A 57,671-nucleotide genomic window follows, 5' to 3' on the forward strand; every position below is an offset into this window, starting at 1 on the left:
TCGTAAAATTGGTCTTGTTAAAGATGCTTTATTTTAATTCAACCAACGGGTTTGATATATATTTGCGTCATGGAAAGAATGGCCGAAATCGTCTGCACAGACACCCCGGAAATGAGTTCCCACGATTGGCGAAAAGCTCTTTCAGGACACACATACGACTGACGAGGGATGTTCCTGCAACGGGAATGTCTCTCGCCGTTTTCTCAAAACGGCCGAATCCGGAAACCGAAACGCCGCGAAAAAGGAAACAAACGATCCATCTACAACGAAACCCAAAAAAATCCCTTATTCACAAAAACCAACGTTTATGAAGAAACTTTTCCTTCTCATGCTCTCGGTCTTCGCATTTTGCGCAGCCGATGCGCAGGTGACGACTTCGGGAATGAACGGCACGGTGACCGACGCCGACGGACAGCCGCTCGCCGGCGCCACGGTCATCGCCGTGCACACCCCTTCAGGCACGCAGTACGGCGCCGTGAGCGACAAGAACGGCGGCTACAACCTGCAAGGACTGCGCACGGGAGGTCCCTACACGGTGACCTTCTCGTTCGTGGGCTGCCAGAGCGTCGAATTCCCGGGACTGATGCTGTCGCTGGGCCAGACCCTCAAGCGCGACGCTTTCCTCAAAGACAGCCAGGAGCTCGAAGCCGTGGTCATCACGGCCGACGGCAAGAACAGTTCGATGAACGTCAACCGCGCAGGGGCGGTCACCAGCATCTCCAACGAGCAGATCGAACTGATGCCTACGGTCAACCGCAGCATAAACGACATCATGCGCCTCACGCCGCAGGCCTCGTCGACCACCTCGGGACTGGCCATCGGCGGCGGCAACTACCGCCAGTCGTACGTGACGGTCGACGGCGCGGCGTTCAACAACATGTTCGGCATCGGCGGCAATCTGCCCGCAGGCGGTTCGCCCATTTCGCTCGACGCGCTGGAGCAGGTGTCGGTGTCGATAACCCCCTTCGACGTGCGCCAGAGCGGATTCACGGGCGGAGCGATCAACGCCGTCACCAAGTCGGGAACCAACGACCTGAAGGTCTCGGCCTACCTCTACTCCAAGAGCGACCAGCTCCAGGGCGACAAGTACGACGGCGGCAAACTGTCGCTGAGCGAGATGCGGAACAACACGCTCGGATTCAGCGTCGGCGCCCCGATCGTCAGGAACAAGCTCTTCGTGTTCGCCAACTTCGAGCGCGAGTGGAACACCACGCCGGGCAACTCCCGGCTGGCCCGCACGAGCGAAAGCCAGGATTTCGGCAAAGCCCTGCAATACAACCGCCCGACGACCGCGAAACTCGACGAGATGAGCCGGTTCCTGATCGACAACTACGGCTACAACCCCGGCGCCTACCAGAACTATTCGGTGAAGACGCCCGGCTACAAGCTCATGGCACGCGTGGACTGGAACATCAACCGCAACCACGCGCTGAACGTGCGGTTCAGCCGGACGCAGAACAAGTATTCGTCGGCCCCGTCGTCGTCCATTTCGCCGCTCAACGCCGGCAAAGTGTACGACAAGGACGTTTACGGCCGCACCTCGGTCTACGCCATGTATTTCGGAAATTCGCGCTACTATCAGGAGCAGAACTTCACGTCGGTGGCCGCCGAACTCAACTCCCGCTTCATGGACAGCCGCCTGACGAACACGCTTCGCTACACCTATTCGCACCAGTACGAGCCGCGCAGCTACGACGGCGGCATCTTCCCGACGGTGGACATTCTGGAGCCTGCCGAGAACGGCGCGAGCGCCCTGTACGCCTCGTTCGGACTCGATCCCTTCACCGAAGGCAACCTGCGCGAAGTGTCGACGCACATCCTAACCGACGAGATCGGCTACACGCTGGGCAAGCACCGGCTGGTGGCCGGTTTGCAGTTCGAGCACAACCTGACCACGAACGGCTACTTGCAGGGCGGCGCGGGATACTACGTCTACGAGAGCTGGGACGACTTCAAGAACGACAAGGCCCCGCTGGCGTTCCGGATCGCACACGGCAACAACGACGACCTTTCGCAGGCGTTCCCCCAGTTCTCCCACATGCAGTACTCGGTCTACCTGCAGGACGAGATCAACGTGAGCGAACGTTTCAAGGCGACGGTCGGAGTGCGTTTCGAGGTTCCGGTCTATCCGTCGATCTCGGGCAACGAAAATAAGGACTTTACGGAGATCTTCGCCGACCACGGCGGCTACAAGACCTCGGATATGCCCAAGGCGCGTCTGTCGGTGGCTCCCCGCGTGGGCTTCAACTGGGACATGACCGGCGAGCGCAAGTATATCCTCCGCGGAGGTACGGGCGTGTTCAACGGCCGCCTGCCGTTCGTATGGCTCGTATCGGTGGCCGGAAACAGCAACACCATCCAGAACGGACTGACGCTTTACAGAAACGAAAAGGGCGACAACATGCCCAAATTCCACACCAATGTCAAAGACATGCTGGAAGACGTGTACAAGGGAACCTACAAGGGACATGACCTGGCGGCCAACACGCAGCCGACCATTCTGGACAAGAACCTCAAAATGCCTTCGACGTGGAAAAGCTCGCTGGCGCTGGACCTGAAACTTCCGGGCGACGTCAACCTCAATATCGAGGGGATCTACAACAAGGACTTCAACTCGGTGACCGTCACCAAACTCGGCATGGTCGAGAAAGAGGGCGGCATCCGGCTCCCGGGCGAACCCGAGGCGCGCACCTATTGGGAAAGCGGCAATATCAGGAATAAGGACGGCGAGACCGTCAATCCCTACCTGATCAACAACACCGACGACGTGGACGGCTACTACGCTTCGGTCTCGGCGCAGGTGTCGAAAACCTGGGGCTTCGGTCTCTCGCTGACGGCGGCCTACACCTATTCGAGCGCCAAGAACGTGATCGACGGCATCGGCGACCAGGTGACCTCGGCATTCAGCACCAACACGTTCAACAAGAACGGTTCGAACGTGCCCGAACTGGGTTACGCATCCTACGTGTCGCCCCACCGCATCCTGCTCAACGTCGGCTACCGCCTCGCGCACAAGAGCGGCGCGTCGAACTTCGGGCTTTACTACGAGGCGTTCCGCCAGGGATATATCGGTTCGTACTCCTATTCGCGCTACTCCTACACGATGTACGTGCAGAGCGGCAAGTACCAGAACCCCGTGACGAACGACCGCGGCGCGGTGAACCTGATCTACATTCCGACCCGCGAGGAACTCGACGGCATGCCGTTCACGTCGGACGAGAACAGGGAGGAGTACTGGAAATTCATCCAGAACGACGACTATCTCTCGAAGCACACCGGCGAATACTCGAAGCGCGGCGGCGCCGTGATGCCCTGGCAGCACATGCTGAACTTCCGCTTCTCGCAGGACTTCTACGTCAACGTCAAAGGCCGGCGCAACACGATTTCGCTGGGGCTCGATGTCAACAACATCGCCAACATGCTCAACCGCGACTGGGGCAACGTCAAACGGATCAGCACGACCAACATCCTGAAATACGAGAACGGCGCCTACACGTTCAACAAACCCACATGGTCGAAGTACGCCGGCACGATTTCGACCTGGTCGGCGATGTTCAGCATCCGCTACACCTTCAACTGATCTCCCGGAAGAGGCTCAAAAAGGAAGAGACCGGTGCAAACCGGTCTCTTCCTTTTGTTTATATGCAGTCCGATTGCAACAACCGCCGGCGCAGGGCGTCGCACGCCGCGTCGGGATCGCGGTGATCGAAGACGAAGCCGTGAATGCCCAGAGCGGCGGCCGCCTCGATGTTCATCTCCCGGTCGTCGATGAAAAGCGTCTCGGAGGGGGTCAGGCCATAGCGTTCGAGCAGAATCTCGTAGATGCGCGGCTCGGGTTTCACGGTGTGCTCCTCGCAGGAGACCACCTCGCCGTCGAAAAGCCCGTAGACGGGGAAGCGGCGCAGGAAGTCGATGAACTCGCGCGACATGTTCGAAAGCACGTAGAGCCGGTAGCCCGCCGCTTTCAGGTCGCCGACGAGCCGTTCGGTCGGCTTCACGGGTTCCTGCAGGTCGACGGCCAGCCGAAGGACGGCGGCGCAGGTCTCCACGGGACGGCCGGTCATCCCGCTGATGGTGGCGGTCACCTCTTCGAGCGTCGACGTGCCGCGGTCGTACTCCTCCCAGAAGAGCGGCATGCGCGGGGCGCGGAGAAAACTGAAAAATTCGAGCAGTTCGGGGGTGCACTTGCTTTTATCACGGGCGAAAAGAACTCCGCCAAGGTCAAAAACGATGTTTTTCATAGGGACAAAGATACTAAAAAGTCGAATGGGGCGCAACACAAAATCGCGCGCAACTCCGTAAAACCTTCCGACTGGTAAAAGGATCGTTACGCCCCCAAAGATACGAAAAATTTTGTTGGTGCGGGATTTGCAGGGTGTTCGGAAAACAATCAAGCCTATGAATCACGGTATAAGCATCCTTTTCCGCACCATTCCGCTCGCAATGGCCGCCTTCTGCTTCGCTTACGGAGCCTATATTTTCGCGGCCGGAACCGACGCGGCTCGTCTGACGGCAGGTCCCGTCGTCTTCTACCTCGGGTCCATCTGCATCGCGCTCTACTGCACCGCCGCAACGATCATCCGCCAGATCATCGGGACCTACACGGCGGCGGCGAAGTACCTCTTCCCGGCGATCGGCTACACGTTCGCCATGCTGACGCTCATCAGCGGCGCATTCATCATCGCCTCGCACTGGCCCGGCGCGCTGGTCACCGGACACGTCGTCTGCGGACTGGGGCTGATCACGGCCTGCGTGGCCACGGCGGCGACCTCGTCGACACGCTTCAGCCTGATTCCCAAAAACTCCGCCGACGACTCCTTCTCGGTCAACCCGGCCGGATTCACCCGCGCCGAGTCGTCGCTGCTGATCTTCATCGTCTCGGCAATCGCCGCCATCGCCTGGGTCTGGTGCATCCTGCTCTATGTGCGCGGAACGCTTCCGGCACACATCGTCGCCGGGAGCGTGATGTTCGGAATCGCCTGCGTCTGCACGTCGCTCATCGCGCTGGTCGCCAGCATAGCCCGCCAGGCCCGCGGCAGCTACACGATGGCCGAGAAAGGCAAATGGACGGGACTCGTGCTGACGATGGGTTCGCTGGCATTCGTGCTGGGGCTGATCCTGATTTTCGCCTATTGGGATCATCCGATCAACTTCGTGGGATTCGTGCTGATCGGTCTGGCGCTGATCTGCTGGAGCATTTCGAGCAAGGTGATTCTGCTGGCGAAAATCTGGCACGCCGACTTCCCGCTGGCCAACCGCATTCCGATCATCCCCGTGCTGACGGCGCTGGCATGCCTGTTCCTCGCGGCGTTTCTCTACGAGGAGGCCGCATTCCAGGCCAAATTCTTCGTCCCGGCGCGTGTGCTGTCGGGATTCGGCGCCATCTGTTTCACGCTCTACTCCATCGTCTCGATCCTCGAAAGCGGAACGTCGAAAAAATAAAAGGACAAAAGACTTTATTCGATTTTGGAGACGCAGATTTGTGCTTAAACGAAGCGGGGCACGGATGGGTAGTATCGGAATACGTCCCATTCGTGCCCTGCGAGCGCAAGTGCGAAGATGCCCTATAAAATCAGAATAAATGGAAGGCGACCGTAAGCCCCGCCATCACGATCGCGACCATCGACATCAGTTTGATGAGAATGTTGAGCGACGGACCCGACGTATCCTTGAAGGGATCGCCGACCGTATCGCCCACGACCGTGGCCCGGTGGCAGTCGGAACCCTTGCCGCCGAAGTGCCCCTCCTCGACCATCTTCTTGGCGTTGTCCCAGGCGCCCCCGGCATTGGCCATGAAGACCGCCAGCACGAAACCGGAACTCAATCCGCCGACCAGAAGGCCCATTACGCCCGCCACCCCGAATACCAGTCCGACAACGACCGGAGCGGCGATGGCCAGCAGGCTCGGAAACAGCATCTCACGCTGCGCACCGCGGGTCGAAATGGCGACGCAGCGCGCGTAGTCGGGCGTTCCCTCGCCCGTGAGGATGCCCTTGATCTCGCGGAACTGGCGGCGCACCTCCTCGACCATGCTCTGCGCGGCGCGGCCCACGGCGTTCATCGTCAGCCCGCAGAAGAGGAACGACATCATCGCGCCGATGAAGACGCCGATCAGCACCGTGGGGTTCATCAGCGACACGCGGTAATATTCCATGAAATCGAGAATCGAGGCGTCCTGCACGAAGCGCATCGTCCCGTCGGACATTTCGAGCATCGTCACCCCGTTGTGGATCAGACCGATGCGGATCTCCTCGATATAGGAGGCCAGCAGCGCGAGGGCCGTCAGGGCCGCCGATCCGATGGCGAAGCCCTTGCCCGTGGCGGCCGTGGTGTTGCCCAGCGCGTCGAGCGCGTCGGTGCGTTTGCGGACCTCGGGGCCGAGGCCGCTCATCTCGGCATTGCCGCCCGCATTGTCGGCGATAGGGCCGTAGGCGTCCGTGGCCAGCGTGATGCCCAGCGTCGAGAGCATGCCCACGGCCGCAATGCCGATGCCGTAGAGACCCATCGACATGTTCTGCGGAGCCATCATGTTCTCGATGTCGAAGCCGATGGCGCAGAGGTAGGCAAGGATGATCGCCACGCCGATCGTCACGACGGGGATGGCCGTGGAGATCATTCCCGAGCCGATGCCGGCGATGATGACCGTCGCAGGGCCTGTCTGGGCGCTCCCGGCGATCTTCTGTGTCGGTTTATAAGAATGGGAGGTGAAGTATTCCGTGGCCTGCCCGATGACAATGCCCGCCACGAGGCCCGTGATGACTGAGAACGAGAGTCCGACCCAGTTCTCGACGCCCAGCAGGCAGAGGATGCCGAACGTGGCGGCGGCGATCAGCAGCGAGCTGAAATTGACGCCCACGCCCAGCGAACGGAGCAGTTCGCGCATCGTGGCCCCCTCCTTCGTGCGCACGAGGAAGATGCCGAGGATCGAGAGCAGGATGCCCACCGCGGCGATCAGCATCGGGGCCATCACGGCCTTGATCTGCAACGCCTCGGAACCGGCCGAGGAGAAGGCCGCGGCGCCCAGCGCCGCCGTGGCGAGGATCGAACCGCAGTAGCTCTCGTAAAGGTCGGCGCCCATGCCGGCCACGTCGCCCACGTTGTCGCCCACGTTGTCGGCGATGGTCGCGGGATTGCGCGGATCGTCCTCGGGGATGCCCGCCTCGACCTTGCCCACCAGGTCGGCGCCCACGTCGGCCGCCTTGGTGTAGATGCCGCCGCCGACACGCGCGAACAGAGCCTGCGTCGAGGCGCCCATGCCGAAGGTCAGCATCGTCGTGGTGATGACCACGAGCTTCTGCGGCCCGGCGACCTCGACGAAATGGTTCAGAATGACGTACCAGAACGAAATGTCGAGCAGGCCGAGGCCCACGACCACCAGTCCCATCACCGCACCGCTGCGGAATGCGACCTTCAGGCCGCGGTCCAGCGACTGCCGCGCGGCATTGGCCGTACGGGCCGAAGCGTAGGTCGCGGTCTTCATGCCGAAGTAGCCCGCAAGCCCCGAGAAAAAGCCGCCGGTGATGAAGGCGAAGGGAACCCAGCCGTTCTGCACCCCGGCGCCGTAGGCCAGCCAGGCGAAAAACAACGCCAGCACCGCGAAGACGATGCCGACGACCTTGTACTGCTGGCGCAGGTAGGCCATGGCGCCCTTGCGCACGTGCGCGGCGATCTCGCGCATGCGCGGCGTACCCTCGTCCTCGCGCTTCATCAGGCGGTAAAACGCCCATGCGAAGGACAGGGCGACGACGGACGCGGCAGGCACGATCCAGAAAATCGAAGGAATGTTCATATCATAAATTATAGTTAGTTGGTTGTATGCCTCTGCAAACTAATCAAGTAAGGTGAAAACAAATATAAGAAAATATCCCGGCCTCAAAAAGCCGGGCTGTTTGGTTCCGGGATTTTCCCGCTTATTTCTTCTGCTCTTTCAGCAGGTCGCGGATTTCGGTGAGCAGCAGCTCCTCCTTCGTCGGTGCGGGCGGTTCGGGAACGGGAGCCGGAGCCTCTTCCTTTTTCTTCATCAGCCGGTTCATCAGCTTGACCATCAGGAACACGCAGAGCGCCAGGATCGTGAAATCCACGCACTGCTGGATGAATGCGCCGTAGTTCCAGTAGATCGGTTCTGCCGCTGCGGCAGCCTGCGCGGGATCGCCTCCTCCGGTCACCATGTCGCCCACAGAGTGCATGGCGTTCGACGTCACGTCGCGGACTTTCGAGATGTCGAGCCGCAGCTGCGAGAAGTCGGTGTTTCCGATCAGCGCGCCGATGGGCGGCATCAGGATGTCGTTCACGAGCGACGATACGATTTTGCCGAACGCGCCGCCGATGATCACGCCGACGGCCATGTCCATTACGTTGCCTTTGAGGGCAAACTCCTTGAATTCTTTGAGAAATGCCATATCGTTTAAGGGTTTGATGTATAATTAGTAGCAAAAATAACTGTTTTTTCCGGAAATCCAATACGACATACGATCTTCCGCATCCTGTTTTCGGGTTTATAAAATCCGCGCCTACCCGCCTTCGTGTCCGTCTTTTTTTATACCTTTGTAATTCGAACCCAAATACAAGTTATGACTCCTGCCGCCGTTACCGCCACCGTCCTGGGCTATATAGCCGTCCTTTTCGCCGTCGCATGGGCCTCGGGCTGCCGTGCCGACAACGCCGGCTTCTTCACCGGCAACCGCCGCACCCCGTGGTACATGGCGGCTTTCGCCATGATCGGCGCCGCGATGTCGGGCGTGACCTTCATTTCGGTCCCCGGCTCGGTCGCCGCCGACTCGTTTTCCTACATGCAGATGGTCGCGGGCTTCACGGTGGGGCAGTTGATTGTGGCTTTCGTCCTGATTCCCACGTTCTACCGCCTGCGGGTCGTCTCGCTCTACGAGTACCTCGATAACCGTTTCGGCGTAAAGTCACACCGCACCGGGGCGTGGTTTTTCTTCATTTCGAAGATGCTGGGCGCCGCGCTGCGCGTCTATGTGGTCTGTGCCGTGATGCAGCTGCTGGTCTTTTCGCACTACGGCTTCCCGTTCTGGGGCAACGCCCTCGTCACGATGTTTTTCGTCTGGCTCTACACCCGGCAGGGCGGCGTCAAGTCGCTGATCTGGACCGATACGCTCAAGACTTTCTGCCTTGTGGCGAGCCTCGTGCTGTCGATCGTCTTCATCATGCGGGGGCTGGGTCTCTCGTTCGCCGATACGGCCCGCGAGGTTTCCGCTTCGCCCATGTCGCGCATTTTCTTCTTCGACGATCCCGCTTCGGACCGCTATTTCTGGAAAATGTTCGCCGCGGGTATCGTCCTGCTGGTGGCCATGACCGGACTCGATCAGGACATGATGCAGCGCAACTTGAGCTGCGCCACGCCGCGCGACTCGCAGAAGAACATCGTGCTGACGGCCGTGAGCCAGATTTTCGTGATCTTTCTGTTCCTCGTGCTGGGCGTGCTGCTCTATTTGTACATGGAGCGCAGCGGCATGGCCGCACCCGCCAAGAGCGATCAGGTCTTTTCGCTGGTCGCTGTCGAAGGCGGATTGCCGCTTATCGTTGGCATTCTGTTTGTTGTAGGACTTATTTCAAGTACTTATTCAGCTGCCGGGTCGGCCCTCACGGCTCTCACGACCTCTTTCACGGTGGATATGCTCGAAGGCACGAAACGCTATGGCGACGCACGCCTCACGCGCATCCGCCGCGGGGTCCACGTGGCGATGGCGCTCGGGATGGCCGGCGTGATCCTGGCCTTCGAGTACTGGGCCGACGACAGCGTCATCAATCTGGTCTACAAGGTCGCCAGCTATACCTACGGTCCGATTCTGGGCATGTTCGCCTTCGGGATGTTCACGCGCCTGAAGGTCCGCGACCGCTGGATGCCGCTGGTGGCCCTCGCGGCCCCGGCATTGAGTGCGCTGGTGCAGTGGTGGGCGCTGAAGACCTGGGATTATCAGATTGGTTTCGAACTGTTGATTTACAATGCCGCCTTTACGATGATCGGCATGCTGCTGCTTGTGAAACGCCATGAAAAATAAGGTTTTATACACTCTTATCTCACTCTTTGCTTTAGGTAATGTCTCCGCCGCGGAAATCGGTTCCGCGACGCGGCAGGAGATCGGCCGGACCCTTTCGCGCATCGTTTCGCGCGAGGTGACGAGCGGTTACCAGAAACCGGAGCCGATCACCGTGCGCGTTCAGGCCGTCAAGGCCTCGCGCAGCCGGGTGCGGATCTACGCCACGGCGGCGTTGGCCAACTATCCCTTCCGCGAGGAGAACCTGCGGGCCATGCGCGACTCGGTGCGCGCCCTGCTGCCGCATGAGTTCCGCAAGGCCGCCGTCGAACTTTACACCGACGGCCGCGAGGCCTCCGAGTTGATTCCGCTGGCCTGCCGCAACGCCACGCAGCTGCGCAAAGCGGTCGATAAGAAGAAGATCGTGCTTTTCACCAACCGCTCCGGGCGTCCGCTCGTGACGCGCCTTTCGGCTCCCGAGACCCCCGGACGGGGACTTTCGGGACGCCATATCGCCCTGTGGCAGAGCCACGGACGCTATTTCGACCAGACGGAGAACCGCTGGAAATGGCAGCGTTCGGCGCTCTGGCAGACCTGCGAGGACCTCTATACGCAAAGCTATGTTTTGCCGTACCTGGTTCCGATGCTCGAAAACGCCGGGGCATGCGTGCTGCTGCCGCGCGAACGCGACGTGCAGAAATACGAAGTGCTGGCCGACAACGACAACGCCGGGCAGTATGCGGAGGAGGGGGCGTGGGAGAGCGGCGGCGCGGGCTTCGCGCACCTCCGGCAGGTCTATCATACGGGCGAAAATCCCTTCCGCGACGGCACGACGCGCCGTGTGCGGACCGTGACCGGCGGGGCCACGGGCCGTGCCGTGTGGCAGGCCGACATTCCCGAACGGGGCGAATATGCGGTTTATGTGAGCTATGAATCGACGCCCGAAAGCGCCGACGACGCGCATTATACGGTCCGCCACCTCGGCGGCGAGACCTCGTTTGCCGTCAATCAGACGATGGGCGGCGGGACGTGGATTTACCTCGGGCGTTTTCCCTTCGCCGCCGGACGGCAGGAGGTCGTGACCCTTTCGAACCGTTCGCGGGCGGGCGGGCGCATCGTCTCGGCCGACGCGGTGAAGATCGGAGGCGGCTACGGCAACGTGGCCCGCACGTCCTGCGACTCGCTGCGCCTGCCCGGCGCGGAGCATGCCGGGGAGACCAGCGGTTACCCGCGTTTCTGCGAGGGGGCGCGCTACTGGCTTCAGTGGGCGGGATTTCCGGAAGAGGTCTATACGCCGAAAAACAACACCGACGACTACAAGGACGACTACATGTCGCGCGCCCATTGGGTCAATGCCCTAATGGGCGGCTCGGAGCGTCTGCCCGACTCCGCGGGGCTGCGCATTCCGGTCGACATGGCGCTGGCGTTCCACTCCGACGCCGGGGTGCGCGACGGCGACGGCATCATCGGCACGCTGGGCATCTTCTTCACCCGCGAGAACAAGGGCAAATTCCAGGGCGGGGCCGACCGCTACCGTTCGCGCGACCTGACGGACCTCGTGCAGACGCAGATCGTCGAGGATATCCGCCGCACCTGCGAACCGGCCTGGAGCCGCCGCGGGATGTGGAACCGCGCCTACTACGAAGCGCGCGTGCCGGGCGTCCCGACGATGCTGCTCGAACTCTTGTCGCACCAGAATTTCGCCGACATGCGCCTGGGGCACGACCCGCGCTTCAAGTTCCTCGTGAGCCGGGCTGTTTACAAGGGTATCCTGCGTTATGTCAGTTCGCAATACGATCTGCCCTATGTGGTCCAGCCGCTGCCGGTCGAGGCTTTCGCCGCGGAATTCGCCGCCGCCGGCGAGGTCGCGCTCTCGTGGAGCCCGGCGATGGACCCGCTCGAAGCGACCGCCGCGCCGACGGGCTATGTGGTCTACACGCGCGTGGACGACGGCGGTTTCGACAACGGCCGTTATGTCGACAAACCCCGCCTGACCGTCCGGCAGGAACCGGGGCGCATGTACAGTTACCGGGTCACCGCCGTCAACGAGGGCGGCGAGAGCTTCCCGAGCGAGACGCTCGCGGCCTGCCGCGTGCCCGACGAAAAGGGCTGCGTGCTGATCGTCAACGGGTTCGACCGCGTGAGCGCCCCGCAGAGCGAACGGAACGATTCGCTGGCCGGATTCCGCATGGACCTCGACGGAGGCGTTGCCGACCGGCAGGACATCGCCTTCATCGGAGCGCAGCGCGTCTTCGACCTCGCGCAGGCCCGCTGCAACGTCGACAGCGTCGCCCTCGGGGCCTGCGCGTGCGACTGGGAGACCGACGTGATCGGCGGCAATACGTTCGACTATCCGGCCCTGCACGGGCGTTCCGTCGCGGCGGCGGGCTACTCGTTCTGCTCGGCGTCGGCCCGGGCCGTGGAGCGGGGCGAGGTGTCGCTCGAAGCCTATCCGGCCGTCGACCTGATCCTGGGCAAGCAGCGCACCACGCCGCTGGGCCGCGGTGTGTGCGAGGCGGCCTTCCGGACCTTTCCGCCGGAGTTGCAGGCCGTCCTGCGGCGTTATCTGGCCGGCGGCGGAGGGCTTTTTGCATCGGGAAGCTACGTGGCGGCCGACCTCTGGGCCGAAGGGACCCCGGAGGAGGGGCGCGCGTTCGCCCGGGAGGTGCTCCGCATCGACTCCGACGGGGGACATCCCTCGGAGCGCGGACGGGTGCGGGTCATGACTTCGGACGCGTCGTTTTCGCGCGGCGAATACCGCTTCAATACCGAGTACCGCCGCGACCGTTACGTCGTCGAGCGGGCCGATGCGCTGAAGCCCGCGGGTGCGGGGGCTTTCGCCGTGATGCGTTACGACGACAGCGGCCGCACGGCGGCCGTGGCCTGCGATGCCGGAGGACGGACTTTCGTCGCGGGGTTCCCCTTCGAGTCGATCCCCGACGGCGTGCAGCGCGACCGGCTGATGCGCGACGTGCTGCGGTTTTTGTTTTCCGATAAATAAAATGGAAGCAGTGGAACTGAAATTGAGAACCGAACAGCCTGCGGATTACCGCGAGACGGAGAACGTTACGCGGGAGGCGTTCTGGAACCTCTATTCGCCCGGATGTTGCGAGCACTACCTGTTGCATGTCATGCGTGACAGTCCGGCCTTTGTGCCCGAGTTGGATCTCGTGGCCGAGCGCGATGGGCGAATCGTGGGCAATGTCGTTTCCTTGCGCGCGGTTCTCCACGGTGACGACGGAACGGTCTGTGAGGTGTTGAGCCTCGGGCCGATTTCGGTCCTGCCGGAGTGCCAGCGTCAGGGCATCGGCGGCCGGCTGATCTCCCGGACCCGCGAACTGGCCCGGGAACTGGGATTTCGGGCCTTGCTGCTCTGCGGCGACCCGGATTATTATTTGTATCAGGGCTTCGTTCCCGCCGAGATGCTGGGAATCCGCACGGCGGATAACATGTATGCCATGGCCCTGCACGTCTGTGAACTGTACGACGGTGCGTTGTCCGGCATTCGGGGGCGCTATGTCGAGGATTCGATTTACGACATCGACCCCTCCGCCGCCGAGGCTTTCGACCGGGAGTTTCCTGCGAAGGGGAAAGTTGTCGGAACGGAGTCGCAGCGGCGTTTCGACGAGATTGTCGTCGTGCGGCGGCCTGCGGAGTGAGAAATTGGTTGTTTAACTTAAAATAAGAAAGTCATGTCGTTGGAACAGCAGATTTCGAAAGGAATCATGGAGGCCATGAAGGCCAAGGACACGGTGCGCCTGAGCGCGCTGCGCAATGCGAAGAAATACATCATCGAGGCCAAGACCGCAGGTCCGGAGATCGCCGAACTGCCCGACGCCGACGTGCTGAAGATCATCTCGAAGCTCGCCAAGCAGGGAACCGACTCGGCGGCGATCTTCTCCGAGCAAAACCGTCCCGACCTGGCGTCGGAGGAGCTGGCCCAGGTGGCCGTTTTCCAGGAGTTCTTGCCCAGGCAGCTCACCCCGGAGAAACTGACCGCCGAGGTCAAGGCCCTGATCGCCGAGGTCGGCGCCACGTCGATGAAGGAGATGGGCAAGGTGATGGGCGTGGCTTCGAAGAGGCTCGCGGGCCGCGCCGACGGCAAGGACATTTCGGCCAAGGTTAGGGAGCTGCTGGCTTAAAATGCACCTGCTGGAACACCTGCACCGCAACGTGAAGACCGTCGCCATGCCGACGGCCATGGTTGTCGGGGCGTTGCTGTGCCGTCCGATCTCGGCGCTGGAGGAGCTGTCGGGGCAGATGATCACCCCGACGCTGATCTTCCTGATGCTGTTCGTCACCTTCTGCCGCGTGAAACCCAGCCAGATGAAGCCTTCGATGCTCCATGTGTGGCTGCTGCTGGTTCAGACGGTGGCCTGCATCGGGGTTTTTCTGCTGCTGCGTCCGCTGGACCTCATTCTGGCGCAGGGGGCGATGGTCTGCGTGCTGGCTCCCGTGGCGATGGCCGCGGTGGTCATCGGCGGCATGCTGGGGGCCAACGTCGCCACGATGGCTACGTACAGCCTGCTCTGCAACATGGCCGTCGCGCTGCTGGCGCCCGTGATCCTGACCTTCACGGGGACGGGGGCGTGCACCTTCGCGCAGATCCTGGCCCGCATCGCGCCGCTGCTGGTGATGCCGTTCGCCGCGGCGCAGTTCTGCCGGCTGGTCATCCCGAAGGCGGCGAAATGGGTCGGCGACCACAGCCAGATCTCGTTCTATATGTGGCTGGCGTCGCTGCTGGTCATCATCGGCCGCACGACGGCCTTCATCATCGACCTGCGCGACGCTTCGCTCGCGACGGAACTGTGGCTGGCCTTCGCCGCGCTGGCTATCTGCCTCGGGCAGTTCAAGGTGGGGCGCATGCTGGGCCGCCGTTACGGCGACGCTCCTGCGGGCGGACAGTCTCTCGGGCAGAAAAACACGGTCCTCGCGGTGTGGATGGCCCAGTCGTTCCTCGACCCGATCTCCTCGATCGCCCCCACGGCGTACATCGTGTGGCAGAACTTCGTTAACTCGTATCAGATATGGAGAAAGGACCGCGGGAAATGAACCGGGCGGGCAGGACGGTCTATCCGATCCTGCTGATGGTCTGCGCCACCCATCTGCTCAATGACATGATGCAGTCCGTCATTCCGGCGGTCTATCCGCTCCTTAAGGAGAAATTTGGCTTCACGTTTGCCCAGATCGGCCTCATCACACTGGTTTTCCAACTAACCTCGTCGCTTCTGCAACCTGTCGCCGGGCGGCTGGCCGACCTCCATCCGCGGCCCTATTCGCTGGCCGCGGGGATGTGTTTCACGCTGTGCGGACTGCTTGCGCTCGCCGCCGCTCCCGGCTTCGCCCTGATTTTGGTGTCGGTCGGACTGATCGGCTGCGGTTCGTCGGTCTTCCATCCCGAATCCTCGCGCGTGGCCCAGCTCGCCTCGGGAGGTCGCAAAGGGCTGGCGCAGTCGATCTTTCAGGTCGGCGGCAATGCCGGAAGCGCCATGGGGCCCCTGCTGGCCGCGCTGATCGTGATTCCGTTCGGGCAGGCTTCGATCGGTTGGTTCGCACTGGCCGCGCTGCTGGCTATCTTCATCCTCGTAAAGATCGGGAACTGGTACAAACGGCAACTGGCTTTGGCAGCCCGCAGGCCCGCCGTTGCGGCGGATACCACGGGGCCCGGACTCTCGAAACGTAAAATTCGGAATGCTCTCATTATCCTGGGCGTACTGGTCTTCTCGAAGTATTTCTACATCGCCTCGATGACCAACTATTTCACCTTTTTCCTGATGGACAAATTCTCGATGTCGGTGCAGGGAGCGCAGTATGCGCTTTTCGCTTTCCTCGCGGCTTCGGCGGCGGGGACCTTCATCGGCGGGCCGGTCGGCGACCGCATCGGACGTAAATATGTGATATGGGGCTCGATCCTCGGTGCGGCGCCCTTTACGCTGATGCTTCCCTATGCCGGCCTGACCGGTACCATCGTGCTGGCCGTCATCATCGGACTGGTCATCTCGTCGGCCTTCTCGGCCATTCTGGTTTATGCCACCGACCTGATGCCCGGCAAGGTCGGCATGATCGCCGGGGTCTTCTTCGGGCTGATGTTCGGACTGGGCGGCCTCGGCTCGGCCTTCTTCGGGTGGCTGGCCGACCGGACGAGCATCGAATTTATTTTCCGGGTCAGCACCCTGCTGCCCCTGCTGGGCATCATCACGGGCTTTTTACCCAACATAGAATTGAAAAGAGATGAAAAATAAGATATATCCCCGCGAGGGGGACCGGCAGACGGTCTATCTGAAAGAGGTCGTCAGCGACCCGAATATCGAGGTGGGGGAGTGGACGATCTACAACGATTTCGCGGCCGACCCCGTCGATTTCGAACGCAACAACGTGCTGTATCACTATCCGGTGAACGGCGACCGGCTGGTCATCGGGAAATTCTGCTCGCTGGCCTGCGGCGCGCGGTTCCTCTTCAACAGCGCCAACCATACGCTCAAATCGCTGTCCACCTATCCGTTCCCGATTTTCTGGGGCGAGGAGTGGGGCATCGACAAGTCGGAGGTGGCTTCGGCGTGGGACAACCGGGGCGACATCGTTGTCGGCAATGACGTGTGGATCGGTTACGAAGCGGTCGTGATGGCGGGCGTTACGATCGGTGACGGGGCGATCGTCGCCTCACGGGCCGTTGTGACGCGCGATGTGCCGCCCTATGCCATCGTCGGAGGCGTTCCGGCCAAGGTCATCAAATACCGCTTCGATCCGGCGACGGTCGAAAGCCTGCTTGCGATAAAATGGTGGGAGTGGCCTGCGGAGACGATCCGCCGGGCTTTGCCCCTGATCCGCGGCGGGAAGGCCGAAGAGCTGGCGCTATTTGCGGAAAATGAAATAGACGGCTAAAACCAGGCAGAGGAATCCCGCGAGGTGGTTCCAGCGCAGGGTGTCGGATTTCATAAAGACCAGCGCGAAGACGGTGAAGACCGAGAGCGATACGACCTCCTGAATCACCTTCAGTTCCCAGATCGAGAACGGACCTCCGAATTCGGCGCTGCCGATGCGGTTGGCGGGGACCTGGAAGCAGTATTCGAACAGCGCGATGCCCCAGCTCAACAGAACGATGGCCGTCAGCCCGAAGCGTTCGAGCCGTGATTTGAAGGCGATATGCCCGTACCATGCCAGCGTCATAAAGGCGTTGGAGACGACGAGCAGCAGAACGGTGGCGAGACCCCGAAACATAGGATACAGATTTTTAAACCGCGCAAAAGTAGCAAATTATTCGATATGATCTCCTCCCGGCAGCGAAAATACGCATTGGTGACCGGCGCTTCGTCGGGAATCGGCCGCGAATATGCCGCGCAGCTGGCGGCAAAAGGGTATGATTTGGTAATGGCGGGCAATCGCGACGAAGAGAATCGCGCCGCGGCCCGGGAAATTGCGGCGCGTTACGGCGTGCGCACGCTGCCGCTCTGCATGGACCTTTCGGAACCGGATGCCGCCGTGAAACTCCATGCCGAAACCTCGGCGCGCGGCATCGAAATCGGGGTGCTCGTCTGCAATGCGGGCGTCCTGCTGTTCGGTCCGCTGGCCGCAGCCCCACCCGAACGCATCGGCCGCATCGTCACGCTCCATTGCACGACGCCCGCGCTGCTGTGCCGTCTCTACGGGGAGGAGATGCGGCGACGGGGCGAGGGGTATATCCTCGTGATGTCGTCGGCGACGGCGTGGATGCCTTATCCGACGATTGCGGCCTACGCCGCGACGAAAAGTTTCCTGCGCACCTTCGCCCGGTCGCTGAATTTCGAGTTCCGCAAATACGGCGTCCGCGTGACGGGTGTTTTCCCGGGGGCGGTCGATACGCCGCTGTACGATCTGGACGCCGCCTGCCGCCGCCGGCTGCTTCGCTGGGGCGTCATGTCTGCGCCGCAGGGGGTGGCGCAACATGGCCTCCGGGCCTTGTTCCGGGGCCGTAGCAGCTGCATTCCGGGTGTTTTCACGAAAATCTGCGTCTGTGTCTGCCGGCTGGTTCCGGCGTGGCTGATGCGGTGCGTGCTGCGTATTCCCGCCGTCGCCCGGCTGTTTTAGGCCAGCAGGGCGCCGATGTCGTCGATGTCGGCGAATGAGTCGATGATCCGGTCGGCCTGCGGTTCGCGCTCCAGCTCTTCGCGCGGCAGAGTGGTCGTGAGGGCCACGATCCGGCCTGCGCCGGCCCGCCTCGCCGCTTCGAATCCCGCCCACGCATCCTCGAAGATCACGCAGTCGGCGGGCGAAACGCCCAGCGCCGCAGCCGCCGTGAGGTAGATCTCCGGGTCGGGTTTGCAGCGCGACACCATGTCGCCCGAGATCGCCGCATCGAAATAAGGCCGGATCGCACAGCTGTCGAGCACGAAATCTACGTTGGTCTTGCATCCCGACGAACCCACGGCGCACGGAATCCCCGCCGCACGGAGCCGTTCGAGCAACTCCTTCAGCCCTTCCACCGGGCGGATGTCCGGGGCGTATATTTCGCGGTAGATGGCTTCCTTCTCGTCGGCCAGCGCCGCGAGGCCCTTTTCGCGGATCACCTCCTCGGGCATCACCAGCCGCATGATGTCGTCGTTGCCCATGCCGAACCCGTTGGCGAGTTTCTCTCTCCAGTCGGTGACGCCGTAGCGGGCGCAAAAGATTTCGAAGGCCCGGATGTGTATCGGGGAGTTGGCGACCAGCGTGCCGTCCATGTCGAATATAGCTGCTTTCTTCATCGTCGGTTTCGTTTTCAGGGCCTAAAGATAGGCAAAATCCCCGACACGCACGGCTTGCGCCGGTCAGAATTTGAGATGCAGGCTTAAATTGACGGCGAAGTTCTGAATCTCCTGTCCGGGTTTGGGACTTCGGTGTGTGAGCCGCCAGATGCAGTCCACGCGGAAGAGCCTGAAGATGTTCTCCACGCCGAATCCGGCCTCGACATAGGGGTCCGACACCGAGGTCATGCCCGCGGGGAAGAGAAGGTCGGCCTGCGTTCCGGCCGTCGACCCGTTGTTTTCGCGCGAAAGCGTGCCCCACACGCCCTTGCAGACCAGCACCTCGCGCCATTTCAGCTTTTTGATCAGCGGCAGGCGGCCCAGCAGCACGCCGTTGAAGTGGTGCTCCCAGAACCACGACACCCATGCGTCGGAGGCGAACTCGTAGAAATTCATGCACGAGAAGGCGTAGGGATCGTAGAAATAGGTGCCGTTGCCCTCGTGGAGTTTGAGCAGTTGGTAGGGGACCTTGCCGAAGATGCGCCCGCCCTGCACCGTGATGTCCGAATACCCCACGGGCGGCAGTTCCGGACGGTAGCGGATGCCGCCTTCGAGGCGGTAGTATTCGTAGCTGCCGTGCAGCGCGTCGGGAATCCCCGCCGAGAATCCGAGCGTCAGGATGGGGTAGACCGAACCCATCGACTGCTTGTCGAAGGGCATGCGGTAGACCGTTTCGTTTTTCGAGAGCCGCAGGCCGACGTGCACCGCGGCGTCGGAAACCGAGTTGACGGGCACACCGTCGGGCCGCAGCATCGGCACGTAACGGTTGGCGAAGATGCGCTGCATGCGCGCGCCGGCGAAGGTGCTCACGCCGTGACACCACTCGTGTTCGTAGACCGCCTCGCCGCGGTTGACCATCGAGAGCCGCTGGTCGCCGCGCGAGAGTATCGACGAGAGGATGTTGCTTTCGGTCAGCGCGTTCTGCCCGGCGCCGAGCTGCATCACGTCGTGCCGTGCCGTGAGGGTCAGTTTGCGCGTGAGGTGGCGGTTGAAGGCCACCTCGACGCTGCCGCCGCCCTTCACGTCCTCGTCGCGCGTGCCGTAGGCCACGTAGCCCCCGACGCGCACCGTGCGGCTCACTTCGGTCGTCGTGCGCCCGCCCAGCTGCATGCGGAAGCCTTCCAGCTTGTTGAAGCTGGCCAGTTTGTAGTAGGGGCCGATGCCGATGTATTTCGTATTCCAGTAGCCGACGATCACCGTGTTGATGAGGGTGTAGATGTTGCGGTACAGCGGCACGTGCTGCACCGAGTCGACCATCGCGTAGATGCCTTTCTCCTTTTCGCTCAAACTGTAAGGGCGCACCTGCTCCCAGAACTCCTCCCGGCGGTGCCCGGGTTCCTCGTCGCGCACCACGACGTTGTTGTCCATGCGCAGCACCTCGTCGGGGATCGGCTCGCCGATGCGCACGTCGCTGTAAGCCACCTCGCGCGTGCCGATGAACGAGGTGAGTTTCGACGAATCGGCCGTCGAGACGGAGAATTCCGCCGACACGCGGTCGCGGACGCGAAACCAGCGGCCCTTGTCCGCCGGACGGTTCTCGTTGTCGAGCATCAGGTGCCTGATCCAGTTGACGTTCACGCCCTTGGGCATGCGCGCCGAGGCCGACTGGAGGGCGTAGGACGCCGAGTCGATGTTGACCTCTCCGTCGAGCACCGGGGTGGTGAGGCGCTTGGGATGGAAGCGGATTTTGTAGACCTTGCGTCCCTCGGTCACCATGCTGTCCACCAGGAAATAGTTGTAGAACGCGCGTCCCCCGTCGGAGAGCGGGCTGGCGAAGCGCACGTTGAAGATGTCGATGAAGTTGTCGTAGAAATTCACGTCGCCGTGCATGCCTCCCGTGAACTGGGCCGCGGCGAAGTTGTCCTCGACGCCCGAGATGCGGCTGGCGCGGATCACCTCGCGCTTGAATGCCGGATGGCTGCTGCGGTAGAGGTCGGCCGTGGACTCGGAGATCATCGCCGGGAGATAGGCCTGGCCCGTGAGCGCCGAGGTGTCGACGTAATCGAAGACGAACCCGAAGTTGCGCTGGAGACGGCGGCTCCGGAACTGCGGCCTGATGTTCGTGAGGTCCAGCTCCATCTTGGTGTAGGTGCGGCAGCTGTACGTGTCGTACCGCTCGGGGTCGTTCAGCGGCTTGTTGCGGATCACGCCGTCGAGAATGGGGTAGGCGGGGTTTTCGCCGGGGGTGATGACCACCTGCCCGATGCCGAACTCCACGGCTTCGAGGGCGAAATCCACGTGGTTGAAGGTCCCGGGCGTCAGCGGCAGGGTCCGTGTGGCGTAACCGACCATCGAGGCCTGCACGCGGCTCACGGTGTCGCGGGTTTCGAGGGCGTAGATTCCCTGCTCGTCGGTGGTGATTCCCGTCGTGGTTCCGGGGAATACGACGCTGACGAATTGCAGGGGCTTTCCGTCCGCGGCGTCGGTCACCTGCCCGCGTACGCGCGTGGTCTGCGCCGAAGCGCCTGCGGCCCAGAGAAGTCCTGCCAGAAATATGAGTGTCCGTTGCGTCATGATCGGGCAAATGTAGCAAAAATGCACACATTCGGGTAATTTAAACTACCTTTGCGGCAGATAAGAAGATAAAGGGAACAATATGGCACATCCCAAAGTCGAAAAGACGAATGCCGCGCGGCTGCTCGACCGCGCGAAGATCGCATACGAACTGGTTCCGTACCGGGTGGACGAAGAGCACCTCGCCGCGACGCACGTCGCCGAACAGCTGGGCGAGGATATAGCGACCGTTTTCAAGACCCTCGTTCTGAAGGGCGACCGCACGGGCTATTTCGTCTGCGTCGTGCCCGGCGACCACGAAGTGGACCTGAAAGCCGCGGCGAAGATCTCCGCCAACAAGAAGGCCGATCTGATTCCGATGAAGGAGCTGCTGCCCGTGACGGGCTACATCCGCGGGGGCTGTTCGCCGATCGGCATGAAAAAGGCCTTTCCGACCTACATCCACGCCACGGCTGCCGGCCTGCCTTTCATCTATGTCAGTGCGGGGGTGCGGGGTCTGCAACTCAAGGTCGCCCCTTCGGACCTGGCGGCCTGCGTCCGGGCGACGTTCGCCGAGATCAGCCGCAAAGGGTAGGTTTGATAAATACGGAGTTTTTCGTAGTTTTTTCTGAACGGAGTTATCGCATCTGCTTCCCGCCGCCACAAGCGGAGACTGATCCCGACTCGATGCCGCAGCCGTGAAACGCAGGGCGGCCTAAAAGCGCGAGCGGAGGGGGCGGTTTGTTTACAAACCCGCGAATAGTCGCCCGGAGCCAGCGTTAGGCCGCCCAAAGTAGGCGAAGGCATCTGTCGGAGAGTTTTTGGTACTTTTTGCGATCAAAAAGTACATAAGCACCGGATCGTGAAACGATCCGAAAATATGCGTCTACCGCCCGGTATACATTTCCTGATAGTACCGCTCGTATTCCCCCGAGGTGATGTCGTCCATCCACTCCTGGTTGGCGAGGTACCACCGCACGGTCTTCTCGATGCCCTCCTCGAATTGCAGCGAAGGTTCCCAGCCCAGCTCCTCCTTGAGTTTGCGCGAGTCGATGGCGTAGCGCAGGTCGTGCCCGGCCCGGTCGGTGACGTAGGTGATCAGCTTCTCCGAAGCCCCTTCGGGCCGTCCCAGCAGGCGGTCCACCGTCCGGATGATCTCCCGGATCAGGTCGATGTTCCGCCACTCGTTGAAACCGCCGATGTTGTACGTCTCGCCGTCGCGTCCCCGGTGGAATATCGTGTCGATGGCCCGGGCGTGGTCCTCGACGTAGAGCCAGTCGCGGACGTTTTCGCCCCGGCCGTAGACCGGCAGCGGCTTTTCGTGGCGGATGTTGTTGATGAACAGCGGTATGAGCTTCTCGGGAAACTGATAAGGCCCGTAGTTGTTCGAACAGTTCGTCACCACGGCCGGGAATCCGTACGTGTCGTGGAACGCCCGTACGAAATGGTCCGACGAGGCTTTCGACGCCGAGTAGGGCGAGTGGGGGTCGTAGCGGGTCTGCTCGGTGAAGAGCGTCCCGTCGAACGGCAAGGCCCCGTAGACCTCGTCGGTCGAGATGTGGTGGAAGCGTCTGCCTTCCCATGCGCCGTTCCAATGCTCCCGTGCGGCTTGCAACAGCGTCAGCGTCCCCATCACGTTGGTCCGCGCGAAAGTGAACGGATCGCGGATCGAGCGGTCGACGTGGCTTTCGGCCGCGAGATGGATCACCCCGTCTATGTCGTACTCCGCGAAGAGGCTGCGCATGGCATCGTAGTCGCAGATGTCGCCTTTGACGAACGTGTAGTTCGGACGGTTCTCGACGTCCCGCAGGTTCGCGAGGTTGCCGGCGTAGGTCAGGCGGTCGAGGTTTACGATCCGATAGTCGGGGTATTTCCCGACGAACAGCCGCACGACGTGCGAGCCGATGAATCCGGCGCCGCCGGTGATCAGGATATTGCGTTTCATCGCAGCATGTTTTTCAGACAGTAGAGCATCGACTCCCGCCAGTGGGGGATTTCCAGCCCGAACGTCTCTTTGATTTTGCTTTTGTCCAGCACCGAGTAGGCCGGGCGGGCGGCCTTGGTCGGGAATTCCGCCGTGCGGCAGGGGCGGATGCGGCATTTGTCGTGCCCGGCGGCGGCGGCGATCTCCGCGGCGAAGTCGTACCACGACGCCACGCCCTCGTTCGAAAAGTGGTAGAGGCCCTCGTTTCCGGCGAAATAGCCGCCTTCGACGATCGAGAAGATCGTCATGGCCAGGTCCCCGGCGTAGGTCGGGGTCCCCGCCTGATCGAAGACCACGTTCAGACGCTCCTTTTCGGCCGTCAGCCGGAGCATCGTTTTCAGGAAGTTGTTCCCGTATTCGGAATAGAGCCACGCCGTGCGGAAGGTCAGGTATTTGCACCCCGACTCCGCAACGGCCCGCTCCCCGGCGAGTTTCGTGCGCCCGTAGACGCCCAGCGGTGCGGTCGGGGCGTCTTCCGTGTAGGGCAGGTGTGCCGTGCCGTCGAAGACGTAGTCCGTCGAGACGTGGATCAGCGTCGCGCCGTTCGCCTCCGCGGCCCGGGCGAGGTTCTCCGCCGCCCCGCGGTTCAGCCGGTCGGCCGCCTCCTCGTCCTCCTCGGCGCGCTCCACGTTGGTGTAGGCCGCGCAGTTCACGATCACTTCGGCGCGGGTCTGCGCCACGGCCTGCCGGACGGCCCCGGCGTCGGTGACGTTGAGTTCCGCCACGTCGGTAAAGGTGTAGTTGTTGGGCGACACGGCGCTCAGCCGCTGCATTTCACGGCCCAGCTGGCCGTTGGCGCCCGTTACGAGTATGTTCATGGTCTGTCGTATTCGAAAAGTTCCGGTGCGTCGGCCAGCTGCGGGTGCCGGCGGTCTTTCTCCGAGAGGAGTATTTCGCCGGCCGGAAGCCGCCAGTCGATCGCGAGCGCGGGGTCGTCCCACGCAATGCCGCCCTCGCTGCCGGGGGCGTAGTAGTTGTCGCATTTGTATTGGAAGACGGCCTCGTCGCTCAACACGGCGAATCCGTGGGCGAATCCGCGGGGGATGAACAGCTGCCGCTTGTTCTCTCCGTCGAGCAGCGCGGCGACGTGCCGTCCGAAGGTCGGCGATCCGCGGCGGATGTCCACCGCCACGTCGAGCACGCGGCCCCTGACCACGCTCACCAGCTTCGCCTGGGCGTATTCCCCCTTCTGGAAATGCAGTCCCCGGACCACTCCGTAGCGCGATTTCGACTCGTTGTCCTGCACGAACCGCACCGGCCCGACCAGTTCGTCGAACTGCCGCTGCGAGAAACGCTCCATAAAATAACCCCTTGCGTCCCCGAACACCTCCGGTTCGAGAAGCACCACGCCGGGGATCTCCGTTTTTATCGCTTTCATCGTTTCGATTCTTCGATTACCTTCAACAGATACCGTCCGTACTGGTTCTTGAGCATCTGCCCGGCCAGTGCGCGCATCTTCTCCTCCGTGATCCAGCCGTTGCGGTAGGCGATGCCTTCGAGGCAGGCGATTTTCAGCCCCTGCCGCTTCTCGATCACCTCCACGAAGATCGAGGCTTCGGCCAGCGAGTCGTGCGTGCCCGTGTCGAGCCATGCGAATCCCCGCTGGAGGGTCTGCACTTTCAACGCTCCGCCGGCGAGAAACGCCTGGTTCACCGAGGTGATCTCCAGTTCGCCGCGCGCCGAGGGACGGATGGATTTGGCCACCTCCACGACCTTGTTGGGGTAGAAGTACAGCCCCACCACGGCGTAGTTCGACTTCGGATGCGCAGGCTTCTCCTCGATCGAGAGGCAGTTGCCCGCGGCGTCGAACTCCGCGACGCCGTACCGCTCGGGGTCCTCGACCCGGTAGCCGAAGATCGTCGCCTTGCCCGCTTCCTCCGCGCTGCGCACGGCCTCCCGGAGCATGCCCGTGAAGCCCGCCCCGTGGAAGATATTGTCGCCCAGCACCAGACAGACCGAATCGCCGCCGATGAACTCCTCGCCGATCAGAAACGCCTGCGCCAGCCCGTCGGGCGAGGGCTGTTCGGCGTACTCGATGCTTACGCCGTAGTCCGAGCCGTCGCCCAGCAGCCGCCGGAATCCCGGGAGGTCGGCCGGCGTCGAGATCACGAGTATCTCGCGGATGCCGGCCAGCATCAACGCCGAAATCGGATAATAAATCATGGGCTTGTCATAAATGGGCAGCAGTTGCTTGCTCACACCTTTCGTGATGGGATACAGGCGCGTGCCCGAGCCTCCGGCTAATACGATACCTTTCATTTTCTTGCGTCGTTGACGTCGCCCGCGGGCCTTTTCTCCGGGTCTTCGGGCGGATAATTTCGATCGAAGGTACGGTTTTTTTGCGAAAATCCGATCTCCGTGCCTGTTTTTTTGCAAAGTATCGCTATCTTTACCGGGACTAATTCAAACCATAGACAGTATGATTCTCGACGATAAACTTCTGGACGAAGTGACCGCCCGGGCGAAGACGAGCGAACGCCTGCGGATGAATTTCAACCTTCACGACTCGCTCGACGCCAAGGCCCAGCGTCTGCTCAACGCCCTGGAGCCGGGCACGGTGCTGCCCGTGCACCGCCATCCCCACACGGATGAAACCTATGTCATCCTGCGCGGCCGCTTCGACGTGATTTTCTGCGACGAGCACGGCCGCCAGACGCAGCGTTTCGCGCTCGACCCGCTGAAAGGCGTCTACGGCATCCACGTCCCCAAAGGGCAGTGGCACACGCTGGAGGTTCTCGAAAGCGGCACGGTGCTGTTCGAGGTCAAGGACGGTCCCTATGCGCCGTTGGCGCCGGAGGACATGGTGCGATGACGCGGGCTGCCGAACGACTGTTCGCCCTCGTGCGGGCGACGCTGCGCAACCGTATGGACGACGCATCGCTGTTCGAGGGGACCGACGCGGCGCAGTGGCGTGAAATCTACGACCTCTCCTCGGTGCAGGGCGTGCTGGCCCAGGCGTGGGACGGGATGCAGCTCCTGCCCGAAGCGATGCGGCCGCCCAGGGCGCTGCGCCTGCAATGGGCCGTCAACGTCGAACGGATCGAAAAGGTCTACCGCCGGCAGGAGCGGGCCATCGCCCGCCTCGCGGCGTTCTACCGCGAGCATGCGATCCCGATGATGCTGCTCAAGGGCTACGGCTTGAGCCTTTTCTATCCCGTTCCGGAACACCGTCCCTGCGGGGACATCGACATCTGGCTTTTCGGGCGTCAGCCCGAGGCCGACAAGCTGGTCGCCCGGGAGTGGGGCGTTCCGGTCGACGTGCACAAGGAGCACCACACGACGTTCGACGTCGACGGCATCATGGTCGAGAATCATTACGACTTTGTCAATAAGGAGACGCACGCCTCCAACGCGCGTCTCGAACGGCTGTTCAAGCAGTATGCCGCGCAGCCCGGCGAGTCGGTCGCCGTTGCGGGCGTAGCCGTCTACCTGCCTTCGGAGCAGCTCAACGCCCTGTTCCTGCTGCGCCATGCCGCCGTGCATTTCGCGGCGATCAACATCGGCCTGCGGCATGTTCTGGACTGGTGCGTCTTCGTCGCGCACTGCCACGACCGGATCGACTGGCCGGCTCTGTACGCCGTGGCCCGGGAGACCCGGATGGTCGGGTTCCTGAACTGCCTCAACGCCCTCTGCGTCGACTGCCTGGGGCTGGAGGCCCCGTCGCTCCCGGATTTCGAACGCGACGCCGAACTCGAAAAGCGGGTGCTGGACGAAATCCTCTCCCCGGCGTTCTCCGGCGAGCAGCCCGAAGGGTTGCTGCGCGTGGTCCGGTTCAAGACCCGCCGCTGGTGGGCGAACCGCTGGAAACACCGGCTGGTCTTCGACGAGGGTCTTGCCGGCGCCTTCGTGCGTTCAGTCTGGGCGCATCTGAAACGTCCGCAGTCGATCGCCGGGTAACCGTCTTGTCGGGGACCAATCCAGGATTTGGTTGTACCGGTGAATTTTGCCGTCGGCCTCCGGAACGCTGTGTTCGAAAGCCGTGTCCGTTTCCCAGCCTTGCATCTTGTCCTTTTCCGAAAGGAGTTTTACAATGCCGGAATCGTATCCTCCGGGAGCCGGAAATCCGCCCTGCAAATTTTTTAAAACGAGCGTATGGTATAACGAGGAGGTTGTGTTGCAGCCGGTTTGCCGATTGCCGGTGATGAGTCTGCGCCGGGTCAGCAACCGCCGGATTTGACCGAGTCCGTGATTTTGCCATTCGGAGACCGCTTTTTGTATCTCGTCGGAAGTGAATTTCCAATGGCACTTATGCGGGGCGGTGAAAGAGCATTGTTGATTCCGCATTTGTCGTTCCCAATAATTCCGGCTTTTGCCGTCACCCCATTTTTTGGTTGCCAGGCTCAAAGCCTGGTGCGAGTAGATTTTTGTATCACGGATTGATTTCGTTCGTTCCGATAGCATGTCCGATCGCCACAAATAAGCGTATTTCCGACAGTATTCCTCCGAATCCTGCTTCGTGTAATTGAATGAATAGAGGTTGGCTTTCAGTTTTTCGCCTTCGTCCAAATGCAGCGAAAACGCCTTTTGATTTCCAGGTCGGTCGAATGGTTGCAGTCCGATGGCTTTTAGCTTCGAGGTGAATAGGTTCTCCAATTTCTTCGGAGAGTAATCCGTATAGGAGAATACGTTTATCGCGTAAAGGTAACCGATGTATTCCCGTTCTTGGCTTTTGGCGGTATAACGGTCGTTTCGCGGGTCGTAATCGCACATGGCAAAAAACAGGGCTATGTCCGGATCGACCGTCAGGTCCAAAATGTCGGTTTGCAGCCCGTAGTGTTGCGCAAGACCGAGATAATCGATACTGAATTTTTGCTGCCTGAAGTACTGAACGGCGGGCAGTTCTTCGGCCATAAGTTGGAATTCGGCGCATTTGAGCCGCTGTTCGAAGATTTCACCGGGCGTTTTTCGCCTGCGATACAATGTAGGCGCACAGTCTTTGTAAAAAGCATTCTGGCCCCGAAAAAGAAAGGCGTAGTCAGAGGCTGTGGGCAGCAATATGTATGAATTGCCGGAGGCCTGAATGATTTCGAATTTATCCGTCGGCGGTGCGAACGGCCCGGTTTCGAATTCCGATGACCGGGCATGCAGATAACGGTGCATATCCTGCTTTAGCCGACCGATCGTGTCGTAATGCTGTTGAGGGGGTATCGAACACCAGGGTATTCGAATCAAGTCGTCGGAGATCATCGGACAATAATTGAATGCAAACGAAAAAAGGAAGGCCTCGACCTTCCTTTCTCTGGTGATCCCGCTGGGGCTCGAACCCAGGACCCCAACATTAAAAGTGTTGTGCTCTACCAGCTGAGCTACGGAATCTCCGTGTGCCAAAATGGGAATCGTTTCCGTTTTGGTGGTGCAAATGTACGGATTTATTTTTAAAATCCAATACCCGGCCTGCAAATTTTGCGCAAAAGTGTGTTTTTTGCCTTTCCGGCTGCCGGATGCCGCCTGCAGGCGATAGGCGTCCGGGCATCTTCCGGCGGTTTCGGCCGGCCGGGATCGTGAAATTTGGCGCGCGGATTTTGTTTTGCCGAAATAAAAGGATATTTTTGTAGGCGTTAAGATGAAATCTAACTTTTAAAACCGAATAATTCTATGTGTAAAGCGCTGATAATCGGAGCCGGCGGCGTCGGAACGGTGGTGACGCAGAAAATCGCGGCCAATCCCGTCTTCACGGACGTGATGCTGGCCAGCCGTACCAAATCCAAATGCGACGCCGTTGCGGCCGCCATCGGCGGCAACCGCGTGAAGACCGCCGAGGTCGACGCCGACAGCGTGCCGCAGCTGTGCGAACTGTTCCGCGCGTTCAAACCCGACATCGTGGTCAACGTGGCGCTTCCGTACCAGGATCTCACGATCATGGACGCCTGCCTCGAATGCGGCTGCAACTACCTCGATACGGCCAACTACGAGCCGAAGGACGAGGCGCATTTCGAATACTCGTGGCAGTGGGCCTATCAGGACCGCTTCAAGGCCGCGGGACTCACGGCGATCCTCGGCTGCGGTTTCGACCCGGGCGTGACGGCCATCTTCACGGCCTATGCCGCCAAGCACCATTTCGACGAAATCCACTACCTCGACATCGTCGACTGCAACGCCGGCAACCACGGCATGGCTTTCGCCACGAACTTCAACCCCGAGATCAACATCCGCGAGGTGACCCAGAAAGGGCGTTATTACGAGAACGGAGAGTGGGTGGTGACCGAGCCGCACGAGATCCACAAGCCGCTCAATTATCCGGGCATCGGCGAGCGCGAGTCGTACGTCATCTACCACGAGGAGTTGGAGTCGCTCGTGAAGAACTATCCCACGATCCGGCGTGCGCGCTTCTGGATGACCTTCGGTCAGGAGTACCTGACGCACCTGCGCGTGATTCAGAACATCGGCATGGCGCGTATCGACCCGATCATCTACAACGGCGTCGAGATCGTCCCGATCCAGTTCCTCAAGGCGGTTCTTCCCGATCCCAAGTCGCTGGGCGCCAACTATCACGGCCAGACCTCGATCGGTTGCCGCATCAAGGGCCTGAAGGACGGCAAGGAGCGCACCTACTATATTTATAACAACTGCGACCACGAACAAGCCTTCAAGGAGACCGGCACGCAGGCTGTGTCGTTCACCACGGGCGTTCCGGCGGCTTTGGGCGCTTCGATGTGGGCCAAGGGCCTCTGGCGCGGCGCCGGCGTGTTCAACGTCGAGGAGTTCGATCCCGATCCGTTCCTCGCCGAGCTGGGCGAGCAGGGCCTGCCGTGGCACGAGCTGTTCGATGTGAATCTCGAAGTGTAGGTTTTTGAAGATTGCGGCGCAGATGCCGCACATCCCTCAAAATCCCCGGATGGATAGTGCCGAAGTACGTCCCATCCGGGGATTTTTCACGATGCACGACAGATGCACCGCACCGATCGAAAACGGTGGCGGTCCCGCAGAACGGCAGTTCGCCGCCGCGCCCCGCGGAGGACTGCACTCCGTTTGCCGCCGCCGTCGGACCGAATCTGAAACCCATGTTCCGTTCTTCCGCCGCCGGACTACTCGCCGACCCGCCCCGTCAGCAGCCACCGGGCGTCGATCTGCGGAAACCGTGCGCAGATGCGCTCCACGAGCAGGGGCGTCAGAGGCCTGTTGTCGAACAGGACGAGGTAGAGCAGCTCGGCGTCGGGCATCCCGATCTGACGGGCGAAAAGTTCGGTGTAAAACCCCGAGGCGCGGATCACGAACCGGAGCCGTTCGCTGGCGTAGCTGTAATCGTTGGGGTGGGGGCGTCGGGACTTGTTTTCCATCGTGCGAATTTTTGGATGACGCGCCCGTAAAAACGAACGCGGACTACTGTTACTCATTCGGTGGAAGGCTCTGGAAAACCCTGAAACAAACAAGCACATATAGCCCGCGCCGTAATGACGTAGAAAACCATATCCCATGCCATACGGCGCGAGCCGCACCGCAGAGCGGGATATGCGCTTGGCTGTTTCGGGTAAATTTTCCAGATTTTCCACCAGCCAAGACAACCCGCGACAGCGGATTGTGTTTGCAAAGATACGAAAAAATCGGAATGCTGTTAATCTTTTCGCTCCGAAAGCGGCGGTCGTAAGTATAAATGCGTATTTTCCCGAAAACCAAGCCTGCGCAGCGTGGTTTTCAGGAGGTTTTTGCTACTTTTGCAACTGTTTTGGACGTTTTCGTTGAGCGAGGGCAGAGCCGGGCTTGCCCGGATTATGCCGAGCGGAGAAAACGAAGGATGAAATCCAACTAAAAACAATTCGATGATTGACTTTCTGAAACTGCCTTCACCGTGCTACGTCCTCGACGAGGAGCTGCTGGACCGGAACCTGGCGACTGTCGACCGTGTGCGCCGGGAATCGGGCGCCGAAATTATCGTCGCCCTGAAGGCCTGCGCCATGTGGAGCATTTTTCCCGAGCTGGCGAAGCATTCCGACGGTGCGACTGCAAGTTCCGCTGCCGAGGCGCGTCTCGTTTTCGAGGAGTTCGGGCGTCCCGCCCACACCTACGCCCCGGTCTACACGGACTCCAATATCGACGAAATCCTCAATTGCAGCGATCATATCACGTTCAATTCGCTGTCGCAGTTCCGCCGCTTCGGCCAGAAAGCCCTTATCAACGGCATTTCCTGCGGCCTGCGGATCAACCCGCAGTATTCGCCCGTCGAGACGGACCTCTACAACCCCTGCGTCCCCGGCTCGCGGCTGGGCGTCACGGCCGAACAGCTGGCGGCGCACGGCGGACTTCCGGCGGGTGTCGAGGGGCTGCATTTCCACGTCCTCTGCGAATCGCGCCCGGAGCATCTGCAAAAGGCGCTGGAGGCCGTCGAGACGCATTTCGGAGCGTATCTCGACCGGATCAAATGGCTCAACATGGGCGGCGGCCACCTGATGACGGCCTCGTGGTATGACTGCGACCGCCTGATCGCTCTGCTGAAGGCGTTCAGGTCCCGCCATCCGAACCTGCGGCTGATCCTCGAACCCGGCAGCGCCTTCACGTGGCGCACGGGCTTTCTGGTTTCGACCGTCGAGGACATCGTGGAGAACGGCGGGGTGACGACGGCGATGCTCGACGTGTCGTTCGCCTGCCACATGCCCGACTGCCTCGAAATGCCCTACAAACCCGCCGTCATCGGAGCGCATGAACCCGCCGACGGCGAAAAGCGCTGGCGCATGGGCGGCACGAGCTGCCTTGCGGGCGACTACTGCGGCGACTGGGCTTTCGACCGCGAGCTGAAGGTGGGGGAGCGCGTCGTCTTCGAGGACATGATCCACTACACGATGGTCAAGACCACGATGTTCAACGGCGTACACCATCCGTCCATCGTCATCGCGCGCCGCGACGGCCGCACCGACGTCATCCGCGAATTCGGCTACGAGGACTTCCGGAACCGCATGTCATAGACAATATTGAATTCAGATATACGAAACCTCTTCATGGAAAATTTCACACCTACCCCCTACACGTTGGAATGCGTCGCCACGGGCCGCGAATTCGAAGACGCCGGCTGGATGCTTGCCGACCCGCAGTGCAAGGAGACTTCGCTCGTGCGCACCAAATACGCCCGCAAACAGATCGACGTGAAACCCGCCGACTGGGGCCTGTACCGTTTCTCGGACTGGATGCCCGTGCGGCGTATCCTCAAAGGTTCGTCGGCTCCCGTGACCTATAAGAGCAAGGGCCTCGCCGCGCACCTCGGGCTGGAAAACCTCTGGATCACCTTCAACGGCTGGTATCCGGCCATCGGGGCCACGATGTCGACCTGCTCGTTCAAGGAGACCGAGGCCTATTCGGTCTGCGGCCGCGCCGCTGCCGACGAACGGCGCGTGCTGGTGGTGGCTTCGGCCGGAAACACCGCCCGGGCCTTCGCCAAGGTCTGCTCGGACAATAACATCAGGCTGCTGCTCTCGGTTCCCTACGACAATATCGGCGCGCTGTGGTTCGACCAGCCGCTGAACCCCTGCGTGAAACTCATTTCGTGCGAGAAGGGCGGCGACTATTTCGACGCCATCCATTTGAGCGACATTGCGCTGAAAAGCCCCGGCTTCTACGCCGAGGGCGGCGCCAAGAACGTCGCGCGCCGCGACGGCATGGCCTGCACGGTCCTTTCGGCCGTGACGACCATCGGCCGCATTCCCGACTACTATTTCCAGGCCGTGGGCAGCGGCACGGGCGCCATTGCCGCCTGGGAGGCCAACATGCGTCTGGTGGAGGACGGCCGCTTCGGGCGGAATACGATGAAGCTGATGGTGGCGCAGAACGCCCCGTTCGTTCCGATGTACGACGCCTGGCAGGCGGCATCGCGCAAGCTGCTGCCTTACGACGACGACAAGGCGCGCCGCGACGCGGAGATCATCGACGCCAAGGTGCTTTCGAACCGCCGTCCGCCTTACAGCGTCACGGGCGGTCTTTTCGATGCGCTGAAAGCCACCGGCGGCGAGGTTTTCGTGGCCACGAACGCCATGGCGCGCAAGGCCCGCAAGCTGTTCCACGAACTCGAAGGCGTCGACATCTATTCGGCGGCGGGCGTTGCGCTGGCGTCGCTCGTCAATGCCGTGAACGCGGGTAAAATCGAGAAGGACGCCACCGTCATGCTCAATGTCACGGGCGGCGGCGAGGAGCACTTCAAGGAGGGCAAGGAGCTGTGGTATCTCAAGCCGAGCCATGTCTTCCCGCTCGAACCCGACGAAAACGACGTCGTGGAGAAGGTCGAGGCGCTGTTCAACTGAATGACAGCGGGTTGACTGATTGCTTCAGTGCGATTTACACAAACGGGCCTGTGTAGCCCGTTTTTTTTGTTACCTTTGCGCGTCCGAACCGGGGATCAGCAGCCGGACCCGGTTCGGACGTTTTTTCACTTTTAACCCAAATTTCAAACAAATGGAAAACATCCAAACAAAGCAGTACCCCTGCTTCAAGCGTTGGAGTCGCAAAAACTGGTCGGTTTTTGCCAGCCTCCACCGTTATGTGACTATCGGGGTCCTCTCTGTCGGGATGTCGATCCTGCTGCTTGCGACGCAAGGTGCGTCCGCGCAGACTGTCGACACGACCGCTGTCCTCAAGACATTGCGGATACGGGAAGTCGGCGTCACCGGGAGTCAGACGGCTCCCGCGCGCAACGCCCAGTCGCACACCCCGCTTTTCGACCGGAAAGCCCAGGCCCCGGCGCCTGTCCAGACTCTGGAAGCCGCCCTGCGCCTTGCTCCTTCGGTCGATGTCCGCGAACGCGGAGGCAAGGGAACGCAGGCCGACATCTTCATCCGGGGAGGCTCTTTCGACCAGACCATGGTCCTTCTCAACGGCATTGATTTCACCGATGCCCGCACCGGGCATCAGTCCCACGCGCTGCCCGTCGACCTCGACTGCATTTCGGCCGTCGAACTGATCGACGGCGTTCCGGGCGTCGGAGCCTACGCCGGTGCGGTGAACATCCGCACCGCGCCGCTGCGGCCCACCTACCTGCGCCTCGAAGCCTCGGGCGGCCAGTACAGCTATGGCTACGGGAATCTTTCGGGCGCGGTGAGTGCGGGACGCTTCTCGGTGCTCGGCGCGGCTTCGTACCGCCGCAGCGACGGCTACCGGCACAATACCGATTTCTCCAACTACAACGCATTCGTACGGGCGACCTACGACGGCGGGCGGGCCGGGTTCTTCGACTTGCAGGCCGGGTGGCAGGACCGCGATTTCGGCTCCAACGGTTTCTATGCGGCCTACAATCCCGACCAGTGGGAGCATACCGCTACGGCCCTGGGGTCGCTGCGGTGGCTGAAAACCGCAGGCCGCTTTTCGCTGGGGGCCGCCGCGAGCTACCGCAAGAACTTCGACCGCTACGACTGGACGCGCGGCACGGCGATGAACCGCCACAACACGGACAATGTCGGAGCGAAGCTCTGGGCCGACTGCGACTGGGCGGCGGGCGTTACCACCGTGGGCGGAGACTATGCTTTCAACCACATTTACAGCACCAATCTCGGTGACAAGCTCTCGGTTCCCGAAGGCCATTACACCCATGCCAAGGCGCGCCACACGGGCAACCTGTGGCTGCGGCACGCCAAGCGGTGGCGGCATTTCGACGCGGCGGTTTCGGCGGGCGTGAGCCTCACGCCCTACGGCACTTCGGCCCTGTGGAGCCTTTCGGCGGGCTATGCCCCCGCGGCCGGGCTGCGCCTCGAAGCCGGGGCGTGGCAGTCGATGCGCCTGCCGACCTTCACGGACCTCTACTACACCTCCCCGGCGCAGATCAACAACCTCGATCTTGCGCCGGAACACGCAGTCACATACCGACTTGGCGTGGATTACCTCAAGCGGAGCTGGAACCTTTCGGCGCAAGCCTATTACCGCTCCGGGCGCGACATCATCGACTGGGTCTGGCGCGAGGACATGGGCAGCAAGTGGCATTCCGAACAGACGAGCAGCCTCGATACCTTCGGGATCGAACTCGCGGGCGGCTATACGGTTTCGGAAGGCTTCCTGCGCCGCGTGACGCTCTCGTACGGCTACATCACGACCGACCGGAACGCGGACGTCATCGCCAAAAGCGCGATGGATTTCATGCGTCACAAGGCGGCATTGGCCGTGGAGGTGCATTTCCTGCGGCGGATGTCGCTTGCGCTGACCGGCTCGGTCTACGACCGCAACGGCAGTTACACGCATTACCCCGAACCGGGCAACGCCTCCCTTAACGAAGAACGCGACTACAAGCCCTATTTCCTGCTCGACGGACGTCTCCAGTGGGAGAAGGGCATCTGCCGCCTTTATGTCGACGCCACGAACATCACCGACACGCGCTACTGCGACATCGGCGGAATCCGCCTGCCGGGTTTCTGGTGTACGGGCGGGGTGACGCTGACCATCGGCAAATAACCCTCCGAAGTCGGGGCGCATCCGCTTGCGAAGCGTTTCCGGATTTCGTCCGGCTGCAATCCTGGCCCGGTGCATTTGTGCACCGGGCCTTTCTGTTTTTGCAAAAAGCCGCCTGTTTTGTTACGGTTTTTTCGGATTTCTCCCGATTATTATTTATCTTTGAAGTATAAGAATTTAAATGCGACGATCCTATGTCCCAAAGAATCATTGAATGCGTTCCCAATTTCAGCGAGGGACGCGATAAGGCCGTGATCCGGCAAATCACCGCGGCCATCGAGGCCTCCGGGGGCGTCAAACTGCTCGACGTGGACCCCGGCGAGGCGACCAACCGCACGGTCGTGACCTTCGTCGGCGAACCCGAAGCGGTCGTCGAGGCCGCTTTTGCCGGGGTGAAGCGGGCGGCCGAACTGATCGATATGCGCCGCCACAAGGGGGCGCATCCCCGCATGGGGGCCACCGACGTGCTGCCGCTGATACCGATTGCGGGCGTCACGCTTGCGGAGTGCGCCGAACTGGCGCGCGCGCTGGCCCGGCGTATCGCCGACGAACTGCGCATTCCGACCTATTGCTACGAGGCCGCGGCCTTTGCGCCCGAACGGAAAAACCTCGCCGTGTGCCGCGCCGGGGAGTACGAGGCCCTGCCCGAGAAACTGGCGCACACGGCATCCGCGCCCGATTTCGGGGCGCGTCCCTTCGACGAGGGGGTTGCCCGCACGGGAGCCACGACCGTCGGGGCGCGCGACTTCCTGATCGCCGTGAATTTCAACCTGAACACCACCTCCACGCGCCGCGCCAACGCCATCGCCTTCGACGTGCGCGAAAAGGGGCGTCCCGTCCGCGAGGGCAACCCCATCACGGGCAGGGTGGTGAAGGATGCCGCGGGAAATCCCGTGATGCAGCCCGGAACGCTTCCGGCCACGAAGGCCATCGGCTGGTTCATCGAGGAGTACGGCATCGCGCAGGTCTCGATGAACATCACCGACATCTCCAGGACGCCGCTCCACGCGGCTTTCGACGAGGTGTGCCGCAAGGCCGACGCCCGCGGCGTGCGCGTCACGGGGACCGAAATCGTGGGGCTGGTTCCGAAACGGGCTTTGGTCGAAGCCGGCAAATACTTCCTCCGCAAGCAGCGTCGCTCGACGGGCGTCGCCGAGGAGGAGATCGTCCGCATTGCCGTCAAGTCGATGGGATTGGACGACCTGAAGCCGTTCGATCCTGCCGAGAAGGTGATCGAGTACCTGCTTGAAGCGGAGGTTCCGAAGAAGCGGCTTATCGACATGACCTGCAAGGCGTTCGCCGAAGAGACGGCGAGCGAATCTCCCGCTCCGGGCGGCGGCTCGATCGCGGCCTACATGGGTGCGCTGGGCGCGGCCCTCGGGACGATGGTCGCCAACCTCTCGTCGCACAAGGCGGGGTGGGACGACCGCTGGGAGGAGTTTTCCGACTGGGCCGAACGGGGGCAGGCCGTTCTTGCGGAGCTTCTGCACCTCGTGGACGAGGACACGGCGGCGTTCAACCGCATCATGGCGGTTTTCGCCATGCCCAAGTCGACCGACGAGGAGAAGGCGGCGCGCAGCGCCGCGTTGCAGGAGGCGACGCTCTATGCCACGGAGGTTCCTCTGCGGACGATGAAGGCCGCCTCGCGGGTTTTTGAAATCGTGCGCGCCATGGCCTCGGAGGGCAACCCCAATTCGGTCTCCGACGCCGGCGTGGGTGCGCTGGCGGCCCGCAGCGCGGTGCTGGGGGCGTGCCTCAATGTGAAGATCAACGCCGCGGGGCTGAAGGACCGTGCCGTGGCCGATGCGCTGACCGCCGAGGCCGAGGCGCTGGCCGCCGAAGCCGTGCGTCTCGAAGCGGAGGTCTTGCAGATCGTCGAATCTAAAATCGGATAATATGACACGCGAAGAGTTTCAGAACGACATTCGCGCGGGTATTCCCGACCGGCTGCCCGCCGCGAAACCCTATGACAAACGGATCAACCATGCGCCCAAACGCAAGGACATCCTTTCGGACGAGGAGAAAACGCTGGCTCTGAAAAACGCCCTGCGCTATTTTCCGGTCAGGCACCACGCCGTGCTGGCGAAGGAGTTCGCCGAGGAGCTGCGCCGCTACGGCCGTATCTATATGTACCGCCTGCGTCCCGACTACGAGATGCACGCGCGTCCGATCGGCGAATATCCCGCCCGCTGCCGGCAGGCGGCGGCCATCATGCTGATGATTCAGAACAACCTCGACCCGCGGGTCGCCCAGCATCCCCACGAGCTGATCACCTACGGCGGCAACGGCGCCGTGTTCCAGAACTGGGCGCAGTACCGCCTTGCGATGCAGTATCTTTCGGAAATGACTGAAAATCAAACCTTGGTCATGTATTCCGGGCATCCGCTGGGGCTGTTCCCGTCGCATCCCGACGCCCCGCGCGTGGTGGTTACGAACGGCATGGTGATTCCCAACTACTCGAAACCCGACGACTGGGAGCGGCTCAACGCCCTCGGGGTGTCGCAGTACGGGCAGATGACCGCCGGGTCGTACATGTATATCGGGCCGCAGGGCATCGTCCACGGCACGACGATCACGGTGATGAACGCCGCGCGCAAACGCTTCACGGCCGGCCGCACCGATACGCGCGGGATGCTGTTCGTCTCGTCGGGTCTCGGCGGCATGTCGGGAGCGCAGCCCAAGGCGGGCAATATTTCGGGCGTGGTGTCGGTCGTCGCCGAGATCAACCCCAAGGCGGCGCAGAAACGCCACGAGCAGGGATGGGTCGACGAGCTGCATGAAGCGCTGGATGAGCTGATCCCGCGTATCCGCCAGGCTGTCAAGGCGAAAGAGGTCGTGTCGATGGCCTATGTGGGCAACGTCGTGGACCTCTGGGAGCGGCTGGCCGCGGAGGAGATTCCGGTCGACCTGGGTTCGGACCAGACCTCGCTGCACAACCCCTGGGCGGGCGGTTACTATCCCGTGGGGTTGAGCTACGAGGCGTCGAACAAGATGATGGCCGAGGAGCCGGGCCGCTTTAGAGAGTGTGTGCAGGAGTCGCTGCGGCGGCAGGTCGATGCCATCAACAAATTGACCGACAGGGGAATGTATTTCTTCGACTACGGCAATGCCTTCCTGCTGGAAGCCTCGCGCGCCGGGGCCGCGGTGACGGGCGAGGGCGGACGCTTCCGCTATCCCTCCTACGTGCAGGACATTATGGGACCCATGTTCTTCGACTACGGCTTCGGGCCGTTCCGCTGGGTCTGCACCTCGGGGAAGCCCGAAGACCTCGAAACGACCGACTCTCTGGCCGCCGAAGTGCTGGAGGAGATCCGGAAGACGGCTCCCGACGACATCCGGGGGCAGCTGGACGACAATATCCACTGGATTCGCGAGGCCGGGCGCAACCGGCTGGTCGTCGGGTCGCAGGCGCGCATTCTCTATGCCGACTGCGAAGGGCGCGTGAAGATCGCCGAGGCGTTCAACCGGGCCATCGCCGAGGGCCGCATCACGGCTCCCGTGGTGCTGGGGCGCGACCATCACGACGTTTCGGGAACCGATTCGCCCTACCGCGAGACCTCGAACATCTACGACGGTTCGTGCCTGACGGCCGACATGGCCGTGCAGAACGTCATCGGCGATGCGTTCCGCGGCGCGACGTGGGTTTCGATCCACAACGGCGGCGGCGTGGGCTGGGGCGAGGTGATCAACGGCGGCTTCGGCATGGTGATCGACGGTTCGGAGGATGCCGGCCGCCGCATCCGCGAAATGCTGCTGTGGGACGTCAACAACGGCATCGCCCGCCGCAGCTGGGCGCGTAACGAAGGGGCCGTCGAAGCCATCCGCCGCGAAATGGACCGCACGCCCGGACTGCGTGTGACCCTGCCTGTTTTTGCCGACGAGGAACTTGTCCGCGAGGCGCTGAACGAACAGGGCGGCGCTTCGGATAAATTATGAATTTCGAATTATGAATTTTGAATTGTCATCCATGGAACATCACCATATCACCGCGGAGCACCTTTCGGTCGGGCGCGTCCGCGAAATCCTCGAACGGCGGCTGCCGCTCGCGTTGAGCGACGACGCCCGGGCGCGCATCGTCCGCTGCCGCGAGTACCTCGACCGCAAGATGGAGAACCCCGAGCGGCCGATCTACGGCATCACGACCGGTTTCGGGTCGCTGTGCGACATTTCGGTGGGCCGCGACGAGCTGTCGCGCCTGCAACAGAACCTCGTGATGTCGCACGCCTGCGGAACCGGGGAGCGCGTGCCCTCGGAGATCGTGCGGCTGATTCTGCTGCTCAAGATACAGTCGCTCGCCTACGGCCATTCGGGCGTGCAGCTGGCGACGGTGGAGCGTCTCGTGGAGTTTTTCAACCGCGGCATCCTGCCCGTCGTCTATCAGCAGGGTTCGCTGGGCGCTTCGGGCGACCTCGCGCCGCTGGCACATATGAGCCTGCCGCTGCTGGGGCTGGGCGAGGTGGAGTATAAGGGCGAGGTGCGTCCCTCGGCCGAAGTGCTTGCCGAACTGGGGCTGGAGCCGATCCGGTTGCAGTCGAAAGAGGGCCTTGCGCTGCTGAACGGCACGCAGTTTATGAGCGCCTACGGCGTCTGGTCGCTGATCCACGCCCGGCGGCTGAGCGAGTGGGCCGACCGCATCGGGGCGTTGTCGTTAGACGCCTTCGACGGTCGTATCGAGCCTTTCTGCGACGAGGTGCACCTGATCCGCGCCCACCGGGGGCAGCTCGCCACGGCCCGGAATGTCCGCGGGCTGCTCGAAGGCAGCGAACTGATCGCCCGCCCCAAGCACCACGTGCAGGACCCCTATTCGTTCCGCTGCATGCCGCAGGTTCACGGAGCCTCGAAGGACACGATCGACTATGTGGAGAGCGTGCTGACCACGGAAATCAACTCCACGACGGACAATCCGACGGTCTTCCCCGAGGAGGACATGGTCGTCTCGGCGGGCAATTTCCACGGACAGCCGATCGCTCTGGCGATGGATTTCCTGGCGATCGCCCTGGCCGAGCTGGGCAACATCTCCGAGCGTCGCACCTACAAACTGATCTCCGGGGCGCGCGAACTGCCCAAATTCCTCGTGGCGAACCCCGGGCTGAACAGCGGCTTTATGATTCCGCAGTATACCGCGGCGTCGATCGTGAGCCAGTCCAAGGGGCTGTGCATGCCCGCGTCGGTCGATTCGATCCCCTCGTCGCAGGGGCAGGAGGACCATGTGAGCATGGGTTCCAACGCTGCCACGAAGCTCTGGCGCGTGGTCTGCAACACCGAACGGGTGCTGGCCATCGAGCTGTTCAACGCCGCGCAGGCCATCGAGTTCCGCCGCCCGGCGCACACGTCGCCCGAGTTGGAGCGAATGCTGGCCGACTATCGCAAAGAGGTTCCCTTCATCGACAACGACGAGGTGATGTATCCCCATATCGAAGCCTCCGTCCGATTCCTCCGCGGCCTATGAGACTGCTGGTGAAGAACATCGCCCGCATCGTCGGCATCGAATCGACGGGCCGTCTGCGCTGCTGCGGCGCCGACATGAACAAGCTGGGCACGCTCGACGACGCGTGGCTGCTGGCTGAAGACGGCCGTTTCGCGGCGTTCGGACGCATGGACTCTCTGGGCGACATCGCCGCCGACGAGGTCGTCGACGCGGCAGGAGGCATGCTCTTTCCGTCGTTCTGCGACTCGCACACCCACCTGGTCTACGCCGGGAGCCGCGAGCGGGAGTTTCTGGACAAGATCAACGGTTTGTCGTACGAGGAGATCGCCCGGCGGGGCGGGGGCATTCTCAACTCCGCCGACCGGCTGCACGAGACTCCGGAGGACGAACTCTATGCGCAGGCGATGGAGCGCGTGCGCGAGATCGCGGCGATGGGTACGGGGTGCGTGGAGATCAAGAGCGGCTACGGCCTTTCGACCGGGGACGAGCTGAAGATGCTGCGCGTCATCCGCCGCATCCGCGAAAGCGTGCCGCTGGAGGTGCGGGCCACGTTCCTCGGGGCGCATGCCGTGGCGCGTGCCTACCGGGGACGGCAGGGGGAGTATGTCGATCTGGTGTGCAACGAAATGCTGCCCGCCGTGGCGGCCGAAGGGCTGGCCGATTTCGTCGACGTCTTCTGCGACGAAGGTTTTTTCACGGTCGAAGAGACGGCCCGTATTCTCAAGGCCGCGCGCAAACTGGGGCTGCGGGCGAAAATCCATGCCAACGAACTGGCCGTCTCGGGCGGCGTGCAGGTGGGCGTGGCCTGCGACGCCCTGTCGGTGGACCACCTCGAACGCATGGGACGGGAGGAGATCGAAGCGTTGCGCGGCGCGGCGACCATGCCGACGCTGCTGCCGGGCGCGGCGTTCTTCCTCGGGATGAGCTATCCTCCGGCGCGCGCGATGATCGACGCCGGGCTGGGCGTGGCGCTGGCTTCGGACTACAACCCCGGGTCGTCGCCCTCGGGCAACATGCGCATGGTCTGTTCGCTGGCCTCGATCCGCATGAAGATGACCCCCGCCGAGGCGATCAACGCCGCGACGCTCAACGGCGCCTATGCCATGGGGTTGAGCCGCGACTACGGAAGCGTCACTTTAGGTAAGGCCGCCAACTTTTTCATAACCAAACCGATGCCGTCGGTCGAATTTTTCTCCTATGCCTACCAGACGCCGCTGATCCGGCAGGTGTTCCTGCGCGGGCGCAAGATGTGCGGTTTATAGGCAGGGGCTGGCCGATACGCTTCGGAACGGGGCGTCCGCCCTTGTCATAACCCGGCTTTCAGGGGTGCGGGCGAGGCGAAACGGTCCGGACCCGAATCGGCGTTTGGGATCTTCTCCGGAATCCTGCTTTTTGCCCGGGCGGCGCAGTTTTTGATTGGAGATATTTATGAAAACCGTTATTCTGATAATTTGCCTCGCCCTGTGCGGGACCGTAAATGGACAAAATATGAAACCTTTGACACCGGAGGAGAAGCGGGTGATCGTGGACAAGGGGACCGAGGCCCCCTTCACGGGCCGCTATTACAAACACAAGGAGGACGGAACCTACGTCTGCCGGCAGTGCGGCGCGCCGTTGTACCGTTCGTCGGACAAGTTCGACGCGGGGTGCGGCTGGCCGAGTTTCGACGACGAGATTCCCGGAGCCGTGAAACGGACCGTCGATGCCGACGGGCGGCGCACGGAGATCACCTGCGCCCGGTGCGGCGGCCATCTGGGCCATGTTTTCACGGGCGAGGGTTTTACGCCCCGGAACACGCGCCACTGTGTCAACTCCGTGTCGCTGGAGTTCGTGCCCGCGGCGAAAAAGGAGCGGACCGAGACGGCGATCTTCGCCGGAGGCTGTTTCTGGGGCGTGGAGCATCTGCTTTCGAAGGAGCCGGGGGTGTTCGATGTCGTGTCGGGATACATCGGCGGACATACGGAGAATCCCACTTACGAGGAGGTGTGCAGCCACCGCACGGGACATGCCGAGGCGGTGCGGGTGACGTTCGATCCGGCGAAAGTCTCCTACGAAAAGCTGGCGCGGCTCTTTTTCGAGATTCACGACCCCACGCAGGTCGGGCGGCAGGGACCCGACATCGGCGACCAGTACCGTTCGGAGGTCTTCTATACGACACCGGCCCAGCGCGCGACGGCTGAAAAACTGATCGCCGAGCTGCGTGCGAAAGGGTACGACGTCGCCACGCGCGTCACGGCGGCCACGACTTTCTGGCCGGCGGAAGAGTATCACCAGGACTATTACGACCGCAAAGGCGCGCAGCCCTATTGCCACGCCTACACCAAGCGGTTCTGATCGCTGTAAGGGGCCGGGTAGAGGGGCGGGGCCGGCCGTTTCCGGTCCGGTGCTTTTCTGCCCGGTCCGGCGCTCTCTGCCCGGTCTGATGCTTTCTGCCTGGTTCCGCACTTTGGCCCGGGCCTTTGGTTGGGTCCGGGCCAAAGCGCTATTTCAACAGGTTGTCCTCCTCGTCCTTGTATTCCGATTTTTTGAAAAACATTCCGCCGAGGCCTTTCAGCGCCTTGACGGCCCGCACGCGGAAACTGTCCAGCAGCGTGCCGTCCTTCGAGACGGTGCCGTAGCCCGTCACGGCGCGCGCCCGGCGGCTGCGGACGAAGGCGATGCGGCCGTACGGCTTGAGTCCGAGGGCCAGCGATCCGTCCTCGCCGCGGATGATGTCGGTGCGGATGCCCACCTTGCGGGCCAGCTCGGTGTCGTAGGCGAAAACCAGTCCGCGGACGCTCAATTCGGGACGTTGGAACGACTGGAGCCACAGGTGCGTGTCGCGGGCCAGTTCGTAGAACCAAAGTCCGGCGGCGGAGTGGGCTGCGTCGGGAATGTAGCTCCACAGCGAACTGGCCGCCACGACGCCCCGGCGTTCCAGCGCGTCGACCATCGTTTCGACGTAGCGCGGCGGGTATATGGTGTCGGCGTCGATGTTGATGTGGTATTTTCCCCGGGCGCGGTTCAGTCCGCAGAGGCGTGCATGGCCGCATCCGGGCGTCGTTTCGCGCTGCCACGGCAGACCGAGGGTTTCGAAAATCTCCGCCGTGCGGTCCTTCGACAGGTTGTCCGTGGCGATGATCTCCATCGGGTAGCGGCATCGCTGTTCGGCGAGCGACCAGAGACAGGCCGTCAGCCGTTTTTCCTCGTTGCAGGCGATGACCGACACGGTCGCCAGCGGCCGGTCCGACTGTCGTTCGGCGAGTTTCGCGCGCACTTCGGCGACGGTCTCCGCGGGGACTTCGGCGAAGGGCTTTTCATAGACGGGGAGGTATTTCGAGTACCATTTCATGCGATCGGGGTTTATACGACAAAGGTAGCATTAAATTCCGCACGGGCAAGCGATTCGGCGCTGATTGCCGGGCCTGCGGCGGAAAAGCGGCCGTCGTCGATTGCGGGGCGGAGGCAGGCCCGGCGACAGTCGGCCGGGCGGCGAGAGTTCGGGACGGTCCCGGCGGCGGATTCCGGAACCCCGGCCGGGAAACGGGGAAAACCGCTTTGCGGCGGCGCTTTTCACTCCGGGGCTGTGCGGAATGGCGATATATTTCTTATTTTTGCGGCTCCAAACGAGTTTTTTATGTTGCGTGTCAAAGGCATTCTCTGGGCGGCTCTCTCCTCGTCGACATTCGGACTGGCCCCGCTGTTCACCCTGCTGTTGCTGGGCGTGGGTTATTCGTCGTTCGAGGTCCTGACCTACCGCTGGGGGGTGGCGTCGTTGTGTCTGGGAGCCTACGGCCTGCTGGCGGGGTGCGATTTCCGCCTCGGGAGGCGCGAACTGGGCACGGTGTTCCTGCTGAGCCTGTTCCGCGCTGCGACGTCGCTGAGCCTGGTGATCGCCTATCAGAACATCGCCAGCGGGGTGGCCTCGACGATTCACTTCATGTATCCGCTGGTCGTGGCCGTCGTGATGATGTGTTTCTTCCGCGAACGCGGTTCGGTGTGGACCTTCGCGGCGATCGGCATGTCGATCGTCGGCGCGGTGCTGCTGTCGCTGGGCAACGTCGATTTCTCGCACGGCGACACGACGCTGGGGATCGTTTCGGCGACCGTCTCGGTCGTCGCCTACGGCGGTTACATCGTGGGCGTGCGCCGGAGCCGCGCGGTGGAGATCGACTCCACGGTGCTGACCTGCTGCGTGATGGCCTTCGGTGCGCTGTTTTTCATCGCCGGGGGCCTGCTGACGGGCGGCGTGCGTCTTGAGACCGACCCGCATACGTGGCTCTATATCCTCGGTGTGGCCATTCCGGCGACGGCCGTCTCGAACATGGCGCTGGTGCAGGCCGTCAAGAGCATCGGGCCGACGCTGACCTCGATTTTCGGGGCCATGGAGCCGCTGACCGCCGTGGTGATCGGCGTCTGGGTTTTTGCCGAGCCTTTCACGGCGAAGGGCGCCGCGGGCATCCTGCTGATCGTGGCGGCGGTGTCGGTCGTGGTCCTGCGCAGCCGGAAAGGGTAGCCGGGGCGGCCGGCGTGCGGCGATACGAAAAATCCCGGAGTTTGCGCTCCGGGATTTTTCGTGTTCTTAAAGTGTGAAGACCATCGCGATGGGGTAGTGGTCCGAAATGTAGGGCGCTCCGTAGTTGCCGTCGAGCGTGGCGAATAGCTGGCATTTGAGCTTGCCGCGGTAGTAGAGGTGGTCGATGACGATGGTGTCGGGAGCCGAGCCGAACCCGTTGAAAGTCCCCTTGTGGTCGGTCGTCGCGGCCTTGGCGCGGGCCGAGACCATATATTTGGTCAGGGGTTTGAAGATCGGGCTGTCGACCGGGGTGTTGAAGTCGCCGCCGACGATGGCCGGGGCTTTCTTGCCGGCGATCTCGTGGATCTTTTCGATGAGCAGCTTCACGCCCTCTTCGCGCGCCGCCTTGCCCTTGTGGTCGAGGTGGGTGTTGAAATAGAAGAACTCCTTGCCCGACTTCCGGTCCTTGAGTTCGACCCACGTCACCGTGCGGTTGCAGGCCCCGTCCCAGCCGCGCGACACCTTGTCGGGCGTTTCGCTGAGCCAGAACGTGCCGCTGTCGAGCAGCTCGAAACGGTCGCGCAGGTAGTAGACGGCCATGAACTCGCCCTTCTCGGCGCCGTCGTCGCGGCCCACGCCCACGCGGGCGTACTGCGGGCACTCGGCGTCGATGTAGTGCAGCTGGTCGATAAGTCCTTCCTGCACGCCGAACACGTCGGGAGCCTCCCGGCGGATCATCTCCGGAGTGGCGTGACGACGTTTCATCCAGACGTTGTCGCCGTCCTTGCCGTGGCTGGTGCGTAGGTTGTAGGAGATCAGTTTGATCGGTTCGGCGCCGTCGGCGGCGAATGCCGGCATTGAAAAAGAGGCTGCTAACAGCAGCAGAAGTGCTATTTTCTTCATTTGGGTTACAGGTGTGATTAACTTGTGCAAAGGTAGCAATATTTTTCGGAAAGCCAACCGTTTTTCAGGCCGTCAGAACCCTTTTCAGGCGGTCGAGACCCTCGGCCAGCAGTTTGCGCGGGCAGGCGATGTTCAGGCGGATGAAGCCTTCGCCCGCGGCGCCGTACATGGACCCGGAGTTGACGTGCAGGCGGCCTTCGTCCAGCAGCCGTCGGGTGAGCGCGTCGGACGACAGCCCCGCGGCCCGGCAGTCGGCCCAGACGAGGTAGGTCCCTTCCAGCGGAAGCACCGGGAACTGCGGAAGATGCCGCGCGAAGTAGTCCCGCAGGAAAAGGTAGTTTTCCCACAGGTAGCCGTTGAGCGCGTCGAGCCACTCGGCGCCGTCCGTGTAGGCCGCCGTCAGAGCCTCGATGGCGAAGGGGCTGATCATGCCCGTCTCGTTGATTTCGAGCGACCGGGCGATCCGTTCCCGGAGGCCGGCGTCGGCGGCGAAGATGTTGGCCACCTGCACTCCCGCGAGGTTGAATGCCTTGCTGGGCGAGGCGCAGGTGACCGAGCGGCGCGCGAACTCCTCCGAAAGCGAGGCGAAGGGGGTGTAGCGGAATCCCGGCATCACCAGCTCGCAGTGGATTTCGTCGGCCACGACCAGTATGTCGCGGCGCAGGCAGATGTCGCCGATGCGGCGCAGCTCTTCGGGCGTCCAGACCCGCCCCGCGGGGTTGTGCGGGTTGCAGAGCAGCATCAGTTTCACGGCAGGGTCGGCGGCCCGGCGTTCCAGCGCGTCGAAATCGACCGTATAGCGGTTGTCGCCGTAAGTCAGTTCGCACTCCGCGGCGGAGCACCCGCTGTTGTCGATGGCGATGAAGAAGTGGTTGTAGACGGGCGTCAGCACCAGCACCCGGTCTCCGGGGCGGGTCAGCGCCCGGAGAATGGCCGAGAGCGCCGGGATCACGCCCGTCACGGGTAGTATCCAGTCCGCTCCGGGCGCCCAGCCGTGCCGCCGGGCAAACCAGGAGGTGACCGCCCCGTAGTAGCTCTCCGGGACCGTGGCGTAGCCGTAGACGCCGTGCTCCACCCGGCGGCGGAGCGCCTCGACGACGCACGGGGCCGTGCGGAAATCCATGTCGGCGACCCACATCGGGAGGATGTCGGCCGCAGGTTCCTCGTCCCACTTCACCGAGTTGGTTCCCCGGCGCGGGATCAGTTGATCGAAATCGTATTTTGCCATATCGGGATGCACTTTATTTACAAATATACGAAAAAGTCGGACCGCTGCAAAACCGGACTGCCGTGCGATTCGGTGGGACCTGCCGACCTTCGGAAAGTGTCGTTACGACACCAAATATACGAAAAAGTCGGACCGCTGCAAAACCTCCGGCTATTTGCTCATCCGGTATGCCGACGGGGTCATGCCCGTGTGGCTGCGGAAATACTTGCCGAAAAACGACTGGTTGGGGAAATTGAGGCAGTAGGCGATCTCCTGAATGCTCATCGTCGAATATTTCAGCAGGTTTTTGGCTTCGAGCACCACGTAGTCGTCGATCCATTCGGCGGCGGTGCGGCCCGAGGTCTTGCGGATGATCGTCGTGAGGTATTTGGGCGTCAGGTGCAGCTGCCCGGCGTAGAAGCCCACCGAACGCTCCTGCATGTAATGTTTGGTCAGTTCGCTCATAAACTGGTTGAAATACTCGTCGTTGCGGCTGCGGGCCGAGGTCTCCGGGGCGGGCTGCGACTCGATGTGCCGCCCGATGATGCGGCAGACCTTGTAGGCCAGCGTGCGGATCATCGAGCGCAGGATCTCCGGCGAATAGACGTCGCCCGGGCGGGGCAGGCTCTCGGAGCGGATTTCGGCGAACGAGCCGGTGATGCCGGCCCATTCGGCTTCGCAGAGCCGCAGGCAGGGCTGTTTCTCGACGCTTAAAAAGAGCCTCGAAAGCAGTTTGATGTCGATATTGATGCGCCGGATGAACTCCTCTTCGTAGATCACCGTGTAGACCGAGGACTCCGGCCGGATGGATTCCACTTGCAGAATCGAGCCGGGCAGGAAGACGAACAGCATCTTCGCGTCGAGCGTGTGGCGGCGCAGTCCCGAGGTGAACGAAATCGAACCTTCGGAACAAAAAAGGATCGCGAAGGCATCGAGACGCGTCGGGTAGCGGAACAGGTCGATGTTGACCGTGTCCATGATCTTGACGCGCGAAGCGATCAGACAGCCATCGAAATAGAGGTCTTCCGGGCGCGGTTCGTTGACGGTGAGCAATGTTTCGAGCGAGAAGCTCTGAATCTCCTTTTCGTTCATTTTATCGGTCGTATTTCGGGCAAATATAACGAATTTGCCGAATACGATTTGTCGAAAGGTTGGAAATCGAACCAATCGGCTAATTTAACCGACACGGCGGCCTTTTCCGGAGGAGGCTAAAAGGGGAACTTTGCATCGAAAAATTGAAGAACCGATGAAACGAACTGTTTTCTGTGCCGCGCTGCTGCTGGCCGCCGGCTGTTCATCTCCGAAAAAGAACCGCACGGTCGATCCGCTGCGTGTCGAAACCATCGTGGCCGCGCCCTCGGCCGACGTCGGGGCGGCCGTTTATGTAGGTGCGATCGAGGAGGAGTCTTCGGCCGCCTTGAGCTTCCCCGTCGCCGGGACCGTCGCCCGCACCTTTGCGGACGAGGGCCGGCGCGTCGGCAAAGGTCACCTGCTCGCCGAGCTCGATCCCACCTCGGCGCGCCGGACTTTCGAGGCCGCCGAAGCCGCGCTGAATCAGGCGAAGGACGCCTGCGCGCGTCTGAAACAGCTCTACGACGCCGAGAGCCTGCCCGAGATCAAGTGGGTCGAGGCGCAGACCCGGCTGCGGCAGGCCGAGGCGGCCTTCGGGATCGCGAAGAAGAATCTGGAGGACTGCTCGCTTTACGCGCCCTTTTCCGGGGTGGTCGGCCAGCGGCGGATTTCGGCCGGGGAGACGGCCCTGCCGGGCGTTCCCGTGCTGACGCTGCTCGAAGTCGGACGCGTCAAGGTGCGCTTCTCGGTCCCCGAGCAGGAGATCGCCCGGCTCGGCGCCGACAGCCGGATCGGGGTGGGCGTCGCCGCGCTCGGCGACCGGGTGTTCCCCGCCGGGAAGATCGAAAAGGGCGCCGTGGCCAATCCCGCGGCCCACACCTACGACGTGCGCGCCACGCTGGACAACGCCGCTGGCGAGTTGCTGCCGGGCATGGTGTGCCGCGTGACGGTTTCGCCCGCAGAGTCGGCCGAGGAGATCGCCGTTCCGCTGCGCGCCGTGCAGCAGGCGGGCGACGGGAGCCGTTTCGTGTGGACCGTGCGCGGCGATTCGGCCGTGCGTACGGCCGTCACGACGGGGCGGCTGGTGAACAACGGCATCGTGCTGACCGGGGGCGTCGCGGCGGGCGACCGCATCGTCGTGGACGGCATGCAGAAGATCGGCGAGGGCAGTAAAGTCGTATGGCGATGAGAAGTTCGAATAGCGTAATAGCCTGGTCGATGCGGAATTTCCGCATCACCTTCCTGATCGTGGGCTGCCTGTTCGTGTTCGGAATCTACGCCCTTGCGCGCATTCCCAAGCAGGAGTTCCCCGAGTACACGATCCGGCAGGGCGTCGTCGTGGGCGTCTATCCCGGGGCGACGGCCGAGGAGGTCGAAGAGCAGCTGGCGAAGCCGCTCGAACAGTTCCTGATGACCTATAAGGAGGTGAAGCGTGCGAAGACCACCTCCACGTCGCAGAACGGCATGTGTTACGTGATGGTCGAGCTGAACGACGATGTGAACGACAAGGACGAGGTATGGTCGAAAGTCAAGCACGGGCTGGCGGCGTTCAAGATGCAGCTGCCTGCGGGTGTCGCGGCCGTGGTGACCAACGACGATTTCGGCGACACCTCGGCGCTGCTGATCACCCTCGAATCGGACACGCGCTCCTACCGCGAACTGAAAGGGTATATGGACGATTTGAGCGACCGTCTGCGCCGCATCGAATCGGTCTCCAACCTGCGCCCCTACGGCGTGCAGCAGGAGCAGATCTCGGTTTACGCCGATCCCGAACGGCTCGCGGCCTACGGCATCGGCGAGAAGACGCTCTCCGCGGCGCTGGCCGCGCAGGGGCTGACCCCGCTGGGCGGCTCGGTGAGCAATGCCGAGACCGAGACCCCGATCCACATCGCGCCGTCGCTGGCCGGGGAGCGGGAGGTCGCCGAGCAGATCGTCTGGAGCGATCCCGAAGGGCACGTCCTGCGGGTGAAGGACGTGGCGCGCGTCGTGCGCGAGTACGACGATCCGGACAGCTATATCCGCAACAACGGCCACCGCTGCGTGCTGCTGTCGCTGGAGATGCAGGCCGGGAACAACATCGTGGAGTACGGCCGCGAGGTCGACGAGGTGCTGCACGCCTTCATCGAAGAGGAGCTTCCCGCCGATGTCAGCGTGCAGCGCATCGCCGACCAGGCCAAGGTCGTCGGCGACTCGGTGCACTCGTTCCTGCGCGACCTGTTCGTGGCCATGGCCATCATCATCGTCGTGATGATGCTCCTCTTCCCGCTGCGGTCGGCCATCGTCGCCGCGCTGACGATCCCGATGTCGACCTTCATATCGGTGGGCATGATGTACCTCTGCGGCATTCCGCTGAACACCGTGACGCTCGCCGCGCTGGTCGTCGTGCTGGGCATGATCGTCGACAACTCGATCGTGGTGATCGACGGCTACCTCGATTACCTCGGGCGCGGCCATTCGCGGTGGTTCGCCGCCGTGGAGAGCGCCCGGGAGTTCTTCCCCTCGCTGCTGCTGGCCACGATCTGTATCTGCATGATCTTCTATCCGATCCTCTTCACGATGACGGGCATGATGGGCGACTTCCTGACCTGGTTCCCGTGGACGATCACCATTAACCTGATGGTGTCGCTGCTGCTGGCCGTGATGGTCATTCCGTTCCTCGAGATACTGATCATTCCGGCCGTGCACGTGCGCAGGGACGGCCGCAGGTCGTTCACCGACCGGGTGCACGACGTCTACCGCCGCGTGCTGGCGTGGACCTTCCGCCACGGGTGGCTGACGATCTCGCTCGGCGCCGCCTCGGTGGTCGTGTCGCTGCTGATCGCCACGCAGCTCAAGTTCCGCATGGTTCCCTTCGCCGACCGGGACCAGTTCGCCGTGGAGATCTACCTGCGCCCCGACACGCCGCTGGAACGCACCGGGGCCGTCGCCGATTCGGTTTACCGGGCGCTGCGGGCCGACGAACGGGTGAAGTCGGTCACCTCGTTCGTGGGGTGCTCGTCGCCGCGCTTCCAGATGAGCTACGCCCCGCAGATCGCGGGCAAGAACTACGCGCAGTTCATCGTCAACACCACGTCGGTGGATGATACGGAGTCCATTCTCGACGAGTACGCCGACGCGTGGGCCGACCGTTTCCCCGAAGCCTATGTCAAGTTCAAGCAGCTCGACTACCAGAACGTGCCGTCGCTCGAATTCCGCTTCTACGGCAGCGACATCGACTCGCTGCGCGCCGCGGCCGACCGGCTGATGGCCCGCATGCGGCAGATGCCCGAACTGCAATGGGTGCATACCGATTACGAGGACCCGCGGGCGATCGCCGAGGTGCGGCTCGATCCCGTCACGGCGTCGCAGCTGGGCATCACGCGCACGGTCGTGGCCGCCAACATGGCCCTGGCGTCGGGCGACGTGGCCGTGGGTTCGGTCTGGGAGGGCGATTACAGGCTCCCGGTGGTGCTCAAGCGCGACGCCCGGCTGGGCGAACGCTCGCTGTCGGACATCGGGGACACCTATGTCTCCTCGCCCGTGCCGGGGGTGAGCGTGCCTCTGCGGCAGATCGCCGACGTGGAACCCGCGTGGAGCCAGTCGAAGATCGTCCACCGCAACGGCATGCGCTGCATCACCGTGACGGCCGACCTGAAACGCGGCGCCAACGCGATGCGGATGACCTCGCGCATCAGCCGGATGCTGAAAGACGAGATTCCGCTCCCGCCGGGCGTCGAGACCGAGTTGGGCGGCGCGCACGAGTTCGACGCCGAGACCCTGCCGCCCATCGCCGCGGGGTTGAGCATCTCGCTGGTGATCATCTTCTTCTTCATCCTCGTCAACTTCCGCAAATTCGGCATCACGCTGGTCGTCATGGCCTCGATGTCGCTGTGTCTGTTCGGCGCGATGGTCGGATTGTGGATCGCCGACTTCACCATCGGGCTGACCTCGGTGCTGGGTTTCATCACCCTGCTGGGCATGATCGTGCGGAACGTGATCCTGATGTACCAGCATGCCGAGGACAAACGCAAGGTCTGCCACTGGTCGGGCAAGCTGGCGGCCTACGACGCCGGAAAGCGCCGCATGGTCCCGATCTTCCTCACGACGGCCACCACGGCCGTGGGCGTCGTGCCGATGATGTTGGGAGGCAGTACGTTCTGGGCGCCCGTGGGTGTTACGATTTTCGCCGGAGGCATCGGTTCGCTGATCCTCGTGGTCACGATCCTTCCGGTTCTTTACTCCAAAATCTACAAGTGATGAAAAAGGCTCTCGTATATCTGATTCTCTGCTGCACGGCCCTTCCGGCCGGAGCGCAGACCCTGACGCTCGACGAATGCCGCGCAGCCGCCGCCGAACACAACCGCACGCTCCGCGACGGCCGGTTCGAGCTTGAAGCGGCCCTGCAAACGCGCCGCGAGGCGCTGACCGGCTACTTCCCGCAGGTCTCGGCCACGGGAGGCGTTTTCCAGGCCCAGCACGGACTGGTGCAGGCCGATTTCGGCATGACCATCCCGCAGCTGGGGACGATGAACCTGCCGCTGTCGATGGTCAAGCGGGGGATTGTGGGCGGCATCACGGCCGTGCAGCCCGTCTTCGCGGGGCTGAAGATCGTCAACGGCAACAAGCTCGCCCGGCTGGGCGAGGAGGTCGGGCGGTTGCAGTTGCAGAAGACCGAGTCCGAGGTGCGCGAGCAGACCGACGCCTATTACTGGCAGGTCGTGTCGCTGCGCGACAACCTTTCGACCATCGAAGCCGTGGAACGCCAGCTGGAGGAGATTCACCGCCAGGTGGAACTCTCGGTCAAGGCCGGGCTGGTGACGACGAACGACCTGCTGCGCGTGGAACTGCGGCAGCAGGAGATCGCGTCGAACCGCCTGAAGGTCGAAAACGGACTGAAAGTCTCGAAGATGCTGCTGGCACAGCATATCGGCGTCGACTGGCGCGCTTTCGACGTGGCGGCGGCGGAGTTCGGCCAGCCCGAGGCGCCCGCGGCGTTCTACGTGCCGGTCGAGGAGGCGTTGGACAACCGGGCCGAGTACCGGCTCGCCGAGAAGAATGTCGAGGCTCAGAAGTACCGGAAGCGCATGGAGCGCGGCAAACGCCTGCCGACGGTGGGCGTCGGGGCCGGCTACCTCTACTACAACGTGACGGACAAGGATGTGGACGACGGGCTGGTTTTCGCCCAGGTGTCGGTCCCCATCTCCGACTGGTGGGGCGGGGCGCACGCCCTGAAGAAGGCCCGCATCCGGGAGCAGCAGGCCGAGAACGATCGGTTGCAGGCCCGCGAGATGCTGGCCGTGGAGATCGAGCGGACGTGGAGCGAGGTGCAGGAATCCTATGCGCAGATTCTGCTGACGCGGCGTTCCGTGACGTCGGCCGCCGAGAACCTGCGGCAGAACCGCAATTTCTACCAGGCCGGAACGGCTCCGCTCACCGACCTGCTGGACGCCGAGACGCTCTACACCCGGAGCCGCAACGACTTCACCTCGGCATGCGCCGCTTACCGGACTTCGTTGGCGCGTTACATGCGCGTGACGGGGCGATAGCGGCCGTCAGCCGCAAAAACGGGCGTCCGGAACCGACCGGGCGCCCGTTTTTTCACTCTTTCCGGGGCGGTTTCGGTTCGAACATGCTCAACAGCAGTCCGCCCATGACGGCGCCCCACAGCGTGCTGTTGAGCGGCGAGGAGGTGATCGGGCACGTGCCGTCGGCACACCCCACGAAATACCAGTAGAGATAGCCTCCCAAGGCTCCCAGCGCCGCTCCCAGCAGCGTCGGCCAATGTCGTTTCAGCAGTTTCATCTTATAACGGGTTTACGTTTTCCATTGAAATAACGTTGCGAAAGTATTGATTATTTTCCGACAAAACAAATTTCCTATGGAAAATAAATGGATCGGAGTCGGCGGATGTCGGAGCGGAGGAGGGATGGAAAAGTGAAAGGTGAAAAGTGGAAAGTGAAAAGTGAAAGGGGGGTCTGACAAGATGGGGTATAGATAGGATTTCACCCCTGCCGGAGAGATTTCTGACAGGGGTGATTTTCATTTTCGTGGGAACTTTTCCGAAAGTTCCTTTTGTTTCTGCGGTGCGTAGGGGACTCGAACCCCTGACCCCGTGCGTGACAGGCACGTATTCTAACCAGCTGAACTAACGCACCATTCCGGTTATTGCGAGTGCAAAGGTATTACATTTTTTTTAGTCTGCAACTTTTTTTTTGATTTTTTGTGCGGCGCGCCGGCGGCATTCGCACCAATCTGCTTAATTCTTAAGGACAAAAGCATTGAAATTTTTTTTGTCGCCTTCACGCTGTCTCGCCCTGTGAAGGGTGTTGACCGCCGTTTTGCGGCTGAAGCGTCTGAACGGCGGCGTGCCGGAAGGGCAAACCGGCGGCGGGGCGGGGATTTACCGAAGGTCCCTGGAAGGCCGAGGTCGAGGTCGGCAAGGAGTGGATCAAGCTCAACGGCGTGTTGGGCGGCACGGTGGAGGGATCGACCGGGTCCGAAATCCGCTTTACCTGTCAGCCCGCCGGTACGATCGGCGAAGATCAAAGCCGGTGCGGCATCATCCTGGTCCGCTATCACAACCTGTCGTGCTACCACCACATCTTCGTGCGTCAGGGCTATGCCCCCATCCGGGTGGCCGGATCGGCCAAATGGCACACATTCAACCTGAAATATCAGGATCACGAGGCCGCCGCGCCCTGCGAGGAGGGTTCGCTCTTCCGCTACGGCAATGTCGACCAGCCCATTGACGCCGTCAACAACCAGTTCGACCGGTTTGCCGACCATGCCACGACTCCGTTCCGGCTGGCTCCCACGAGTTCGGGGCTGACGGGAACCTGGAATGCGGTCCCCGGGCAGACCCGGATAACGAGCAAGTCGCGCAGTTCGGAGGGCTTCAGCAACATGCCGCAAACCATCGGCGGCAGGCAGTGCCATGTCGCTGAACTGGCGGATTTCGAGGCGTTGCAGAAGAACTGCCAGTTTGCGTTCGGCGTGCTCTACGACGATGCTTCGACCGAGACTTCGCTGAACCTGTCGGACGTGAACGGCTATGCCTGTTACAATGCGAGCAACACGAACAAGGGCATGCGCGGCTGTTTCGTCTTCAATCCTGCGGGAAGTCTCAATTCGGGCGGCGCCGGGGCCAATATCTTCTTCCCGGTGGGCGTGTCCGGATACGGTCGCCGGAAGCATTGCGCCCAGGAGAATGGAAAGTACGGCGTATTGCGTTACGCCGCCCGCAGCGCACTCTATACCTCTTCCGATGTACGTTATCGTCCGCTTTTCCATACCATCTACACCAATTTCGGGGGACTCTACTGGTGCAACCGGCAGTCGAACGGAACCTCCTCGTGGGACATCAATGTTTCGACATACGATTTCAACCATTTCGGGTCGAATGCGTTTCTGATAAGCGACTGGACTGCCGGCGACGGTCCCAATGTCAGCGACGCCTGCTTCGTCCGTCTGGTGGAGTAGGCGGGGGATAGGGCGCCGGATGCGATTTGCCGGAATTGATGCCCGCAACCGCCTTTTTGTCCGTTTGCCGGGGCCGATCGCATTCGCCTCGGGCATCCGGAATTTCGCGGAGGACGAATCCGGCATCCGCCGCGAACAACGAAAAAGCCTTGTAAACGATCCGTTTACAAGGCTTTTTCGGTTTGTTTCTTCGAACTCTGCGGTGCGTAGGGGACTCGAACCCCTGACCCCGTGCGTGACAGGCACGTATTCTAACCAGCTGAACTAACGCACCATTCCGGTTATTGCGAATGCAAAGATAGTGTATTTTTTTTAATCGGCAAATGGTTTTACGGCTTTTTGAAGAAAGAAAATTGCACGCTTCCGTAACTTCTTAATTGCCAGAACTCATCGAGATCCGAAAAATCCATTTTTTTCGAATGTTCGAAGATCAGGATGCCGCCCGGACGGAGCAGCCCGCGTTCCAGGACCAGCTTCACGACCTGTTCGCTGCCCTCCAGGTCGTAGGGGGCGTCGGAGAAGATCACGTCGAACTGCTTGGCGCAGCTTTTCAGGTAGAGGAAAACGTTGGCCTTGACAGGGTAGAAGTTTTCGATCCCCAGCAGTGCGGCCGTCCGGCGGATGAAATCGTGATGCACGGCGTTGATCTCGACCGCCGTGACGCTCCGTGCGCCGCGCGAGGCGAATTCGTAGCTGATCGACCCCGTGCCGGCAAAGAGGTCGAGCACGTCGCACTCCTCGAAATCGAGCAGGTTGCCCAGCACGTTGAAGAGGTTCTCCTTGGCGAAGTCGGTCGTGGGCCGCGCACGCAGGTTTTTGGGCGGGTTGATCGCCCGGCCCCGGTATTTTCCGCTGACTATTCGCATGTCGTCTGTCTGAATCGTTTGCCGAGCAGTTTGCGCGCCGCTTTCGGGTTGTCGCCCGCAATGCGGAGTTCGTATTCCTTTAACGGGAAACAGCCGTCGAGCCGTTCGAAAAAGTAGGCGGCATCGGTGTCCGTCGCCGCGGGAATCGCTTCGGCCAGCTGCAATTCGCCGCCGTCGTATACCTTAATATATAGAAGTCCCGCCCGGCGGCTCATCCACACGGTTTTGGCCGTATTCGCGGGGGTGTGCAGCAGCGGGGTGGTGAACCGCGCCCTGTCGCCCAGCTTCTCCTCCACCTGCCGCAGCGCCTCGCGGTTTATCGCAGTGACGGCGACGAATTCCGCTTCCGGGTCGCTGGCGACGACGCTCTCCTCCGCCGTCGGCGGCATGCCGTTGGCCGCGAGCATCTCGGCGCCCCGCTCCGCGTCGAAGAGTTCGCCCGGCACGAGCATCGTGCCGGGCAGCAGCAGCTCGACCGTCACCGGGGCCTCTCCGGCAGGCAGTTCCGAGAGTGCAGGGACCGAAAAAGAGTGTCCATCCAACGAGAGCTGAATGGACACCTTATTGCCTGACTGCGGCGTGTTACTCCCAGTTGCCTGCCTCATTGTTACCGGAATCCATTGATCCGAACTTGACGCCGGGATAGCGGTTGAAG

General features: G+C 62.2%; 47 protein-coding genes and 3 tRNA genes (1 of these 50 running past the window's edge). 27 read left to right on the forward strand and 23 right to left on the reverse strand.

All coding sequences use genetic code 11. The annotated features are described in order from the left end of the window. Positions 1–307: 307 nt before the first annotated feature. Positions 308–3,580 carry a carboxypeptidase regulatory-like domain-containing protein gene (locus DWW03_RS02245; protein ID WP_181989597.1) on the forward strand — a complete coding sequence of 1,091 codons (3,273 nt, stop codon included), beginning with the start codon at positions 308–310 and terminating at the stop codon, positions 3,578–3,580. Between the two features lie 58 nt (positions 3,581–3,638). On the opposite strand, the gene DWW03_RS02250 is transcribed toward DWW03_RS02245, so the two are convergent. Beyond that, positions 3,639–4,241 carry an HAD family hydrolase gene (locus DWW03_RS02250; protein ID WP_015546018.1) on the reverse strand — a complete coding sequence of 201 codons (603 nt, stop codon included), beginning with the start codon at positions 4,239–4,241 and terminating at the stop codon, positions 3,639–3,641. Positions 4,242–4,398: 157 nt separating this feature from the next. Here DWW03_RS02250 and DWW03_RS02255 point away from each other — a divergent pair, with 157 nt between their 5' ends. Beyond that, on the forward strand, positions 4,399–5,442 hold the full coding sequence (locus DWW03_RS02255; RefSeq protein WP_022062071.1) for a DUF2776 family protein: 1,044 nt from the start codon (positions 4,399–4,401) through the stop codon (positions 5,440–5,442). A 130-nt stretch (positions 5,443–5,572) separates the two neighbouring features. Here DWW03_RS02255 and DWW03_RS02260 read toward each other — a convergent pair whose 3' ends face one another. Together DWW03_RS02260 and mscL are read right to left on the reverse strand one after the other, a co-directional pair. Continuing rightward, positions 5,573–7,789 carry a sodium-translocating pyrophosphatase gene (locus DWW03_RS02260; RefSeq protein WP_015546020.1) on the reverse strand — a complete coding sequence of 739 codons (2,217 nt, stop codon included), beginning with the start codon at positions 7,787–7,789 and terminating at the stop codon, positions 5,573–5,575. Positions 7,790–7,910: 121 nt separating this feature from the next. Further along, on the reverse strand, positions 7,911–8,399 hold the full coding sequence (gene mscL, locus DWW03_RS02265; RefSeq protein ID WP_022062070.1) for a large conductance mechanosensitive channel protein MscL: 489 nt from the start codon (positions 8,397–8,399) through the stop codon (positions 7,911–7,913). Positions 8,400–8,570: 171 nt separating this feature from the next. Here mscL and DWW03_RS02270 point away from each other — a divergent pair, with 171 nt between their 5' ends. From DWW03_RS02270 to DWW03_RS02300, 7 genes are read left to right on the forward strand one after another with little or no spacing between them, the layout of a single operon-like run. After that, on the forward strand, positions 8,571–10,022 hold the full coding sequence (locus DWW03_RS02270; protein ID WP_022062069.1) for a sodium:solute symporter: 1,452 nt from the start codon (positions 8,571–8,573) through the stop codon (positions 10,020–10,022). Further along, a complete protein-coding gene (locus tag DWW03_RS02275; RefSeq protein WP_022062068.1) occupies positions 10,012–12,999 on the forward strand; it encodes a fibronectin type III domain in 2,988 nt (995 codons plus the stop codon). Before DWW03_RS02270 ends, DWW03_RS02275 begins: the two co-directional genes overlap by 11 nt. A gap of 10 nt (positions 13,000–13,009) precedes the next feature. Then, positions 13,010–13,657, forward strand: coding sequence for a GNAT family N-acetyltransferase (locus DWW03_RS02280; protein ID WP_118406332.1), 648 nt, complete (start codon positions 13,010–13,012; stop codon positions 13,655–13,657). Between the two features lie 33 nt (positions 13,658–13,690). Next, positions 13,691–14,140: a GatB/YqeY domain-containing protein gene (locus DWW03_RS02285; RefSeq protein WP_118406232.1), complete on the forward strand. Its 450-nt coding sequence runs from the start codon at positions 13,691–13,693 to the stop codon at positions 14,138–14,140. Position 14,141: 1 nt separating this feature from the next. After that, the gene (locus DWW03_RS02290) at positions 14,142–15,050 is read left to right on the forward strand and encodes a hypothetical protein (RefSeq protein WP_015546026.1); all 909 of its coding nucleotides are present in this window, start codon (positions 14,142–14,144) and stop codon (positions 15,048–15,050) included. Further along, positions 15,047–16,240: an MFS transporter gene (locus tag DWW03_RS02295; protein ID WP_015546027.1), complete on the forward strand. Its 1,194-nt coding sequence runs from the start codon at positions 15,047–15,049 to the stop codon at positions 16,238–16,240. The genes DWW03_RS02290 and DWW03_RS02295 overlap by 4 nt, the downstream gene beginning before the upstream one ends. Beyond that, the gene (locus DWW03_RS02300) at positions 16,230–16,880 is read left to right on the forward strand and encodes a CatB-related O-acetyltransferase (protein WP_118406233.1); all 651 of its coding nucleotides are present in this window, start codon (positions 16,230–16,232) and stop codon (positions 16,878–16,880) included. Before DWW03_RS02295 ends, DWW03_RS02300 begins: the two co-directional genes overlap by 11 nt. Here DWW03_RS02300 and DWW03_RS02305 read toward each other — a convergent pair. Further along, positions 16,851–17,216: a DMT family protein gene (locus tag DWW03_RS02305; protein ID WP_015546029.1), complete on the reverse strand. Its 366-nt coding sequence runs from the start codon at positions 17,214–17,216 to the stop codon at positions 16,851–16,853. The genes DWW03_RS02300 and DWW03_RS02305 overlap by 30 nt on opposite strands. A 45-nt stretch (positions 17,217–17,261) precedes the next feature. On the opposite strand from DWW03_RS02305, the gene DWW03_RS02310 reads away from it, so the two are divergent. Beyond that, positions 17,262–18,062, forward strand: coding sequence for an SDR family NAD(P)-dependent oxidoreductase (locus DWW03_RS02310; protein WP_022062065.1), 801 nt, complete (start codon positions 17,262–17,264; stop codon positions 18,060–18,062). Here DWW03_RS02310 and DWW03_RS02315 read toward each other — a convergent pair. Beyond that, on the reverse strand, positions 18,059–18,718 hold the full coding sequence (locus DWW03_RS02315) for an HAD family hydrolase (protein WP_022062064.1): 660 nt from the start codon (positions 18,716–18,718) through the stop codon (positions 18,059–18,061). The two genes, DWW03_RS02310 and DWW03_RS02315, sit on opposite strands and share 4 nt — an antisense overlap. A gap of 63 nt (positions 18,719–18,781) precedes the next feature. Continuing rightward, positions 18,782–21,271, reverse strand: coding sequence for a DUF5686 family protein (locus tag DWW03_RS02320; RefSeq protein WP_118406235.1), 2,490 nt, complete (start codon positions 21,269–21,271; stop codon positions 18,782–18,784). Between the two features lie 82 nt (positions 21,272–21,353). Between DWW03_RS02320 and ybaK the strand changes: the two genes are divergently transcribed. After that, the gene (gene ybaK / locus DWW03_RS02325) at positions 21,354–21,845 is read left to right on the forward strand and encodes a Cys-tRNA(Pro) deacylase (protein WP_015546032.1); all 492 of its coding nucleotides are present in this window, start codon (positions 21,354–21,356) and stop codon (positions 21,843–21,845) included. Between the two features lie 291 nt (positions 21,846–22,136). Here the strand turns inward: ybaK and rfbB are convergent, their stop codons facing one another. Genes rfbB through rfbA form a run of 4 tightly spaced genes read right to left on the reverse strand, consistent with a single transcriptional unit; the run spans position 22,137 to position 25,493 of the window. After that, positions 22,137–23,195, reverse strand: coding sequence for a dTDP-glucose 4,6-dehydratase (rfbB, locus tag DWW03_RS02330; RefSeq protein ID WP_118406236.1), 1,059 nt, complete (start codon positions 23,193–23,195; stop codon positions 22,137–22,139). Then, positions 23,192–24,052, reverse strand: a complete 861-nt coding sequence (rfbD, locus tag DWW03_RS02335) for a dTDP-4-dehydrorhamnose reductase (RefSeq protein WP_022062344.1) — start codon at positions 24,050–24,052, stop codon at positions 23,192–23,194. The genes rfbB and rfbD overlap by 4 nt, the downstream gene beginning before the upstream one ends. Beyond that, positions 24,049–24,612 (reverse strand): dTDP-4-dehydrorhamnose 3,5-epimerase, encoded by a 564-nt coding sequence (gene rfbC / locus DWW03_RS02340; protein WP_022062343.1) that lies wholly within the window; start codon positions 24,610–24,612, stop codon positions 24,049–24,051. Before rfbC ends, rfbD begins: the two co-directional genes overlap by 4 nt. Next, positions 24,609–25,493: a glucose-1-phosphate thymidylyltransferase RfbA gene (rfbA, locus tag DWW03_RS02345; protein ID WP_015546036.1), complete on the reverse strand. Its 885-nt coding sequence runs from the start codon at positions 25,491–25,493 to the stop codon at positions 24,609–24,611. The genes rfbC and rfbA overlap by 4 nt, the downstream gene beginning before the upstream one ends. Before the next feature lie 160 nt (positions 25,494–25,653). Between rfbA and DWW03_RS02350 the strand changes: the two genes are divergently transcribed. Together DWW03_RS02350 and DWW03_RS02355 are read left to right on the forward strand one after the other, a co-directional pair. Beyond that, positions 25,654–26,046, forward strand: coding sequence for a WbuC family cupin fold metalloprotein (locus DWW03_RS02350; RefSeq protein WP_015546037.1), 393 nt, complete (start codon positions 25,654–25,656; stop codon positions 26,044–26,046). After that, a complete protein-coding gene (locus DWW03_RS02355; protein WP_022062342.1) occupies positions 26,043–27,131 on the forward strand; it encodes a nucleotidyltransferase family protein in 1,089 nt (362 codons plus the stop codon). Before DWW03_RS02350 ends, DWW03_RS02355 begins: the two co-directional genes overlap by 4 nt. On the opposite strand, the gene DWW03_RS02360 is transcribed toward DWW03_RS02355, so the two are convergent. After that, a complete protein-coding gene (locus DWW03_RS02360; RefSeq protein WP_177863502.1) occupies positions 27,087–28,334 on the reverse strand; it encodes an FRG domain-containing protein in 1,248 nt (415 codons plus the stop codon). The genes DWW03_RS02355 and DWW03_RS02360 overlap by 45 nt on opposite strands. A gap of 140 nt (positions 28,335–28,474) precedes the next feature. Further along, a tRNA-Lys gene (locus DWW03_RS02365) sits at positions 28,475–28,550 on the reverse strand. Between the two features lie 279 nt (positions 28,551–28,829). On the opposite strand from DWW03_RS02365, the gene DWW03_RS02370 reads away from it, so the two are divergent. Further along, positions 28,830–30,020, forward strand: a complete 1,191-nt coding sequence (locus tag DWW03_RS02370; protein ID WP_015546040.1) for a saccharopine dehydrogenase family protein — start codon at positions 28,830–28,832, stop codon at positions 30,018–30,020. 239 nt (positions 30,021–30,259) lie between these two features. Here the strand turns inward: DWW03_RS02370 and DWW03_RS02375 are convergent, their stop codons facing one another. Continuing rightward, positions 30,260–30,511 (reverse strand): hypothetical protein, encoded by a 252-nt coding sequence (locus DWW03_RS02375; protein ID WP_022062340.1) that lies wholly within the window; start codon positions 30,509–30,511, stop codon positions 30,260–30,262. Between the two features lie 480 nt (positions 30,512–30,991). Here DWW03_RS02375 and nspC point away from each other — a divergent pair, with 480 nt between their 5' ends. The 8 genes from nspC (at position 30,992) to DWW03_RS02415 (ending at position 43,350) form a co-directional block, all read left to right on the forward strand. Next, positions 30,992–32,131, forward strand: a complete 1,140-nt coding sequence (gene nspC, locus DWW03_RS02380) for a carboxynorspermidine decarboxylase (RefSeq protein WP_118406238.1) — start codon at positions 30,992–30,994, stop codon at positions 32,129–32,131. Positions 32,132–32,164: 33 nt separating this feature from the next. Next, positions 32,165–33,457: a cysteate synthase gene (locus tag DWW03_RS02385; RefSeq protein WP_118406239.1), complete on the forward strand. Its 1,293-nt coding sequence runs from the start codon at positions 32,165–32,167 to the stop codon at positions 33,455–33,457. A gap of 151 nt (positions 33,458–33,608) precedes the next feature. Then, positions 33,609–35,591 (forward strand): TonB-dependent receptor, encoded by a 1,983-nt coding sequence (locus tag DWW03_RS02390; RefSeq protein ID WP_022062337.1) that lies wholly within the window; start codon positions 33,609–33,611, stop codon positions 35,589–35,591. A 191-nt stretch (positions 35,592–35,782) separates the two neighbouring features. Then, complete coding sequence (gene ftcD, locus DWW03_RS02395) at positions 35,783–37,483, forward strand: glutamate formimidoyltransferase (protein WP_118406240.1); 1,701 nt, start codon at positions 35,783–35,785, stop codon at positions 37,481–37,483. A gap of 1 nt (position 37,484) precedes the next feature. After that, positions 37,485–39,524: a urocanate hydratase gene (locus DWW03_RS02400; RefSeq protein ID WP_118406241.1), complete on the forward strand. Its 2,040-nt coding sequence runs from the start codon at positions 37,485–37,487 to the stop codon at positions 39,522–39,524. 31 nt (positions 39,525–39,555) lie between these two features. Further along, a complete protein-coding gene (gene hutH, locus DWW03_RS02405) occupies positions 39,556–41,037 on the forward strand; it encodes a histidine ammonia-lyase (RefSeq protein WP_118406242.1) in 1,482 nt (493 codons plus the stop codon). After that, on the forward strand, positions 41,034–42,278 hold the full coding sequence (hutI, locus tag DWW03_RS02410; RefSeq protein WP_022062333.1) for an imidazolonepropionase: 1,245 nt from the start codon (positions 41,034–41,036) through the stop codon (positions 42,276–42,278). Before hutH ends, hutI begins: the two co-directional genes overlap by 4 nt. A gap of 226 nt (positions 42,279–42,504) precedes the next feature. After that, positions 42,505–43,350 (forward strand): bifunctional methionine sulfoxide reductase B/A protein, encoded by an 846-nt coding sequence (locus tag DWW03_RS02415; protein WP_118406243.1) that lies wholly within the window; start codon positions 42,505–42,507, stop codon positions 43,348–43,350. 148 nt (positions 43,351–43,498) lie between these two features. Here the strand turns inward: DWW03_RS02415 and DWW03_RS02420 are convergent, their stop codons facing one another. Then, the gene (locus DWW03_RS02420; RefSeq protein ID WP_015546048.1) at positions 43,499–44,347 is read right to left on the reverse strand and encodes a glycosyltransferase family 2 protein; all 849 of its coding nucleotides are present in this window, start codon (positions 44,345–44,347) and stop codon (positions 43,499–43,501) included. Between the two features lie 285 nt (positions 44,348–44,632). Here DWW03_RS02420 and DWW03_RS02425 point away from each other — a divergent pair, with 285 nt between their 5' ends. Further along, positions 44,633–45,511 (forward strand): DMT family transporter, encoded by an 879-nt coding sequence (locus DWW03_RS02425; protein ID WP_118406244.1) that lies wholly within the window; start codon positions 44,633–44,635, stop codon positions 45,509–45,511. A 66-nt stretch (positions 45,512–45,577) separates the two neighbouring features. On the opposite strand, the gene DWW03_RS02430 is transcribed toward DWW03_RS02425, so the two are convergent. The 3 genes from DWW03_RS02430 to DWW03_RS02440 form a co-directional block, all read right to left on the reverse strand. Further along, positions 45,578–46,414: an endonuclease/exonuclease/phosphatase family protein gene (locus DWW03_RS02430; protein WP_118406245.1), complete on the reverse strand. Its 837-nt coding sequence runs from the start codon at positions 46,412–46,414 to the stop codon at positions 45,578–45,580. A gap of 64 nt (positions 46,415–46,478) precedes the next feature. Continuing rightward, positions 46,479–47,642, reverse strand: a complete 1,164-nt coding sequence (locus DWW03_RS02435) for a MalY/PatB family protein (protein WP_118406246.1) — start codon at positions 47,640–47,642, stop codon at positions 46,479–46,481. Between the two features lie 150 nt (positions 47,643–47,792). Then, complete coding sequence (locus DWW03_RS02440; RefSeq protein WP_015546052.1) at positions 47,793–48,713, reverse strand: helix-turn-helix domain-containing protein; 921 nt, start codon at positions 48,711–48,713, stop codon at positions 47,793–47,795. 154 nt (positions 48,714–48,867) lie between these two features. Here DWW03_RS02440 and DWW03_RS02445 point away from each other — a divergent pair, with 154 nt between their 5' ends. From DWW03_RS02445 to DWW03_RS02455, 3 genes are read left to right on the forward strand one after another with little or no spacing between them, the layout of a single operon-like run. Beyond that, a complete protein-coding gene (locus tag DWW03_RS02445; RefSeq protein ID WP_015546053.1) occupies positions 48,868–49,881 on the forward strand; it encodes an efflux RND transporter periplasmic adaptor subunit in 1,014 nt (337 codons plus the stop codon). Continuing rightward, complete coding sequence (locus DWW03_RS02450; protein WP_044054673.1) at positions 49,878–52,928, forward strand: efflux RND transporter permease subunit; 3,051 nt, start codon at positions 49,878–49,880, stop codon at positions 52,926–52,928. The genes DWW03_RS02445 and DWW03_RS02450 overlap by 4 nt, the downstream gene beginning before the upstream one ends. After that, positions 52,928–54,217, forward strand: coding sequence for a TolC family protein (locus tag DWW03_RS02455; RefSeq protein WP_015546055.1), 1,290 nt, complete (start codon positions 52,928–52,930; stop codon positions 54,215–54,217). The genes DWW03_RS02450 and DWW03_RS02455 overlap by 1 nt, the downstream gene beginning before the upstream one ends. Positions 54,218–54,269: 52 nt before the next feature. On the opposite strand, the gene DWW03_RS02460 is transcribed toward DWW03_RS02455, so the two are convergent. Together DWW03_RS02460 and DWW03_RS02465 are read right to left on the reverse strand one after the other, a co-directional pair. Further along, positions 54,270–54,473 (reverse strand): DUF6132 family protein, encoded by a 204-nt coding sequence (locus DWW03_RS02460; RefSeq protein WP_015546056.1) that lies wholly within the window; start codon positions 54,471–54,473, stop codon positions 54,270–54,272. Between the two features lie 279 nt (positions 54,474–54,752). Next, positions 54,753–54,826: transfer RNA gene (locus tag DWW03_RS02465), tRNA-Asp, on the reverse strand. A 307-nt stretch (positions 54,827–55,133) separates the two neighbouring features. On the opposite strand from DWW03_RS02465, the gene DWW03_RS02470 reads away from it, so the two are divergent. Continuing rightward, positions 55,134–56,150 carry a hypothetical protein gene (locus DWW03_RS02470; RefSeq protein ID WP_181989599.1) on the forward strand — a complete coding sequence of 339 codons (1,017 nt, stop codon included), beginning with the start codon at positions 55,134–55,136 and terminating at the stop codon, positions 56,148–56,150. 200 nt (positions 56,151–56,350) lie between these two features. Here DWW03_RS02470 and DWW03_RS02475 read toward each other — a convergent pair. From DWW03_RS02475 to DWW03_RS02490, 4 genes are all read right to left on the reverse strand, one after another. Then, a tRNA-Asp gene (locus DWW03_RS02475) sits at positions 56,351–56,424 on the reverse strand. Between the two features lie 55 nt (positions 56,425–56,479). Continuing rightward, entirely contained in the window at positions 56,480–57,016 is a 537-nt protein-coding gene (locus tag DWW03_RS02480) for an RsmD family RNA methyltransferase (protein ID WP_015546057.1), read from the reverse strand. Continuing rightward, positions 57,007–57,576 (reverse strand): DUF3822 family protein, encoded by a 570-nt coding sequence (locus tag DWW03_RS02485; protein ID WP_240046595.1) that lies wholly within the window; start codon positions 57,574–57,576, stop codon positions 57,007–57,009. Before DWW03_RS02485 ends, DWW03_RS02480 begins: the two co-directional genes overlap by 10 nt. 22 nt (positions 57,577–57,598) lie before the next feature. Further along, positions 57,599–57,671 carry the end of a hypothetical protein gene (locus DWW03_RS02490; RefSeq protein WP_015546058.1) on the reverse strand. It continues 563 nt past the right edge of the window, so 73 of the gene's 636 nt are visible here — the last part of the coding sequence; the start codon falls outside the window, past its right edge; the stop codon is at positions 57,599–57,601.

This window comes from Alistipes sp. AF14-19, from assembly GCF_003461645.1.
Lineage (GTDB): Bacteria > Bacteroidota > Bacteroidia > Bacteroidales > Rikenellaceae > Alistipes > Alistipes shahii.

Coding starts and splice junctions, on each gene's coding strand:
- DWW03_RS02245 (WP_181989597.1), top strand. CDS start 308: ATGAAGAAACTTTTCCTTCTCATGCTCTCGGTCTTCGCATTTTGCGCA.
- DWW03_RS02250 (WP_015546018.1), bottom strand. CDS start 4,241: ATGAAAAACATCGTTTTTGACCTTGGCGGAGTTCTTTTCGCCCGTGAT.
- DWW03_RS02255 (WP_022062071.1), top strand. CDS start 4,399: ATGAATCACGGTATAAGCATCCTTTTCCGCACCATTCCGCTCGCAATG.
- DWW03_RS02260 (WP_015546020.1), bottom strand. CDS start 7,789: ATGAACATTCCTTCGATTTTCTGGATCGTGCCTGCCGCGTCCGTCGTC.
- mscL (WP_022062070.1), bottom strand. CDS start 8,399: ATGGCATTTCTCAAAGAATTCAAGGAGTTTGCCCTCAAAGGCAACGTA.
- DWW03_RS02270 (WP_022062069.1), top strand. CDS start 8,571: ATGACTCCTGCCGCCGTTACCGCCACCGTCCTGGGCTATATAGCCGTC.
- DWW03_RS02275 (WP_022062068.1), top strand. CDS start 10,012: ATGAAAAATAAGGTTTTATACACTCTTATCTCACTCTTTGCTTTAGGT.
- DWW03_RS02285 (WP_118406232.1), top strand. CDS start 13,691: ATGTCGTTGGAACAGCAGATTTCGAAAGGAATCATGGAGGCCATGAAG.
- DWW03_RS02290 (WP_015546026.1), top strand. CDS start 14,142: ATGCACCTGCTGGAACACCTGCACCGCAACGTGAAGACCGTCGCCATG.
- DWW03_RS02295 (WP_015546027.1), top strand. CDS start 15,047: ATGAACCGGGCGGGCAGGACGGTCTATCCGATCCTGCTGATGGTCTGC.
- DWW03_RS02300 (WP_118406233.1), top strand. CDS start 16,230: ATGAAAAATAAGATATATCCCCGCGAGGGGGACCGGCAGACGGTCTAT.
- DWW03_RS02305 (WP_015546029.1), bottom strand. CDS start 17,216: ATGTTTCGGGGTCTCGCCACCGTTCTGCTGCTCGTCGTCTCCAACGCC.
- DWW03_RS02310 (WP_022062065.1), top strand. CDS start 17,262: ATGATCTCCTCCCGGCAGCGAAAATACGCATTGGTGACCGGCGCTTCG.
- DWW03_RS02315 (WP_022062064.1), bottom strand. CDS start 18,718: ATGAAGAAAGCAGCTATATTCGACATGGACGGCACGCTGGTCGCCAAC.
- DWW03_RS02320 (WP_118406235.1), bottom strand. CDS start 21,271: ATGACGCAACGGACACTCATATTTCTGGCAGGACTTCTCTGGGCCGCA.
- ybaK (WP_015546032.1), top strand. CDS start 21,354: ATGGCACATCCCAAAGTCGAAAAGACGAATGCCGCGCGGCTGCTCGAC.
- rfbB (WP_118406236.1), bottom strand. CDS start 23,195: ATGAAACGCAATATCCTGATCACCGGCGGCGCCGGATTCATCGGCTCG.
- rfbD (WP_022062344.1), bottom strand. CDS start 24,052: ATGAACATACTCGTAACGGGCGCCAACGGCCAGCTGGGCCGTGAAATG.
- rfbC (WP_022062343.1), bottom strand. CDS start 24,612: ATGAAAGCGATAAAAACGGAGATCCCCGGCGTGGTGCTTCTCGAACCG.
- rfbA (WP_015546036.1), bottom strand. CDS start 25,493: ATGAAAGGTATCGTATTAGCCGGAGGCTCGGGCACGCGCCTGTATCCC.
- DWW03_RS02350 (WP_015546037.1), top strand. CDS start 25,654: ATGATTCTCGACGATAAACTTCTGGACGAAGTGACCGCCCGGGCGAAG.
- DWW03_RS02355 (WP_022062342.1), top strand. CDS start 26,043: ATGACGCGGGCTGCCGAACGACTGTTCGCCCTCGTGCGGGCGACGCTG.
- DWW03_RS02360 (WP_177863502.1), bottom strand. CDS start 28,334: ATGCACCGTTATCTGCATGCCCGGTCATCGGAATTCGAAACCGGGCCG.
- DWW03_RS02370 (WP_015546040.1), top strand. CDS start 28,830: ATGTGTAAAGCGCTGATAATCGGAGCCGGCGGCGTCGGAACGGTGGTG.
- DWW03_RS02375 (WP_022062340.1), bottom strand. CDS start 30,511: ATGGAAAACAAGTCCCGACGCCCCCACCCCAACGATTACAGCTACGCC.
- nspC (WP_118406238.1), top strand. CDS start 30,992: ATGATTGACTTTCTGAAACTGCCTTCACCGTGCTACGTCCTCGACGAG.
- DWW03_RS02385 (WP_118406239.1), top strand. CDS start 32,165: ATGGAAAATTTCACACCTACCCCCTACACGTTGGAATGCGTCGCCACG.
- DWW03_RS02390 (WP_022062337.1), top strand. CDS start 33,609: ATGGAAAACATCCAAACAAAGCAGTACCCCTGCTTCAAGCGTTGGAGT.
- ftcD (WP_118406240.1), top strand. CDS start 35,783: ATGTCCCAAAGAATCATTGAATGCGTTCCCAATTTCAGCGAGGGACGC.
- DWW03_RS02400 (WP_118406241.1), top strand. CDS start 37,485: ATGACACGCGAAGAGTTTCAGAACGACATTCGCGCGGGTATTCCCGAC.
- hutH (WP_118406242.1), top strand. CDS start 39,556: ATGGAACATCACCATATCACCGCGGAGCACCTTTCGGTCGGGCGCGTC.
- hutI (WP_022062333.1), top strand. CDS start 41,034: ATGAGACTGCTGGTGAAGAACATCGCCCGCATCGTCGGCATCGAATCG.
- DWW03_RS02415 (WP_118406243.1), top strand. CDS start 42,505: ATGAAACCTTTGACACCGGAGGAGAAGCGGGTGATCGTGGACAAGGGG.
- DWW03_RS02420 (WP_015546048.1), bottom strand. CDS start 44,347: ATGAAATGGTACTCGAAATACCTCCCCGTCTATGAAAAGCCCTTCGCC.
- DWW03_RS02425 (WP_118406244.1), top strand. CDS start 44,633: ATGTTGCGTGTCAAAGGCATTCTCTGGGCGGCTCTCTCCTCGTCGACA.
- DWW03_RS02430 (WP_118406245.1), bottom strand. CDS start 46,414: ATGAAGAAAATAGCACTTCTGCTGCTGTTAGCAGCCTCTTTTTCAATG.
- DWW03_RS02435 (WP_118406246.1), bottom strand. CDS start 47,642: ATGGCAAAATACGATTTCGATCAACTGATCCCGCGCCGGGGAACCAAC.
- DWW03_RS02440 (WP_015546052.1), bottom strand. CDS start 48,713: ATGAACGAAAAGGAGATTCAGAGCTTCTCGCTCGAAACATTGCTCACC.
- DWW03_RS02445 (WP_015546053.1), top strand. CDS start 48,868: ATGAAACGAACTGTTTTCTGTGCCGCGCTGCTGCTGGCCGCCGGCTGT.
- DWW03_RS02450 (WP_044054673.1), top strand. CDS start 49,878: ATGAGAAGTTCGAATAGCGTAATAGCCTGGTCGATGCGGAATTTCCGC.
- DWW03_RS02455 (WP_015546055.1), top strand. CDS start 52,928: ATGAAAAAGGCTCTCGTATATCTGATTCTCTGCTGCACGGCCCTTCCG.
- DWW03_RS02460 (WP_015546056.1), bottom strand. CDS start 54,473: ATGAAACTGCTGAAACGACATTGGCCGACGCTGCTGGGAGCGGCGCTG.
- DWW03_RS02480 (WP_015546057.1), bottom strand. CDS start 57,016: ATGCGAATAGTCAGCGGAAAATACCGGGGCCGGGCGATCAACCCGCCC.